The organism is Azoarcus sp. Soil_N_20, assembly GCF_057656155.1.
This window is the reverse complement of sequence record NZ_JBDGKX010000012.1, coordinates 110876-168546: the sequence shown is the minus strand read 5'-3', so window position 1 is coordinate 168546 and position 57671 is coordinate 110876. Positions and strand designations below refer to the sequence as shown.

Annotated in this window: 47 protein-coding genes (2 of these 47 running past the window's edge); 31 read left to right on the top strand and 16 right to left on the bottom strand. The window is 63.7% G+C overall.

Annotation, left to right across the window (positions count from 1 at the left end; genetic code table 11):
- Positions 1–532, bottom strand: the 5' portion of a protein-coding gene (gene gcvA / locus AC3A35_RS21285; RefSeq protein ID WP_487438352.1) for a transcriptional regulator GcvA. It extends 455 nt beyond the left edge of the window; 532 of the gene's 987 nt are visible here — the first part of the coding sequence; the start codon lies at positions 530–532; its stop codon lies off the left edge, out of view.
- 80 nt (positions 533–612) lie between these two features.
- Between gcvA and AC3A35_RS21280 the strand changes: the two genes are divergently transcribed.
- The 11 genes from AC3A35_RS21280 to AC3A35_RS21230 are packed head-to-tail and all read left to right on the top strand — an operon-like array spanning position 613 to position 10877.
- Positions 613–2148 carry a sugar ABC transporter ATP-binding protein gene (locus AC3A35_RS21280; protein ID WP_487438351.1) on the top strand — a complete coding sequence of 512 codons (1536 nt, stop codon included), beginning with the start codon at positions 613–615 and terminating at the stop codon, positions 2146–2148.
- Positions 2135–3103 (top strand): ABC transporter permease, encoded by a 969-nt coding sequence (locus AC3A35_RS21275; protein ID WP_487438350.1) that lies wholly within the window; start codon positions 2135–2137, stop codon positions 3101–3103. The genes AC3A35_RS21280 and AC3A35_RS21275 overlap by 14 nt, the downstream gene beginning before the upstream one ends.
- A complete protein-coding gene (locus AC3A35_RS21270) occupies positions 3100–4098 on the top strand; it encodes an ABC transporter permease (RefSeq protein WP_487438349.1) in 999 nt (332 codons plus the stop codon). The genes AC3A35_RS21275 and AC3A35_RS21270 overlap by 4 nt, the downstream gene beginning before the upstream one ends.
- 28 nt (positions 4099–4126) lie before the next feature.
- Positions 4127–5083, top strand: a complete 957-nt coding sequence (locus tag AC3A35_RS21265) for a TMAO reductase system protein TorT (protein ID WP_487438348.1) — start codon at positions 4127–4129, stop codon at positions 5081–5083.
- Positions 5084–5131: 48 nt separating this feature from the next.
- Entirely contained in the window at positions 5132–6007 is an 876-nt protein-coding gene (locus AC3A35_RS21260; protein WP_487438347.1) for a polysaccharide deacetylase family protein, read from the top strand.
- 43 nt (positions 6008–6050) lie between these two features.
- Positions 6051–6869: an aspartate dehydrogenase gene (locus AC3A35_RS21255; RefSeq protein WP_487438345.1), complete on the top strand. Its 819-nt coding sequence runs from the start codon at positions 6051–6053 to the stop codon at positions 6867–6869.
- Between the two features lie 32 nt (positions 6870–6901).
- Positions 6902–7687: an SDR family oxidoreductase gene (locus tag AC3A35_RS21250; RefSeq protein ID WP_487438344.1), complete on the top strand. Its 786-nt coding sequence runs from the start codon at positions 6902–6904 to the stop codon at positions 7685–7687.
- Positions 7688–7722: 35 nt separating this feature from the next.
- The gene (locus AC3A35_RS21245) at positions 7723–8421 is read left to right on the top strand and encodes an RraA family protein (protein WP_487438343.1); all 699 of its coding nucleotides are present in this window, start codon (positions 7723–7725) and stop codon (positions 8419–8421) included.
- Positions 8414–8617 (top strand): hypothetical protein, encoded by a 204-nt coding sequence (locus AC3A35_RS21240; protein ID WP_487438342.1) that lies wholly within the window; start codon positions 8414–8416, stop codon positions 8615–8617. The genes AC3A35_RS21245 and AC3A35_RS21240 overlap by 8 nt, the downstream gene beginning before the upstream one ends.
- Positions 8610–10028, top strand: a complete 1419-nt coding sequence (locus AC3A35_RS21235) for an amidase (RefSeq protein WP_487438341.1) — start codon at positions 8610–8612, stop codon at positions 10026–10028. The genes AC3A35_RS21240 and AC3A35_RS21235 overlap by 8 nt, the downstream gene beginning before the upstream one ends.
- A 51-nt stretch (positions 10029–10079) precedes the next feature.
- On the top strand, positions 10080–10877 hold the full coding sequence (locus tag AC3A35_RS21230) for an alpha/beta fold hydrolase (RefSeq protein ID WP_487438340.1): 798 nt from the start codon (positions 10080–10082) through the stop codon (positions 10875–10877).
- 149 nt (positions 10878–11026) lie between these two features.
- Here the strand turns inward: AC3A35_RS21230 and AC3A35_RS21225 are convergent, their stop codons facing one another.
- Entirely contained in the window at positions 11027–11542 is a 516-nt protein-coding gene (locus tag AC3A35_RS21225) for a RidA family protein (RefSeq protein ID WP_487438339.1), read from the bottom strand.
- A 420-nt stretch (positions 11543–11962) separates the two neighbouring features.
- On the opposite strand from AC3A35_RS21225, the gene AC3A35_RS21220 reads away from it, so the two are divergent.
- Entirely contained in the window at positions 11963–12466 is a 504-nt protein-coding gene (locus tag AC3A35_RS21220; protein ID WP_487438338.1) for a hypothetical protein, read from the top strand.
- Here the strand turns inward: AC3A35_RS21220 and AC3A35_RS21215 are convergent.
- The 3 genes from AC3A35_RS21215 to AC3A35_RS21205 form a co-directional block, all read right to left on the bottom strand.
- Positions 12454–14130: a ShlB/FhaC/HecB family hemolysin secretion/activation protein gene (locus tag AC3A35_RS21215; protein ID WP_487438337.1), complete on the bottom strand. Its 1677-nt coding sequence runs from the start codon at positions 14128–14130 to the stop codon at positions 12454–12456. The two genes, AC3A35_RS21220 and AC3A35_RS21215, sit on opposite strands and share 13 nt — an antisense overlap.
- Positions 14131–14173: 43 nt before the next feature.
- The gene (locus AC3A35_RS21210) at positions 14174–18493 is read right to left on the bottom strand and encodes an MBG domain-containing protein (RefSeq protein WP_487438335.1); all 4320 of its coding nucleotides are present in this window, start codon (positions 18491–18493) and stop codon (positions 14174–14176) included.
- Positions 18494–19444: 951 nt separating this feature from the next.
- Positions 19445–19765 (bottom strand): GYD domain-containing protein, encoded by a 321-nt coding sequence (locus AC3A35_RS21205; RefSeq protein WP_487438334.1) that lies wholly within the window; start codon positions 19763–19765, stop codon positions 19445–19447.
- 676 nt (positions 19766–20441) lie between these two features.
- Here AC3A35_RS21205 and AC3A35_RS21200 point away from each other — a divergent pair.
- Entirely contained in the window at positions 20442–20651 is a 210-nt protein-coding gene (locus AC3A35_RS21200) for a hypothetical protein (protein WP_487438333.1), read from the top strand.
- A 133-nt stretch (positions 20652–20784) separates the two neighbouring features.
- Here the strand turns inward: AC3A35_RS21200 and AC3A35_RS21195 are convergent, their stop codons facing one another.
- The gene (locus AC3A35_RS21195) at positions 20785–21414 is read right to left on the bottom strand and encodes an SAM-dependent methyltransferase (protein ID WP_487438332.1); all 630 of its coding nucleotides are present in this window, start codon (positions 21412–21414) and stop codon (positions 20785–20787) included.
- A 290-nt stretch (positions 21415–21704) separates the two neighbouring features.
- On the opposite strand from AC3A35_RS21195, the gene AC3A35_RS21190 reads away from it, so the two are divergent.
- A complete protein-coding gene (locus tag AC3A35_RS21190; RefSeq protein ID WP_487438330.1) occupies positions 21705–22421 on the top strand; it encodes a fumarylacetoacetate hydrolase family protein in 717 nt (238 codons plus the stop codon).
- A 19-nt stretch (positions 22422–22440) separates the two neighbouring features.
- On the opposite strand, the gene AC3A35_RS21185 is transcribed toward AC3A35_RS21190, so the two are convergent.
- The gene (locus AC3A35_RS21185; protein WP_487438329.1) at positions 22441–23406 is read right to left on the bottom strand and encodes a D-2-hydroxyacid dehydrogenase; all 966 of its coding nucleotides are present in this window, start codon (positions 23404–23406) and stop codon (positions 22441–22443) included.
- Between the two features lie 104 nt (positions 23407–23510).
- Entirely contained in the window at positions 23511–24161 is a 651-nt protein-coding gene (locus AC3A35_RS21180) for a HugZ family pyridoxamine 5'-phosphate oxidase (protein ID WP_487438328.1), read from the bottom strand.
- A gap of 113 nt (positions 24162–24274) precedes the next feature.
- On the opposite strand from AC3A35_RS21180, the gene AC3A35_RS21175 reads away from it, so the two are divergent.
- Positions 24275–24691 carry a CopG family transcriptional regulator gene (locus AC3A35_RS21175; protein WP_487438327.1) on the top strand — a complete coding sequence of 139 codons (417 nt, stop codon included), beginning with the start codon at positions 24275–24277 and terminating at the stop codon, positions 24689–24691.
- A 69-nt stretch (positions 24692–24760) separates the two neighbouring features.
- Positions 24761–26023, top strand: coding sequence for an extracellular catalytic domain type 1 short-chain-length polyhydroxyalkanoate depolymerase (locus AC3A35_RS21170; RefSeq protein ID WP_487438326.1), 1263 nt, complete (start codon positions 24761–24763; stop codon positions 26021–26023).
- A 97-nt stretch (positions 26024–26120) separates the two neighbouring features.
- On the opposite strand, the gene AC3A35_RS21165 is transcribed toward AC3A35_RS21170, so the two are convergent.
- The 3 genes from AC3A35_RS21165 to AC3A35_RS21155 form a co-directional block, all read right to left on the bottom strand.
- Positions 26121–28358, bottom strand: coding sequence for an NADP-dependent isocitrate dehydrogenase (locus tag AC3A35_RS21165; RefSeq protein ID WP_487438325.1), 2238 nt, complete (start codon positions 28356–28358; stop codon positions 26121–26123).
- A gap of 182 nt (positions 28359–28540) precedes the next feature.
- Complete coding sequence (locus tag AC3A35_RS21160; RefSeq protein WP_487438324.1) at positions 28541–29389, bottom strand: CAP domain-containing protein; 849 nt, start codon at positions 29387–29389, stop codon at positions 28541–28543.
- Between the two features lie 140 nt (positions 29390–29529).
- Positions 29530–30840, bottom strand: a complete 1311-nt coding sequence (locus tag AC3A35_RS21155) for a Glu/Leu/Phe/Val family dehydrogenase (RefSeq protein WP_487438323.1) — start codon at positions 30838–30840, stop codon at positions 29530–29532.
- Between the two features lie 365 nt (positions 30841–31205).
- Here AC3A35_RS21155 and AC3A35_RS21150 point away from each other — a divergent pair, with 365 nt between their 5' ends.
- Complete coding sequence (locus AC3A35_RS21150) at positions 31206–31856, top strand: PEP-CTERM sorting domain-containing protein (RefSeq protein ID WP_487438322.1); 651 nt, start codon at positions 31206–31208, stop codon at positions 31854–31856.
- Between the two features lie 96 nt (positions 31857–31952).
- Here the strand turns inward: AC3A35_RS21150 and AC3A35_RS21145 are convergent, their stop codons facing one another.
- Positions 31953–32855 carry a LysR family transcriptional regulator gene (locus tag AC3A35_RS21145; RefSeq protein WP_487438321.1) on the bottom strand — a complete coding sequence of 301 codons (903 nt, stop codon included), beginning with the start codon at positions 32853–32855 and terminating at the stop codon, positions 31953–31955.
- Between the two features lie 174 nt (positions 32856–33029).
- Between AC3A35_RS21145 and AC3A35_RS21140 the strand changes: the two genes are divergently transcribed.
- Positions 33030–33701, top strand: a complete 672-nt coding sequence (locus tag AC3A35_RS21140; RefSeq protein WP_487438320.1) for a histidine phosphatase family protein — start codon at positions 33030–33032, stop codon at positions 33699–33701.
- A 33-nt stretch (positions 33702–33734) separates the two neighbouring features.
- Complete coding sequence (locus tag AC3A35_RS21135; RefSeq protein WP_487438319.1) at positions 33735–34982, top strand: acyl-CoA dehydrogenase family protein; 1248 nt, start codon at positions 33735–33737, stop codon at positions 34980–34982.
- 317 nt (positions 34983–35299) lie between these two features.
- Here the strand turns inward: AC3A35_RS21135 and AC3A35_RS21130 are convergent, their stop codons facing one another.
- The 4 genes from AC3A35_RS21130 to AC3A35_RS21115 all read right to left on the bottom strand — a co-directional run bounded on the left by AC3A35_RS21130 (position 35300) and on the right by AC3A35_RS21115 (position 41967).
- The gene (locus AC3A35_RS21130; protein ID WP_487438317.1) at positions 35300–36805 is read right to left on the bottom strand and encodes an aldehyde dehydrogenase family protein; all 1506 of its coding nucleotides are present in this window, start codon (positions 36803–36805) and stop codon (positions 35300–35302) included.
- A gap of 44 nt (positions 36806–36849) precedes the next feature.
- Positions 36850–38688, bottom strand: coding sequence for an outer membrane protein assembly factor BamB family protein (locus tag AC3A35_RS21125; RefSeq protein WP_487438316.1), 1839 nt, complete (start codon positions 38686–38688; stop codon positions 36850–36852).
- Positions 38689–38870: 182 nt separating this feature from the next.
- A complete protein-coding gene (locus AC3A35_RS21120; RefSeq protein WP_487438315.1) occupies positions 38871–40241 on the bottom strand; it encodes a DUF1329 domain-containing protein in 1371 nt (456 codons plus the stop codon).
- Positions 40242–40281: 40 nt separating this feature from the next.
- Complete coding sequence (locus AC3A35_RS21115; protein ID WP_487438314.1) at positions 40282–41967, bottom strand: DUF1302 domain-containing protein; 1686 nt, start codon at positions 41965–41967, stop codon at positions 40282–40284.
- A gap of 413 nt (positions 41968–42380) precedes the next feature.
- Here AC3A35_RS21115 and AC3A35_RS21110 point away from each other — a divergent pair, with 413 nt between their 5' ends.
- The 12 genes from AC3A35_RS21110 to AC3A35_RS21055 all read left to right on the top strand — a co-directional run.
- Complete coding sequence (locus AC3A35_RS21110) at positions 42381–43640, top strand: acyl-CoA dehydrogenase family protein (protein ID WP_487438312.1); 1260 nt, start codon at positions 42381–42383, stop codon at positions 43638–43640.
- A gap of 56 nt (positions 43641–43696) precedes the next feature.
- Complete coding sequence (locus AC3A35_RS21105) at positions 43697–44455, top strand: SDR family NAD(P)-dependent oxidoreductase (RefSeq protein WP_487438311.1); 759 nt, start codon at positions 43697–43699, stop codon at positions 44453–44455.
- A gap of 42 nt (positions 44456–44497) precedes the next feature.
- Positions 44498–46459 (top strand): oxidoreductase, encoded by a 1962-nt coding sequence (locus tag AC3A35_RS21100; protein WP_487438309.1) that lies wholly within the window; start codon positions 44498–44500, stop codon positions 46457–46459.
- Between the two features lie 38 nt (positions 46460–46497).
- Positions 46498–47391, top strand: coding sequence for an SDR family NAD(P)-dependent oxidoreductase (locus AC3A35_RS21095; protein ID WP_487438307.1), 894 nt, complete (start codon positions 46498–46500; stop codon positions 47389–47391).
- Positions 47388–48149: an SDR family NAD(P)-dependent oxidoreductase gene (locus AC3A35_RS21090; protein ID WP_487438306.1), complete on the top strand. Its 762-nt coding sequence runs from the start codon at positions 47388–47390 to the stop codon at positions 48147–48149. Before AC3A35_RS21095 ends, AC3A35_RS21090 begins: the two co-directional genes overlap by 4 nt.
- Positions 48150–48642: 493 nt before the next feature.
- The gene (locus tag AC3A35_RS21085) at positions 48643–50298 is read left to right on the top strand and encodes a DUF1302 domain-containing protein (RefSeq protein ID WP_487438305.1); all 1656 of its coding nucleotides are present in this window, start codon (positions 48643–48645) and stop codon (positions 50296–50298) included.
- Positions 50299–50320: 22 nt separating this feature from the next.
- Positions 50321–51691 carry a DUF1329 domain-containing protein gene (locus AC3A35_RS21080; protein WP_487438304.1) on the top strand — a complete coding sequence of 457 codons (1371 nt, stop codon included), beginning with the start codon at positions 50321–50323 and terminating at the stop codon, positions 51689–51691.
- A 103-nt stretch (positions 51692–51794) separates the two neighbouring features.
- On the top strand, positions 51795–52883 hold the full coding sequence (locus AC3A35_RS21075; protein WP_487438303.1) for a WD40/YVTN/BNR-like repeat-containing protein: 1089 nt from the start codon (positions 51795–51797) through the stop codon (positions 52881–52883).
- Positions 52884–52901: 18 nt separating this feature from the next.
- Positions 52902–55328 (top strand): efflux RND transporter permease subunit, encoded by a 2427-nt coding sequence (locus AC3A35_RS21070; protein ID WP_487438302.1) that lies wholly within the window; start codon positions 52902–52904, stop codon positions 55326–55328.
- A 107-nt stretch (positions 55329–55435) separates the two neighbouring features.
- On the top strand, positions 55436–55879 hold the full coding sequence (locus tag AC3A35_RS21065) for a universal stress protein (protein WP_487438301.1): 444 nt from the start codon (positions 55436–55438) through the stop codon (positions 55877–55879).
- A 131-nt stretch (positions 55880–56010) separates the two neighbouring features.
- Entirely contained in the window at positions 56011–57306 is a 1296-nt protein-coding gene (locus AC3A35_RS21060) for a spinster family MFS transporter (protein ID WP_487438300.1), read from the top strand.
- A gap of 168 nt (positions 57307–57474) precedes the next feature.
- A protein-coding gene (locus tag AC3A35_RS21055) for a carboxymuconolactone decarboxylase family protein (RefSeq protein WP_487438299.1) crosses the window boundary here: on the top strand, positions 57475–57671 show its start. The gene runs 496 nt beyond the window's last position; the window shows 197 of its 693 coding nt (coding positions 1–197); its start codon is at positions 57475–57477; its stop codon lies off the right edge, out of view.

Sequence of the window (57671 nt, the reverse complement as noted above, 5' to 3'; positions counted from 1 at the left end):
CAATCCTGGGCGCATGACCTTTCAAGCGCTGCGTCGGCAATTTGCCGACGCGTATGGCCACGTCTATCTTGTCCCGCTCAAACGCCACAGGCTCAATAGACGTCACCAACCGTACCTCCACGTTCTGATGTTGCTGCGTAAAGCGCACCAGCCGAGGCATCAGCCAAGTCGAAGCCAGCGTCGGCAGGATGTTGAGCGTCAAGCCCCGGGTTGGCTTGATTTTGGCGAGTGTGCGTGAAGTCGCTTCTATTTGATCGAACGATGTTCCGACCGAACTGAACAGGAGCGTTCCCTCCTCCGTCAATTCGATTTCGCGGGTCAGACGGTTAAAGAGCTTTAACCGGTAGTGCTCCTCCAGAGTGCGGATGTGCTTGCTGATGGCACTTTGCGTGACACAAAGCTCGTCGGCCGCCAGCGTAAAACTCATGTGACGGGCAGCAGCCTCGAAAGCCCGAAGGGCGATCAATGGGGGGAGAGTGCGTTTCATAAAAAAAGTATAGCACCGCGCAACAAGCACATAACTCTGACTCATGCGTCAGTCGCCATAAGTCGGTTGTCCGATACCCTCCCGTGGCCGAAGATCGATTCACAAGAAAACGATACGGAGGCGACGTGGAGACAACAACCGCTGCACTACTGACCGCGAGCAAACTATCCAAGCGCTTTGGCGCGACCTGTGCGCTGCATAGTGCGGACATGACCGTCAGGGCCGGGCAGGTCCATGCACTGATGGGTGAAAACGGTGCAGGCAAGAGCACATTCGTGAAAATGCTGGTTGGAGCGCTGCAGCCGGATTCCGGATCGATCGAACTGATGGGCACACCAGTGGCGTTTCGGTCAGTCCGCGACGCCATTGCTGCCGGAATCATTCCCGTCTACCAGCATTCCACCTTATTCCCCGATATGACGGTAGAGCAGAATCTGCATGCCTTCGACCTTGCCCGACAAAATGCAGTCTGGAGGCACGCGCCGTCGGTCTCATTGCGCACCTACCTGGACACAGCGGAGCGCATCGGCGTAAGAGCGCGCCCGGACCAGCTGGTTAGCCAGCTCACGCTGGCCGAACGCCAGCTGCTGGAAATCACGCGAGGCGTCGCCCGCCAGTGCAAGTTGCTCTTGCTGGATGAACCGACGGCCGCACTCAACGCAAGTGAAGCCGAACGCCTGTTTTCTGTGATTGCCGACCTAAGGCGCGACGGAAAGGGCATTATTTTCATCAGCCATAAGCTCAATGAAATTACCCGCATCTGTGACGTGGTCACAGTCCTGCGCGACGGCCACACCGTCATCGCCGCGGCACCGGCGAACGCCCTGTCACACCGCGAGATTGTCGAGGCGATGGTCGGGCCGGTCGCGCATCGTACAGCGCGCATGCTGCCCCCGGTCGGTCCTGTCCGGCTTCAGGTATCAGCCCTGGAGTGCACGAACTGGTTCAAGAACATTTCATTGACGGTCGGCCGCGGCGAAATTATCGGCATCGCTGGCCTGATCGGATCAGGGGCCAACGAAGTCGGCGAAGCGATTGGCGGCGCCCGGGCGCCCAGCGCGGGATCAATTCAGGTGGACGGTGGAGAAATCACCGACACCTCGCGGCGAAAGTTCAAGGACGCCGGAATCGGTATCGTGCCGGCCGATCGCACCGCAGATGGGATCTTCCCCGGACTGAGCTGTGCAATTAACGCTTCCTCCTCGGCCTATTCGTCCATCGCGGTCGGCCCATTCCTGTCAAGCCGCTCCGAAATTGCAGCTTCCACGAATCTGTTTGACCAGCTTCGAGTAAAGCCGCGCGATCCCGGTGCAGATATTGGCGCGCTGAGCGGCGGGAATCAGCAAAAACTGCTGATCATTCGAAACCTCCTGCTACCCGATCTCAAGGTACTGGTCGTACTCGAGCCGACTCGCGGAGTCGACGTACACGCGCGCGACGCCATTCATGACGCCATTCTTGCTGCCGCCAGTCGAGGAATCTCGGTGGTAATTGCATCTAGCGATATCGAAGAGGTATTGGCGTTGTCGCACCGGATATGTGTCATGCGCGAAGGGCGGCTTGCCAGCACCTTCCCACGCGGCACCAATCCCGCGGAGATCCTTGCCTGCATTAGCGGCGACACCTTCGCAACGTCGGAGGCCGATCATGCACATATTTAGACACTGGCCGGCTTCGTCATGGGTTCTTGTCGCGCTGCTTCTTGTCTGCCTGCTCACCGTGCCGCGCTTTGCCTCTGCTGCGAACTTCGTCAATCTGGCAATGGTATCGACGACCTTATTGTTGGTGGCAATCGGACAAGGCGTAGTGATCGTGGTTCGCGGACTGGATTTTTCAATCGGGTCCGGCGTGGCGCTGTTCAGCGTGGCAACCGTTCTGAGTGCGCCAGGCTTAGGTGTTATTGCCGGGATGGCGATCGGCTTTCTGGCGGTACTGGCACTTGGTCTGTTGAATGGCGCACTGATCGGCTATCTCAGGCTCCCCGCCTTTCTGGTGACGCTGGGCGCCATGATCGCGGTCCACGGCCTTTGCAGCGTGCTGGTCGGCGGCATCCCGCTGGAAGCTCCGACCGGTCTCAACTTGTCGGGGCTGGTACAAACCGAGTGGCTAGGGGTTCCGGTGCCGATCTGGCTCGCAGTAGCGGCATTCCTGGTGATGCAGATTGTCATGCGAGCAACGATATTTGGTCGCCAATGCTATCTGATCGGCAGCAACCCGGAAGCGGCACGCTTGGTGGGCATTCCTGTCTCCCTGCGCACTACTCAAGCCTACCTGATCAATGCGGCACTGGTGGCGCTCGCCGGTGCCATCCTGACCTCGCGTCTCGGCTCCGGCCAGCCCAACCTGTATCCCGAGTTGCCATTTGAAGCGATTGCAGCCTGCGCCATTGGCGGGATTCCGCTGACAGGTGGGCGCGGCGGCCCGCTCAATGCAGTGATCGGCGTCTTCATTCTCGCCATCTTCGTGAATGCACTGGTGCTGCTCAACTTCCCTAGCTACGTTCAAAACGCGCTTCTTGGCGTCTTCATTATCGGCTCTGTGATTGTCCAGCGTTGGGGTTCGCAGGTCATGTCCGCCTCCCGACTCAAGGAATTGCAAACCGGAGCGCCACAATGAATAGTGAAATACTCGCGATGACCCGGAAGGACCAACGTGCGCTGGGTGCATTGCCGCAATGGACACTGCCGGACATCCGCCATGTAACCGGACCGGTCGCCCTATTCCTGCTGGTCGCGACAATGGCCGCGATTTCCCCGGGATTCTTGAGTGCCAGCAATTTCATCAACATTCTTTCCCAGGGCACGGTCTTGTACCTACTGGCTCTTGGACAGATGCTGGTGATCATCACACGCGGCTTTGATATCTCGGTCGGGGCTGTCGCTGCACTGGCTTCAGTTGTCACCGCACAGGCGGTCGCTCCACTGGGCGAAGTCAACGCGATCATCGCCGGAGTGGCTGCAGCATGTGCAGTGGGTGCGTTGAACGGCTATCTGATTACGTGCCAGGGCCTACAGCCGATCGTCGTCACCCTTGGCACCGCGCTGGTCGCACGCGGCGTCGGAGCGGGACTGATGGAGAACACCAATGTCATGCCGCTCGGGAACGACAGCATCCTGATCACCTTGGCTTACTCCGCCTTCCTGGGCTTGCCTTTGCTGGTCTGGATCGCATCCGCGCTTGCCTTACTGGCGTGGGTGATTACCAAGTGGCTGCCGTTGGGCCGCTGGCTCTACATGCTAGGGGGAAATCCTGACGCGGCGACCCTGGTTGGAGCGCCGGTACTTAGCGCTGGCATTACCGCCTATGCACTGTCCGGAACATTTGCCGGCCTGGCCGGCATGTTCCTGCTCGCTCGTAGCGGGTCCGCATTTGCCATCGAAGGCGCGGGGATGGAACTTCAGGCGATTGCGGCCTGCGTCATCGGCGGCATCGCGCTCTCTGGCGGCAGAGGCTCGGTGTGGCAGGCGTTGGTCGGCGCCTTCTTTATCCAGGCCCTGCTTAACGGGCTCAATTTGCTGGGGTCCTCCCCCTTCATGTCGGAAATTGTATTGGGAGCAGTAATTGTGTTGGCGGGTGCGCTCGACTACATCGCACGGAAACTCAAGAAATGAAACCCATCCTTCAGCAGGAGAAATCAGAATGAAAAGCGTCTTTCTTGCCTCACTCATGACCTTGAATGCCGCAATGGCGAGTCCCACCGGGGCTCAGGAGAAGCTGACGATCGGCTACACGACGCCAGACATGTCATCGTCTTTCTGGATATCCATGACGTACGGGGTTGAGCAGGAAGCAAAGGCGCTCGGGGTGCAATTGGTCAAGCTGAATGCCGGTGGCGACGCCAACGTCAATACCCAGATCTCGCAAATTCAGGACATGATTCAACGAAAGGTCGACGCCATCGTCGTCGGGGCCACCCATGGTAATGGCGTCAAACCCATTGTCGAAAGAGCCATTCAGCAGGGCATTCCGGTCGTGGGGCTGTCCAGCATTCCGAACGCAACCGGCCTCGCATCGAAAGTGAGTGCAGACCACTATGACATGGGCCGCCTGCAAGCACAGTGCATGGGTAAAGCACTCGGCGGGAGCGGATCTGTTGTACTCATCTCCCAGCAGCAGGGCCAGACCTGGGCAGACGAACGGCGCCGTGGTTTTATCGAAACCATTGCAAAGGACTTCCCGGAGATACAGGTCACCGCTGATTCGCGCAAGCCGGTCACACGCAATGGCGCCATCAATCTGGTCGGGGACTGGCTGCTTCGCTTTCCCAAAGTAAACGGCATCTATAACGCCATTGACGATACGGCTGCCGGTGCCTGGCTAGCAGTAAAAGCGGCCAAAAAACAGAGCGCGGTCAAGATCACTGCATCGAATCTGAGCCCTACGGCCCAGCAGATGCTGAAGGATGATGAACTGGTCTGTGTGTCGGCCCAGCAGATCGTCACCCAGGGCCGCGAGGCATTGCGTCAGGCCGTACTGGCGGCGCGCAAGCAACCGACCACCGCTGTGATCGAGACGCCGTCGCTGATGGTGACCAAAGATGCGCTCGGCTCGCTCGACCTTAGCCAGCTCGCTGCGCCGGCCGAGTACCGTCCTTAACGTCACGCGATATATCGCCTGCCAAGTTCACTGTGAAAGGATCACACGATGCTTAACTCACACAATCGCTTTCCCTATTCTCCTATTGTCGGGCGTCCCGACTTTACCTGGCCCGAAGGAAAACGTCTTGCCGTCCATCTTTGCCTGAATCTTGAGCACTTTGCATACAACGAAGGGCTCGGTCTTTCGTATTCGCCAGGCATTCCCCATCCGAACACCTATAACTGGGCGTGGAGAGAGTACGGGAACCGGGTCGGCGTATGGCGAATTATCGCCCTGTGCGACGCCCTCGGGCTGCCGTTGTCGGTACTGCTGAACTCGGAGTGCTACGCACACTGCCCACAAGTCATCGCAGCCCTCCGCGCACGGGGTGATGAAATCGTCGGCCATGGCCGCACGAATTCGGAGCACCAGAATAACTTCAGTGAAGAAGACGAGCGCGTCCTCATTCAGGACGTAAGCGATGCGATCTCCAGGCATGAGGGCAAGGCGCCGCGCGGATGGTTAAGCCCGGGCGTCAACCCCAGCAATGTGACACCGGACCTTTTGCAGGAAGCGGGATACACCTATGTCCTCGACTGGCCGATGGACGATCAACCGGTCTGGATAAAGACCCGCAACGGGCGCCTGCTAAGCGTTCCCTATCCGCACGAGGTCAATGACATCCCGGCGATTGCGTTGCACGACATGCCCGCCGACGGATTCGCCAACATGATCATCGACAACTTCGATGAACTGCTCGAGCAAAGCAGATCGCAATCCCTCGTCTTCGGAATTTCCATTCATGCATTCCTGATCGGACAACCCTACCGCCTGCGCCATTTCAGGCGTGCGATGGAGCACATTGCACGGCATCGGGACAAGATCTGGCTGACTACCACCGGCGGGGTCGCACAGCATTTCATCGAGCAAGTGCAGGAATAGCAGCGCGGTTTGAATTCCAAAAAATTGCAATGAGAAAGGAAGAATGATGTTGCGTGATAGAGAGCTGAAAGTTGGCATCGCTGGACTGGGTGCGGTAGGAAAGACCCTGGTTCGGCGTCTCGATGAAGGCGTGTTCGGTTTGCGACTCGGTGCAGTCGCTGTACGCGACAAGGCCAAGGCGGCGGCGACACTTGCGGAGCTGAAGAATCCGGTGCCGGTCGTCAGTCTCGCCGGCCTGGCCGAAGTATGCGACGTGGTCGTCGAATGCGCGCCAGCGGAGCTGGTAGCCGAAATTGCCGAGCCGGTTCTTCGGGCGGGAAAAACGCTTGTCCTGCTTAGCGTCGGGGCACTGCTTGATCGTATGGATCTGGTCGATCTTGCGCGTGAAAACGGCGGACAGATCATTGTGCCAACCGGCGCGCTTCTGGGGCTCGATGCGATGACGGCTGCAGCAGAGGGGCAGATCCACTCGGTGCGCATGATCACCCGCAAGCCGGTGCGCGGCTTGGTCGGAGCACCATTTCTGGTCGAGAACAACATCAACATCGACCAGATCACGTCGCCAATCCAGATCTTCTCCGGAAGCGCGCGCGAAGCGGCAAAGGGCTTTCCGGCGAACTTGAATGTTGTGGTCGCGTTGGCCCTCGCCGGAATCGGGCCCGATAAGACGCATCTTGAAATTTGGGCGGATCCGGCCCTGACGCGGAATACGCATGTAATCGAGGTCGATTCCGATGCAGCCTCGTTTTCCATGACGATCCAGAACATCCCGACAGAGAACCCGAAGACAGGCCGGATTACCGCCCAAAGCGTGCTCGCGGCCTTGCGTAAGTTGCGTAGCCCGATGCGGGTCGGCACATAAACGTCACCCCAATCTACAAAAATGGAGAAGGTATGAACTTGGATATAGCAGGTAAAACAGCGCTCGTGATGTCGGCCGGCGGCGGCCTCGGATCGGCAATCGCTTCGTCGCTGGCGGCGGAAGGCGTTACGGTCGCCATCTCCGACCAGAACCCGCAAGCGCTGGCAGACACGCTGCAGAAAATTCTGGCACAGGGTGGAAGGGCAGTCGCCTACACGGCAGACCTGGCGGATCTGGACAGTATCGACGCGATGCTGGAACGGGTACGTGACGCAGTAGGCTCGCCCGACATTCTTGTCAATAATTCCGGCGGCCCACCACCGTCAACCGCATCCAATGTTGCACCGGAGGTTTGGCGCAAGCAGTTCGACGCGATGGTCCTGTCACTCATGCATCTCACTGACCGGGTCCTGCCTGGAATGAAGGAAAAGAAATGGGGGCGCGTGATTACCAGCGCCTCATCCGGCGTAATCAGCCCGATCCCCAATCTTGGCATGTCGAACACCTTGCGCGCTGCACTGCTCGGCTGGTCGAAGACCCTGGCCAACGAAGTCGCCGGCAATGGCATCACCGTCAACGTGGTGCTGCCTGGCCGAGTTGCGACAGACCGCATCCGGGCACTGGACGAAGCGCGCGCCAGCCGGGACGGAAAGACCTATGAGCAGGTGGTTGCAGAGAGCACTCAGTCGATTCCGGTCGGGCGCTACGGGCGTCCTGATGAATATGGCGATGTGGTCGCCTTTCTCGCCAGTGCGCGTGCCTCCTTCGTCACGGGATCGGTGATCCGGGTTGACGGCGGAATGATCGCCAGCATTTGAACACCCTCAATCTCCCATGTAGAGGAACCATAGTCATGAACATGCAAACCGAAAAGACCCGTAGCCCGAGCGAGCTGGAAGATATCCGCAAACGCTATCTGGCGGTCGATACATCGAACGTAGCCGACGTGCTGGATACGCTCGGCTACTTCGAGCAGGGCTTGGCAGCCGAATTCTCGCCGTACCCGAGCGATGGCGGAAAACTCGCAGGCTGGGCCTACACGATTCGCGGCCAGATGACCCCCTATGGCCTCGGTGGCGATGCCGACAAAATGACGGCTTGCCAGGGTGTCAGATCCGGCGAGGTGACGGTGTGGAGCGGCGACGGTGACGGCATCTGCTACTTCGGAGAACTGATCGCGATCGGCATGAAAGAGCGCGGTTGCGTCGGATCACTGATCGACGGCGGTATCCGTGATGTCAGGTGGATCGGCGAACAGAACTTCCCGCTGTTTGCCCGCTATCGAACGCCTGTCCAATCTATCGGACGCTGGAAAGTGAACGCGTGTCAGGTCCCCGTTGCGCTTCGTGGTGCCACCAGCAAAACAGTCCAGGTCCATCCCGGGGATTTCATCCTTGGCGACGAAGACGGCGTCATCGTGATCCCACAAGAGATTGTGGAAAAGGTACTGGCCGAGGCAGAGGAACTCACCGAGAAGGAGCGCCAGATCCGCGTCGACCTTCAGGCCGGCCTGCCGCTTGCAGACGCGTTGGCAAAGTACGGACATGTCTGACCATCTGCCCGTGCGGCCTCAGGACATACAGGCCAATGCAGCACAGTTCGGCCTGAGCCTTGACGACAAGCGCGCACAGGAGATTGTCGCCGCGGTAGCTCCGGTACTCCTGCGGGTCCGGAGCTTGCCGTTGTCCGGCGACACGCCACCCGTCGCCTATGAAGATGCACTGCTGGCATGGTGGCACCATGAATGAGCTTTCTCTGTTGAGCGTGGACCAGCTGCGCAGCCAGCTGCAACGAGGCGACATCAGTCCGGCAGAGGCGACGGCCGCGTGCGTGGAGCGGTGCCGGGTCGTCGACGCCCATACGCACTGTTTCGCGAAGCTGGACGAAGACGGCGCCGCACGCCATGCGGCCAAGTTGCTGGACTCGCATCGCGCCGATCGGCCGAAAGGCATGCTGTGGGGAGTGCCGTACGCACACAAGGATGTCTTTCATACGAATGCGCGGCGCCCAGCGGCAGGTTCCCGGCTCGCCCGGCTGCCAATCATGGCCGGTGACATGTCGGTGTTGCATGCCTTGGAGCACGAGGGTGCCGTCGGCATGGGTGCCCTCGTGCTCGACGAGATCAGCTACGGTGCGACCGGCTTGAACGAACACTACGGCCACTGCCGAAATCCATGGGACACGCGCTTCATCAGTGGCGGCTCGTCAAGTGGAGCGGCAGCAGCAGTCGCCGCGCGCGCGCTCCCGTTCGCAATCGGCTCCGACACGGCAGGCTCGACCCGGATCCCGGCGGCCTTATGCGGCGTGGTTGGCTTCAAGCCGACCTTCGGCCGCCTGCAGACGGCCGGAATGGTGCCGTTGTCCCCGTCACAGGATACCGTCGGCCTGATCGCACGCACGGTGCTTGATTGCGGCTGGGTGATGGACGCAATGAGCCAGCATGCATCGCACGCAGTCCCGCCGGTTTCGACCATTCCCGGGATACGGCGGTGCCTTGAACAGCTTGCACCCCTCTCCGGGCTGCGTATCGGGGTCTGCCGCCATCCGTTCTTCATCACCCAAACCGCGGAAGCGGAAGGGATCCAGTTGCGCGCAATAAAGGTATTCGAACAACTCGGTGCCACCATTCGCGACCAGGCGCTGACCGGCGTCGAGGACTGTGACGCAGCGGCCACTGTCATTACCTGGGTGGAGGCAAGAGGCAACTATCTTGAAGAGCTGCGTACCAGCCCGGACAAGTTTTTGCCTTCGACGCGGTTGCGCCTTGAAACCGCGATCGCACCGACCGCCGATGACTATCATCGCGCCCGGGCGTACCGCGCTGTCGCGCTCAACCAATTCGTCCAAACGGCATTCTCCGAGGTCGATGTCCTGTTGGCGCCCACCGTGACGATACCCACGCCACGGCTCGACGTCATTGCCGCCGACCCGTCGGAAAGCGTCAAGACGACCACAGCATTCCTGCGCTCCAACAGATGCTTCAGCTATCTTGGCTTGCCGGCGCTATCCGTGCCAGCGGGTTTTTCATCCGACGGTTTGCCGGTCGGCCTGCAGCTCATCGGAAAGCCGTGGGCTGAAGCCCGGCTCCTGCAATGCGGCGCGGCATATCAGGGTGCCACCGACTGGCACACCCGGGTTCCTTCCCTGTCCCTGAATTGACTCTCCAGAGTCGAGAGATGCACAAGACGTTCGCGCAGACAGAGTAATGCCATGACAAAAATCAGAATGCTCAGCAATGGCGTGCGTCTAACGGACAGTGGGGCAGGGTACCCGGTGCTGCTCATCCATGGCATCAGCAACTTTAATCAGGCCTGGTCCGCGCAAAGAGAGGTCTTGGTTGAGCGCGGCTTCAGGGTACTGGTGCCAGATCTTCCCGGCCATGGGCGCTCCGCACCGCTAGATCAGAAGACGACCGTCGAAACGCTGGCACAAGCGATGGCATTGCTTCTGGACGAGATGAGCATTGCGCGCACCCATGTATGTGGCATTTCGCTTGGCGGAATGGTTGCAATGACTTTGGCATTGCGCTTCCCGAGCCGGGTGAACCGGTTAATTGTCGCTGACAGCACGGCTAGCTTTAATACCGATCACCATAAGAAACTGACTGCGCAGTGGCGCGCTCAGTTTCTCAGCAAAGATGGCCCGAGAAGGCGACTGGCGAGTACCTGGCCGATGCTCGTCAACGAACGCTTCAGTGAGTCGGAGAAAGGCAAAGACACGTATCGCGAATGGATGGTCAATGCGGAATCCGCGAGTGGCAGTTCATATGCCTATGTCTGCGAGGGCATGAACGAATACGATATCGAGAATGAGTTGCACGACATTGTGGCACCGACATGTGTCATTGTCGGTAGTGAAGACCGCATGCTCACGCCCGCGCACAACCAGGCGCTTGCCAGGAAGATTCCTGGCGCGCAGTTCAGTGTAATAGAGGGTGCCGCGCACCTTCCCAATGTAGACAGCTCCGCTCAGTTCAATGAACTCATGTTGAACAGCCTGTTGAACTGAGTAAGTACAAAGCCGCCGATGAAGCACGCCACATAAATCTGGCGCAGACAAGCGATCAGGCCGTGGAAATTACACCATGGAAGGTAAGCGACTACGGTCCATGCAATCGGCTTCGGGCACCAGCGCATTGCGCGCCGGTGACCCGACTCCTATCGCCGCCTGGCAGCGGTAACCGTCACCTCGACCAACCAGCCTGGAGGAACCAGCCTGATAACCTGTGCTCTTGTGCGTGCCGGGACATTCGGTTGATCGGTAGTCCCGAAGAACTGATTGTACGCACTGGAGAAACCTCGGAAGTCGGCTTCGCCTTCGTTTCTCGGATCGCCGACAATTAGCGCCTGCATATTGACTATGTCGCCCATCTGGAAGCCCCTGCGCGCGAGTATTTCCTTTATTTGACGGAGGACGCTCCGGGTTTGCGTCTGCGTGTCACCATACCTTTCAACGGAATCTGCGGGTGCATTCGCGTCCGTCACTTCCGGTCCGACGCCGCTCAAGATGATCTGCTCAGCTGCTGCTGGCAATTCGATTGCTTCGGCGAATTCGCGTGCCCAGGGTTCAACCAGATGAGCGGCGTTCTTGTGCCGGATGATTTGTTCGTTCGCGGTGACTGTCATGGGAGTAATGAGAATTGCGGTGAGCAATAGTGCGCCAATTTTTTGCATGGAAGATCTCTATATTGCCGATTCAGGAATAGGGTCTGCCGATAGGAGGGCTGCCCGCATAGGCCGTTAAGCCACAGGGTCAATTTTGGAAGTGCGCTCGACCGACCACAAGCGACTTTAGTCAGGATATGCATGCGCATTGCTCATGCGTTGCGCTGGCTGTGCGGCCCAGATAGAAGTCATCGAATGCAGGAAAACTGAAACCCTTACTTCCGCGTCACTGGAGCCGGTACGGCAAGCATCGCTTCCGGATCGAAGGGTTCGTATACGTAGGGTACTCATTGCCGACGTAACGGATGCTGCGCAGCGTGTTTGCGGCGCGTTTCCGGGCCTCCGCGCCTGACAACATCACGCGGCCGCCGACCCCTCGGAGCCACCCAGATCTCGGCCGTGACCTGGTAGGTTGTCGGCAAACGCGCATTGCATGCTGTAAGCGCCCGATTCCCGAGCCCACGCCGAGCCTTCGCGCGCAAGGTCGAACGTGGCGAACTGCAACTGCCCGACGGCTGCTTCATCAATTGCGACCTGCAACTCATCGAGTTCCTGAAGGCGCTCGACAGCGATAGTGCGGCAAAGGAATACGAAGCGCTCAAGGGCGCGCCCGCCCGCGGGCCCACGCTCGCCGGGTTCTATCGGGCCGGTGCCGGCATCACCCGCATGCGCCAGCAGCACGGCGCCTGGTTCGAGTTCGTGCTCGATCAGAAAGACCTGTCCGACGAGGCGGCTACGGTCGCCATTGCGCAAAGGCGCTTCCTGCGCGAACTCGAAACCTCGGCCATGACCAGGCGCTACAAGAGGGTCTTGCTCGAAGCCCTGCAGGAACTGAATGGCTGGCAGAGTCCGCCATCGCTGCGGGTGTGCCTGATGAGTGAGCGTCACGGATCCGCCACAGGACGGAACAACCAGTTAAATCAGAACCGATAAGCCATCGACATCCAGAAGCGTGGATTGCGGTCCTTGGTGTCCGAATCCGGCTTGCCTCCGTGCGAACGCCAAGCGACATTGGCGTCCAGGCTCCAGGCGTCGCGGTTGTAGCGCACCCCGCCCCCCTCGCCGCTCAGTGAACGGTGGTTCGGATCTGGAGGTGAAGCAAGGCCGCCCGTCCGGGCATTGACTTTCACCCAGCCAGCGTCGTGAAACAGGTAGGGACTGAATGCCCCCATTGTGTAACGGACCTCCAGTTGCACCAGCCAGCCCTCGTCGCCAAATCCTTCGCCACTTGGATAGGCACGCACGCCATTGGGCCCACCCAGGCCGAACCCCTCCGAGGAGTCCAGGTTATTGCCCGCCCACTGCGATGAGACGCGGCCGAACAGGATTAGGTTGGGTGCCGGTGTCGCCTGCACACGGGCGATGTCGAGGTTCCATTTGTCAAAGCTGCCGCGCGTATCCTGGCCGGTGCTGCGGTCGTCGTTTTCCAGCCGGCTGCCGAGTCTTAGGTGGCCAGTGGTGTAGGACAGGCTCCCATAAGTGATGCCGCCGCCCCCCAAGCTGTCGCGCTGGTCGAAGTTGAGCGCGATGGGCAGACTATCGCTGGATTTGCTGTCGTCCGTGGCCGCCACGCCCAGCTTGTCGTTGAGACGCTTGTGCTGGTACGTCGCCGCCAAAGTCAGGTTGGTGCGCTGCGACCGGACGATGGGATAGGTCACCCCAAATGTGCTGACCCTGGCCGTACCTGTTGCATCGAGGTCTGCAAACTCCTCGCCAAGTTGGTAGGCGGTGTGTGCATAACCGATGTTGCCACGCAAGCCGCTCGCACCCAGCGGCAGGCTGTAACTCAGGCTACCGAGCCACAGGTCCTCTTCCGAATACAGCACGCGGGCGATCAACTGGTCACCAAAGGTGAACGGACTATCCCACTGCACATTGGCCCGCAGGCGGTGGGCGCCGGTGTAGCGGTTGCCGTGGTTATCCAGACCGATGTCACCCGAAATACCCGGCGTACGCTCCACCCGCACATCCAGATCACCCGTGCCCACCTCCTGCCCGGGGCGGATGATCGGGGTGATCGTGATGCCCGGCTGGTCATCGAGGATCAGGGTGGTGCGTTCCAGTCGGGCGCCCTCGATGACAGCACCGCGCTCAAGCGGCCTCAGGAAACCGGTTGCAGAAGCTACCAGCGCATCGTCACCCTGAGCCTGAACCGCGCCATAGCGTCCCTCGAGCACCTCAATGCGGAGCAGGCCGTCGGTGCCGGCTTGTTGGGGCAGATAGGCGCGGGCAAAAGGGTAGCCGTTGGCGCGGTAATGCGCCGAGATGCGGTCCGTCAGTCCGCGCAGCCCTGCCAGATCGTAGGCTTTGCCTGCAAACTCGCCTAGCGTGGCGATCAATTCGGCCTCGCTGAACACGGTATTGCCACCAACCCTGACGGCCTGCACCGTCACCTGCGCACCGCCGGGGGCAGTGGGGGCGACCGTCGGGCTTTGCAGGTCGATGGCCGGGCCGGTCTGCGGCACATGCGGCGCTTGTTGTTGCTGTTGTTGCAGGGTCTGGCCGGCATCGGGAGCGATTTGCGCAAGAACTGGGGTCGCGAAACTGGACCCAATCGCCAAGGCCAGTAGCGATGGGCTAACGGTGCATTTTTTCATTTTTCAACTCTCGCTCCGAGTAAGTCAGGCGGGCGGTCAGGGCTTAGCGGCCAGAACGGCGAATCACCGCATCTTCATCATCAGCATCAACAGCGACTTGCGGAAGATTGATGCCACCCCGCACCACGAAGATGGACATGAAGTTGGCGGGCGCAATACCGCTCTCACTCACCCCGAAAGCATTTACGGCGCTGGAGTCGGTAAGCTCAGAATCACTATCGACTGGAACCAGAACCAGACCATCGCCGAAACCGAGACTGAATGAAGTTTCACCAAAGGACGTATTTAGTTGATTGGAAACTTCTTGGGGGATTAAAGTTTGTGCGCTGGCAACAGAGGCGTCAATTGACTGTGATCGATGAATCGTGAAGGCACCGTTGCTGACGGTTATCAAATAATTGCCATTGGCCAACTGGTTTGCGTCGATGATATAGGTACCGATATCTTCACCCGTCTCACGGGTGAGTTCCCCGCCCAGGGTGTCGCTGGCCACAAGACTGCCACTCGTCACCCGCCAGGTCTGCGCCGGATCGACGCCACCAAAGACCTTCGCCTTGTCATCGGCCTTCACCGTGATTGGACGCTGAGCGATGGTCAGCGTGCCGTTGTCGGCGGTGATCAGGTAGTTTCCGTTGGCCAGGGCGCTCGCGTTGATCGTGTAGGTGCCAACGTTTTCACCGGTTGCGCGCGCAAGTGCGCCCAGGGTGTCGCTGCCCACCAGGCTCCCGCCGATGATAGTGTACGTCAGGATCGGGTCGGCGTTGCCGTAGATCTTGCTCAGGTCGTCTGCCGTGACCGTGATCGACCGCTGGCCGATGGTCAGCGTGCCGTTGTTGGCGGTGATCAGGTAGTTGCCGTTGGCGAGGGCGTTTGCATTGATGGTGTAGCTGCCGACGCCTTCACCGGTTGCGCGGGTTACGCCGTTCAAGGTGTCGCCACTCACGAAGCTGCCGCTTGTCACCAGCCAGGTCAGAGTCGGGTCATCATCACCGTAGGTCTTGCTTTTGTCGTCAAACACCACCGTGATCGGACGCTGGCCGACGGTCAGCGTGCCGTTGTTGGCGGTGATCAGGTAGTTGCCGTTCGCAAGCGAGCTGGGGTTGATTGTGTAGCTGCCCACGTTCTCACCCGCTACGCGAGTTAGAACACCACTGAGGTTATCGCCAGTCACCAAGCTACCAGACGTCACCTGCCAGGTCAGCGCCGGGTCGGCGTTACCATAGATCTTACTCAAGTCATCCGCAGTCACCGCGATTGGCCTTTGTGTGATGACTGCCGAAACGGGTGGAGGTATGCTCAATCTGTAGTTTGCATTATCAACCGAGAGCGAATTGAACCCAATCGATGAGGCCAAAGCAACGCTTGCAGAATTATATTGAAGATTGCCGAGGATGTTGATTGCATCTCCGACATAAGGCTTGCCGTCACCTGCAGAACCTGCTCCGGGCGATAACGCCTCTCTCAGATTCGGCGCAATATCAAACAATGCCGCCACGCCTCGATCGTAAACCTTCGATGTCGCAACTTGATAGCCCTCCAGTTGTAGCACTTTTGGGTTAATAAGCAATTCACCCTTATTGCTGAAAGTCTGATTGAGTAAGATATCCTCCGTCAATCCGGAACCGACGAATCCATCAACGAGATTGATGCCAATATCAGAATAGACACCCGCATTGATAAAAGAAGTGGCGGACTGACCTTCATACTCGAAAAGGAAATCTGAAGTGGCAGTCAAACTACCGCCATTGGACAGGCTTGCAGTTGGAAACAGCGAATTCAAAGCCCAAGGGCTACCGTTGTAGGTAACGGTTTGACGCCCTCCAAGGTCATATGTTACCTGCGAGGCGGATGTGGCGACATTATTCGCCACATCACCAATGAGGCTTGCCGGTGCGGCTGCGTAATACCATGTCAGACTTGATGACTGACTTTCAGTCATGTCTCCAAAGTTGACATAAAGGGCGTACGAACCGTCACCTCTCGTTGATATGGCCGTTGTGTTCGGGTTTCGAGTAGTCGAATTGGTGAATGAGCAACAGCTTGCGTGGGTCACGCGGGTCGCGGCGTCTATCGAGTAAAAGAGGATGGACGCACCACCAGCAGGATTCGCATCCGAGCTGGCGTCTTCGTCAATCTTCAGGACGTTGCCCGGCGCACCTGCTGTTGCAATGGGCGTGAACACACCATCAATAAAGTTCCCGGCCCATTTGGTTGGACCGTCATTTGTCGCAACATAATCATCTCGTGTACCCACCCACAATCCGACATTCGTCAAGCCCTGCGCACCTGCAGTGACAGTCGTGTCGATACGGATGAATGCATCTGACGGCCCCAAGAGGAATTTATTCTTGACGGTAACAGGCTTGCCATTGACCGTCGAATTGATGGACGCAACCAGCTCGCCAGCACCTTTTACACCAGGGCCTGGTCCAAAACCGACACCGGGTTTATAGCGAGAAATATCAATAAAACCCGACGAAACGGGATAGCTCGTTTGAGTGTTTACAAAACCAGAATTTCCATTCCATCGCGCACCGCCAACCCCTTCGCCGACCTCAGTATCCAGCGGGAAATTGGAAAAGGTTAGCTTGAAGTAACCATCCCGTCCTGAAGTAATATTATCGAAGTAATAAGGTTGATCAAGCAAGCCTTGAGTGTTGATTGCAGACTTGTTGATTGTTGGTCCAAATCTCAGAAATCCATTATTCAAAACAAGATCGTTCCAAGTGCCGCTACCGCCCTTTTTCCACTCGAATTTTGAAGTTGAAACGTTACTGGTGGTTGCTGGCAAGGGTATTTTGACGCTTACGCCAGAAGCCACCCGATAGGCTGCTCCAAGCCCATCTGCAGAGCCCTGACCAAAAGCAACACTCAACACGCCGCCAGAAGACGCGTCCAGATTCGCATTGATTCGTACATCGCGGTGTGCAATCAAGGACAGTTTATTGACGCCCCACGAGATGGGGTCGTTAACGTAAATATCACCAAAACCTGATGCCCCAGACCCACAACCCACTACACCGGCACAAGATGCTTCACTCCCAAACGTCTGTATGGTTACGTTGCCGCCAGCAAGCGCCGACTCGACGGCAGTTGCAGTGATATCTCCGCCGGCGTTAGCTATGGTGAAATCAAATGGGTCAATCAGCCATTCACCCGCTGTCCCATTCGAAGATGCAGTTGTCACCGAAGCGTGGTCATTGATCTTGACTCTGGCTGCGCTGGTCTCGATGAAACCCCCATCTCCAGCATGAGGTGCTGAAGCGTCCAACGTACCAGCCACCTCAATGCGACCATTCTCCATGTCGCCCATCAGGAAGATCTCGCCCATTACACCGGAGGCCAGGGTGTGTGCCTCAGTGACGCCGGTGTGATTGATGACGGTGCTGACCAGATCGCCCGCTGCCTTGGCGGTGAGATAGACGTAGCCGCCATCGGCCTTGATGGCGCCGCCCTGTTCGATCAGGGCATCAATCGCGCCTTGATCCACCTGGATCTTGACCGGTCCGCCGAGGTCGAGCGTGACCTTGCTGCCGGCGCCAAACAACACATTTCCGAGCTCAGCGGTCAGGGTGCCGTCGTTGGTGATTCTGGCTGCGATCAGGGCAATGGTGCCGCCCGTCGCAGCGGTGATATTGCCCTGATTGATGATGGCGTTACTGCTGGCGCCATCGAAGGTGTAGTTGCCCGACATGAAATTTGCCGTGCTGATGTCGAGCGTGGAGGCGACGATTCCGCCCACATCTACCTGCGCGCCAGGGGCGAAGAGCACGCCGTTGGGGTTGATCAGGAAGACCTGGCCGGTGGAGGTGACCCTGCCGTAGATCTGGCTGGCATTGGTGTCGAGCACGCGGTTGAGCGTGGCGCCACCGGTGGGCTGCTGGAAGTGCACATGTGCGGCACTGCCGACGTCGAAGGTTTGCCAGTCGATGGCGGCACGCCGGGTGGTCTGGTGAACGTCCATGCGACTGTTACCGCTGCTGATGGCAGCCTCGCCAGCCACCACACTGCCACCGCTGGGTATTTCGTTGATGCCTGGGGCGGCCAGTACACCTCCGGATGCGAGCACACTCGCAAGGGCGGCCGCGCGGCGGAGGCTGCGCGAGGAGTTCTCCTTGCCATGCGCCCTGCCGGTTTCGCACACCCCTTGCCAGACAGACTTGGCGGCGTTCCAGACGACGCGATAGACGCGGTTCAGTGATCCGCTGCTTTTCATGACCTGCCTCTCGAAGAGAATTCTCAACTTATCAATGCTGTGGCGACGGGCATCGGTAAAAATGATGAAGTCTGAGATAGGATGCGGGAAGGAGTTTTCGACTCGGCGGTGGTCTGCATTCGTTCCTTCGCGCAGATCGACGAGCAAATTTCATGTGGACGCAGTCAATATCAACTCCCTCGTCCTGTCCTTGGCATAACTCCTGCGGAAGTTCAGCGCCGCTGTGGAGTTCGCTCAACAAGCGCGACCCGTACTCCTGGCGCAAGCCAGCTTCACGGACATTCATCGTTAGTCCTACTTTGCGAGAGCTGCGAAGTAGAATGCGCCTATGCAAAATGCAGTTTTTTGCCCTTGGCTGTCTGTACGGTAGAAAACATTATTCGCCCGTTCCCTGCTCACGCGGCCATGCCGTCGCCAAGCCAACCGGCCGCGATGCCACGCGACAGGTCGATGCCCGGGGCGCGCCTACGGCCGAGGGAAGCCCTCTTGGCGGACGCGTGCCATTCCGCTAGTGTCCTGAGTTAGAGATCTATTACTAAGAAGTGCACGGGTTTCCGTACATAAGGCAGACGAGCAGCAGTTGATGGTTGGTTCGCAATTGGCGGCTCCACCGTCGAACCTGCCCTTCAACCTGTGCGGGATCGACCTGCTCCTGTGGATCGTGTGCTGCCGGGCGCGGTCTGGGAATCGACTGCTCACCGCGAGGTGTGCCGACTGGCGGGCGTTAACGGCCGAAGGCGACCAATTTCCGTCATTGAAAGAGGCGGGAAATGCGCTCGTGAGTGGGCCGGTCTAGCTCAGAATCGGACGCTTGAGCCGTCGTTACGCACGCCGGCATTGGCCAACCGTGCCGGTCGCAAACTTCCTGTTTGAGTTGATCCGGGATGGCAGCCTTCTGAGCCAGGCCGAACTCGCCCCCCTTTTTGCGACTAAGCATTTGTCACGCAGCCGAGGTCACCGATCCGGGCTGATCGGCTGTCCGGTCACCGTTCGGATCATGACCGTCCCCGGATTTCGTTGCAACGCGAAGCCGGCAGGAAAGTTCTGGCGCGGCCCCTGTCCCACGTTCCTGCCGCGCCGACTCAATGTTTCAGTGCTTCAGCGACCCGGCGGCCGATACTCAACGGCCTTCTTGCTTGCCTTGTCCACGTCCTCCGGTGACATCAGCACAACAGTTTTCACGCTGGCCCCACCACTCTGATTGACTGCGAGTGCAACGGCAGCAGCGCTGATGCTGTCCGGGATATCAGCAATGACGTACGCGTCGATGTCGCCGAATGCGAAGTAGAAGCTCTCCAACTTCCCACCCAAACCTTCCGCCATCGCTGCAACCGCAGCACGGCGCCCGGAACCACCTTCGCGGACAAGCCCTTTGGCCCCTTCAGCTGTGTAACGTGCTTCGAAGAGATACTTAGCCATCCCGTTCTCCATATCGTGAGCTAATCGCCCAAGACTGGCGTAGCAAAAGCGCGACGGACGCACGGGCGAATCCTCAGTATAGGAGTCGAAATCACCATTACCCACCGAACTTGACCTACGCGAGCGCCACGAGGCGTCTTTTTATCAATTCGATAAAGCGGAGCCTGACTGATGGTCCTCATAGAAGCAGTCATTTTCGCTAAAGCGGCAACCGCTGACTGACGAGGGACCGCTTCGGCCGACGAATCGGAGACGATGGCGGTCGGGCGAATGACCACTGAGCCTCAGCAAGTGGCCCTTCGTTCACTCGAAACCCGAATAGCTCTTGTGGGTCGAGTGCCGATGAAGAGCGTCGCTGACCACGAGCATTGGTGCCGCCTCGGTCACGAGGGGGATTTCTGGCTGGCGTCACCCCGCGGCGCCGTCTTGCAGGTGTTGGGTAGCACCGCACAGATGCGGGGCTCTGCCGGATCCCTTCCACCACCCCGCGCCGCATTGCGCTTCGCGGAATTGCGGTCATCCCGGCGGTCGCACCCGGAACCCAACAATTGCGCGGCCACGTCGACGGTCGTCCAGCCATTCTCCGCAACCGGCACGCTCCATGCTCCTGTCCAATCGAGCACTGCAACATGCTCGATTGAAACCACACTCGTTAATTCGCAATCAGGAGAAAGCCATGAGCACGCTGATGATCAAGGACTTGCCGCCGCTCGACATCGAGCAGCAAGGCGAGGAAACCACGACGATTCGCTCACTCTCGCGGGAGGAGCTGCGCCAAGTATGGGGCGGGCGTTACGCGGTGGGGATGTTGAACGGCGACGAGAACAACCTCGTGACCTTCGACATAGACAAGTGGAATTTTGAGCAATTCATGCGTGGAGCATGAGCCTCGAAGTAATCATTTAGCCGGCAATCAAATAGCCGCCAGCAGGCTGTCCGCATCGCAGGGATGCCGATCATCGACCCATGGTCGGCATGGATGCCGGACAGCCGCATCCTGCTCTTTGCCCACTCCTGGGCTACCCCGGCTTGCGCGCGACCATCCCGATCAGCGCCGACCGCCCCTTGTGCCCCGCGCCCTCGGAAACGTCGTCCTCGTACTCCACCATCTCCTCGATCTGCCAGTCGGCAAATGCGGCGCGCAAGTCGTCCTCGGTGTACAGGTTCTCTACGTCAGGTGGTCCGCCGGTGCGGTATTCGAGCTGTTTGGGGGTATAGCCCTGGAGCAGGATGCGGCCGCCGGGGCGGGTGAGTTGCTTCATGACCTCGAACTGTTTGTCGCGCCACTCGGGGCCGACAAACTGGATGAAGATGCCGATCACCCAGTCGAAGGCGTCGTGCATGTCGGCGGGGGGCCAGCCCGGGGCGAGCATGTCGGCCTGGATGAAGCGGACCTGGGTGCTGCGCCCGTTGGCAAGGCGGCGGGCTTTTTCGACGGCGATGGCGGAGATCTCGACGGCGGTCACTTCCAGTCCCTGTTCGGCCAGCCAGACCGAGTTCCGGCCTTCGCCGTCGGCCACCGACAGCGCGGTGCGGCCGCTTTGTAGCAGCTCCTGGCGATGCGCGAGAAAGCGGTTGGGCTCGGTGCCGAACAGGTAGGCTTCGCCGGCGTCGCGGTAGCGGGCGCTCCAAGTGGTTTCCTGGTTCATGGGAGAACTCCTCGGTCATCGTGATGGTTCCGGATGTGGCAACGCCGTGTTTTCTTCAACGGCTGGGGGCCCGTTTTGGCCGACACCGGGGGCCTGGCCACCCTCGGAGCATAGATCATCGTGCGCGGCGGGGCTCTCAGAATTACGCCGTGGATCGTCGGCAGGGGTGGCGACGTGCAGCGCTGCTGCGGCAATGCAATTGCAGGCGGGAGTGGCGGCAGGCTGGGGCGGGCGTTATCCTCGGTGGCCTTGGAGCCTGATCAATCGATGTGCTTGCCGGAGGTGTCGTGGTGACTGTTCAATCGACCGAGTCGTTCGTGTTTCCCCCCGTTGTGCCCAGCCTGGCGATCAGCGATAGCGCGGCGCGCTTCCCGGTGCGGCGGGTGTATTGCATCGGCCGCAACTATGCCGACCATGCCCGCGAGATGGGGCACGATCCCGATCGCGAGCCGCCGTTCTTCTTCAGCAAGTACGCCGACAGCCTGCTGCCCGACGGCAGCGTGTTTGCCTATCCGCCGCAAAGCACCGACGTCCATCACGAGGTGGAGATGGTGGTGGCGATCGGCCGCGGGGGCGCCGACATTGCGCCGGAGGCGGCGCTGGAGCATGTGTTCGGCTATGCCGTGGGCCTCGACATGACGCGGCGCGACCTGCAGGCCGAGGCCAAGCGCATGGGCCGGCCGTGGGAGATCGGCAAGGCCTTCGACGGCGCGGCGCCGTGCTCGGCGATCGTGCCGGCGGCGCACATCGGTCACCCGTCCACCGGCGCGATCTGGCTCGAGGTCAATGGCGAGCCGCGCCAGCGCGGCGACATCGGCGACCAGATCTGGCGCGTGCCCGAGCTGATCGCCCATCTGTCGCGCTACTTCGTGCTCGAGGCGGGCGACCTGATCTTTACCGGCACGCCGGCGGGGGTAGGGGCGGTGAAGGTGGGCGACCGCCTGCACGGCGGGGTGGATGGCATCGGCACGATCACGATCGAGGTCGGGCCGGCGCGGCAGCGGTGAGCTGCAGGGCCGGGGCTTTTCAGCCTGTGGCCTGCACCAGGTTGCGCGGCTGTCCGGCGACGAAGGCCTCGATGTTGTCGATCAGCTGATCGGCCAGCGCCTGCTGGGCCTCGTCCGAGGCCCAGGCCACGTGCGGGGTCAGGATCACGTTGGGACGGCGGGCGATGCGCAGAACGGGGTTGTCGTCGGCGGGCGGTTCGCCGTCGGTGACGTCGAAGCCGGCGCCGCTGATCAGGCCCTCGTCCAGCGCGCGGACCAGATCTTCCTCCACCACCAGGCCGCCGCGCGCGGTGTTGATCAGCAACGGGCGGCGGGTCATGGCGCGGAATTCGGCCATCCCGATCAGGCCGCGGGTCTGCGGCGTCAGCGGGCAGTGCAGGCTGAGGATGTCGCTGCTGGCGATCACCTCGTCCCACGGCATGTAGCCGGCACCGACCTCGATTGCGCCCTTGCGCGCGGCGAACACCGGCTCCATGCGGAAGGCGCGGGCGATCTCGGCCACGCGCTCGCCGAGCACGCCCCTGCCGATGATGCCCAGCCGGGTGCCGGCGAGGTCGCGGATCGGATGGCTGAAGAAGCAGAACTGCCCGGCCTTCTGCCACTCGCCGGCGAGCACGTCGTCGCGAAAGCCCACCAGATTGCGGCGCAGGGCAAGGATCAGCGCAAACACGTGTTCCGGCACGGTGTTGACGGCGTAGCCGCGGATGTTGCTGACCGCAATTCCGAGGCGTTGGCAGGCCGCCTTGTCGATACCGTCGGTGCCGGTGGCCGCCACCGCGACCAGGCGCAGATCGGGCAGTTGCGCCAGGGTCTCGGCGCCAAGCGGCACCTTGTTGGTGATCGCGATGGTGGCGCCGGCCAGGCGGGCGACGACTTGGTCCGCGCGGCTGCGGTCGTGTTCGGTCAGCGTGTGGGCAAAGGACGGACGGCGCAGGCGGATTTGCGGCGCCAGGGCGGCACGGTCGAGAAAGACAATCTTGTGCATGATTCGGTCCGTGATGTCGGGTTTATCGATGGTGCCCGGCTTCCGTCACGACCGCCGCCGGGTGAGGTCGTGGCGGCGGTTTGCGCCCGGTGCGGGCGCGGGCGTCAGGCGAGGCCCGGGGCCATGCGCACGGCAACCTTGGTGAGCGACTCCTCCGGCAGCGGCGCCCCCGGAAATCGCTGCCGCTTGCGCTCGCCCGCGACTTCGTAGTCGATGCCGAAGCAGTCCGCGCCCAGGAGTTTGACGCTCGAGGCGACCTTCATCGCCGCCTCCTGGATCACGCGCGCTTCATCCTTTGCCGGCAGTCGGGGCAGGGCGGCCCAGTCCTCGCTTTCCAGCCAGCCCATCTTGCCCACGCCGCCGATGTATCGCACCCGCCGTGGATTGAGCCGGAAGAACGCAAAGTCGAGCGCCAGGAGCTGCTCGGCTCTCGGCTCGTAACGCAGGTATCGAGCGCGGAGCTCGGGCGCAGGCTCGAACAGCCCGGCGTCGGCGACGAACGTGAGTCGTGGCGAGTCGTGTACGTCGGTCGCGCCGGCCTGAAGGACCGAGAAGCTCGCCCTGGGATCGGCGAGCAGGTTCCTGGTGTGCTCGGCCAGTGCGCTGACGCAGATCACCGGGCGGTGTGCCTCGTCGAGCACGTACGGCACCAGGGTGGCAAACGGATAGCCCGGTATCGACCCCGAGTTGGTCGCCAGGGTGCCGTAGTGAGCCTCGTGCAGCAGGGCAAGGGCGGGTTCGGGGGGGAGTTTCACTGGAGTTCCAGAAAGGGGCGCGTGGAAAGCAGTGTCGCCGAAACTTGACAGGGACGTCCAGTGGCGTACGATGCCATCCATACAGATGGTAATCAGATGGTAAGGAGATGGAAATGAGCGTCCACGAACTACGTGTGAAAGCCGGTGAGGCGAGCGAAAAGATCACCATCAATCTCGGCGTGATCGACCTCGGGCAGATCGATCTGCTGGTGCAGGAAGGTTTCTATTCCAACCGCACCGATTTGATCCGCACCGCGATTCGCAACCAGCTCGCGACCCACGCCGAGGTGGTGCGCGAGACCGTGGCGCGCAAGACTTTCGTTCTCGGCCTGCAGCACTACGGCCGCAGCGATCTCGAAGCGGTGCAGGCGGCCGGACACAAGCTGCAGATCCAGGTGCTGGGCCTTGCCAGCATCGCCAACGACGTCACACCCGAACTCGCCCTCGCCACGATCGACTCGATCGTCGTGCTGGGGGCATTTCATGCCAGCCCCGCGGTCAAGGCCGCGCTGGCCGACCGTATTCACTGATCGCCGTCCCGGCGAAACCCCGTGCGGCCGATCCCTGGCTGCACCGACGTGACAGGAGACTTGTCCGCAATGAACGCACCAATGAATCCCGCAATGATGGAAGCCCTTCGCCTGACCCAGGCCGGGCGTCTGGCCGAGGCCACCGCGCTCATCCAGAGCGCGCTCGGCGGCACCCCCTTCCATGCGCCCGCTGCCGACCGCCCCGCCCAGGGGGCGGAAGTGCCGCTCGGCGACGACGTCTTTCTGCTCGACGCCGAACCCGCCGTGACCGACGAGCGCCGGCCGCCCGAAGCGCACTTCCAGCGGGCGCACGCAGCGGGCGCGTCGATGCACGCAAGGCGTCCGTGGCCCCGGGTCGATGCCGACGCGCTGCGCACCCAATGGCGCGGATTCCACGGCCCGCTGAGCGAGCCGGCCGTGGCCGTCGATCCGCTGTCGGATGGCGCACGCTTCATCACCGAGTCCTACACCAACGCGGCCGGCACGCGCAGCTACAAGCTGTATGTGCCGAGCGGCTACGACGGCCAGCCGCTGCCGCTGGTCGTCATGCTCCACGGCTGTACCCAGAATCCGGACGATTTTGCTGCCGGTACGCGGATGAACGAACTCGCCGAGAAGCAGCCCTGCCTGATCGTCTATCCGGCTCAGCCGCCGTGTGCCAACCCGTCGAAGTGCTGGAACTGGTTCAAACCGGGCGACCAGCAACGCGATGGCGGCGAGCCGTCGATCATTGCCGGCATCACCCGCCACGTGCGTGACACCTACGCCGTCGATCCGCAGCGGATCTACGTTGCCGGCCTGTCCGCAGGCGGGGCGATGGCGGTGACGATGGCGATCAGCCACCCGGAGCTGTACGCGGCGGTGGGCATCCATTCGGGGTTGCCGCACGCGGTGGCGGGCGATCTGCCGTCGGCGCTGGCAGCGATGCAGCAGGGCGGAACCGGCCCGGGCGGGCGGCGGTCAGGGAAACGTGCCGCGGCGCACCCGGTTGCGGCCATCGTGTTCCATGGCGATCGGGATACCACGGTCCATCCGGGCAATGGTGACCAGGTCATCGCGCAGTGCGCCGGTGCCGCCGCGGCGACGGGGGGCCGCGATCCGCAGCTGACGGTGGAGAAAGGACAGGTGGCGAATGGTCATGCGTACACGCGCACGATCTACCATCAGCCGAAGGGCGCGGCGGTCGCGGAGCATTGGCTCATCCACGGGGCCGGGCATGCGTGGTCGGGCGGGAGTGCGCGCGGCTCCTACACCGATCCCAAAGGGCCCGACGCGACCCAGCAGATGATGCGTTTCTTTCTCGAACACCCGCACAACAAGGTGTCCGCGTAGCGCCCGAATGGGGGTCTTAAAGCGCGATGGGGGCAGACCGGACTGCGGTCTGCCCCCATCGCGAGTCAACACAAGGCCGATCGGATCGGCCTGACGATCACACGCGCGCGGCTTTCAGCAAGCCGTTGAGGGTCGCGCTCGGGCGCATCACCGCCTTGTACTTCGCGGTATCGGCGACGTAGTAACCGCCGATATCCGCCGGCTTGCCCTGAACGGCCTTGAACTCGGCGACGATCTGCTGCTCGTTGTCGGTCAGCGCCTTCGCCAGCGGGGCGAAATGTGCCTGCAGCTCGGCATCCTCGGTCTGCGCGGCCAGGGCCTGGGCCCAGTACATCGCCAGGTAGAACTGGCTGCCGCGGTTGTCGAGTTCGCCGGTGCGGGGCGACGGCGACTTGTTGTTCTCGAGCAGCTTGCCGGTGGCGTCGTCCAGCGTCTTGGCGAGGATCTTGGCCTTGTTGTTGCCGGTCTTGATGCCGAGGTCTTCGAGCGACACCGCCAGCGCGAGGAATTCGCCGAGCGAATCCCAGCGCAGGTGGTTTTCCTCGACCAGCTGCTTGACGTGCTTCGGTGCCGAACCGCCGGCGCCGGTTTCGTACATGCCGCCGCCGGCCATCAGTGGCACGATCGACAGCATCTTGGCGCTGGTGCCCAGTTCCATGATCGGGAACAGGTCGGTCAGGTAGTCGCGCAGGATGTTGCCGGTGACCGAGATCGTGTCGAGGCCGCGGATGACGCGCTCCAGCGTGTAACGCATGGCACGGACCTGCGACATGTGCTGGATGTCGAGGCCGGTGGTGTCGTGGTCCTTGAGGTAGGTCTCGACCTTCTTGATCAGCTCGGCTTCGTGCGGACGGTAGGGGTCGAGCCAGAACACCGCCGGCGTGCCCGAATTGCGCGCGCGGGTCACGGCGAGCTTGACCCAGTCGCGGATCGGCGCGTCCTTGACCTGGCACATGCGCCAGATGTCGCCTTCTTCGACGTCCTGCGACAGCAGCACTTCGCCGGTGGCGAGGTCGGTGATGTTGGCGACGCCGGCTTCCGGAATCTCGAAGGTCTTGTCGTGCGAGCCGTATTCTTCGGCCTGCTGGGCCATCAGGCCGACGTTGGGCACGGTGCCCATGGTCACCGGATCGAAATTGCCGTTGGTCTTGCAGAAGTTGATCATCTCCTGGTAGATGCGGGCGAAGGTCGATTCCGGCATGACCGCCTTGGTGTCCTTCGGCTTGCCGTCCGAACCCCACATCTTGCCGCCGATGCGGATCATCGCCGGCATCGAGGCATCGACGATCACGTCGCTCGGCGAATGGAAGTTGGTGATGCCCTTGGCCGAATCGACCATCGCCAGCTCGGGGCGGTGCTCGTGGCAGGCATGCAGGTCGCGCTCGATCTCCTCGCGCTTCGATTCGGGCAGCCTGGCGATCTTGTCGTAGAGGTTGGACATGCCGTTATTGACATTGACGCCCAGTTCCTCGAACAGCTTGGCGTGCTTCTCGAAGGCGTCCTTGTAGTAGATGCGGACGCAGTGGCCGAAGACGATCGGGTGCGACACCTTCATCATCGTCGCCTTGACGTGCAGCGAGAACATCACGCCGGTTTCGCGGGCGTCCTCCAGCTGCTCTTCGTAGAAGGCGCACAGTGCCTTCTTGCTCATGAACATGGAGTCGATGATCTCGCCATCGAGCAGGGAAATCTTCGGCTTGAGCACGATGGCCTTGCCGCTCTTGGTCACCAGCTCCATCTTGATGTCGCGCGCCTTGTCCAGCGTCATCGACTTTTCGCCGTGATAGAAGTCGCCGTGGGTCATGTGGGCGACGTGGGTGCGCGAGGCCATGCTCCACTTGCCCATCGAGTGCGGGTTCTTGCGCGCATAGCGCTTGACCGCGGCCGGCGCGCGGCGGTCGGAGTTGCCCTCGCGCAGCACCGGGTTTACGGCGCTGCCCAGGCAACGCGAGTAGCGGGCGCGGATGGCCTTGTCCTCGTCGGTCTTCGGGTCTTCCGGGAAGTCGGGGATCTGGTAGCCCTTCGCCTGCAGCTCCTTGATCGCGGTCACCAGCTGCGGCACCGAAGCGCTGATGTTGGGCAGCTTGATGATGTTGGTGTCCGGGTCCTGGGTCAGGCGGGCCAGCTCGGCCAGCGCGTTGGGAACCTTCTGTTCTTCGGTCAGGCGGTCGGGAAACTCGGCCAGGATGCGTGCCGCCACGGAGATGTCGCTCTTGGCCACTTCGATGCCGGCCGGACTGGTGAACGTCCGGATAATCGGCAAGAACGCGCAGGTGGCCAGCAGCGGCGCCTCGTCCGTGAGCGTGTAGATGATCTTAGATTTTCCTGCACCCATGTCTTTTCCCTCGATTTTGATTTTCTGACGTCCAACCGATGGCGACTCCCTGTCGCCTTGCACGACCGCTGACCCCGCCTGTGCGGTTCACAGCGAAGATCGTGCATCCCAAGCCTGTGTATTGTAACCGCCGGGAGCAGGGGCGTCAGGGGCGCGGACCTGAAAATCGTGATCGACCGCCATCAGCGCGGCGTCGCAAAAACCTGCGTCCAGTAGATCGTGGCCTCGCTGTCCGGGTTGGTCGCATAGGCCGCGCCCATCTCGGTGAAGTTGCCGTTCATGATGTTGGCGCAATGGCCGGGGCTGGACAGCCAGCCGTCGACGACCTGCCGCGGCGAACCCTGTCCGGCCGCGACGTTCTCGCCGACCCGCCGCCACGCATAGCCTGCATCCTCGGTGCGCTTTTCGGCGGTGTTGCCGTCCCGCCCCCGGTGACTGAAGAAGCTGTGTTCAGCCATGTCGCGGCTGTGCTGCAATGCCGCGGCGGCGAGGGGTGCGCTCCAGCGCAGCGCGGGTACCGGTGGGAAGCGTTGCTTGCCGCACTGACGTTCCCGGGCGCGCGCGGCATTGACCCGTTGCAGGATCTGCTGCCCCGCCTGCCGCCAATCGCCCAGCTTGGGGTCGAGACGGGGCTGCACGAGCACGATCTGCCACTCCGGACCCCGTTGCACCACGGCGGCGACCGAGTACTGCCCGCTCAGCAGCAGGCGGCAATAGCGTTGCGCGGCGAAGCGCATGGCGCCGTCGGCATCGGTCGGGCCGGTGATGGTCAGGGCCTCGGCGCGCGCTGCCTGATAGCCCACCGCACGCAGTGCGTCCTGCAGTCCGCGGCGCTCGACATCGAGGCGCGCCAGGGTCGGGTCGGGCGCCAGCGGCGGCAGGGGTTCCGGCTGCCGGCCCTCGCAGCGCGGAGGAGCCGCGCGATAGGCGTTGATCAATTCGAGGAGCTCGCCGTCCGGCGCGGCGCGGACGGCGAGGGCCAGCGTCAGCCCCACAAGCGCCGCGACCAGGTGCATCCAGGCTGTGTTCATGTCCCCCTCCACCGTTCGGGTTTGCCAGGTTCCGCAGAACCGTGTCGACAAGCCGTGCCGCGATCCGTGCGGCGAAACGGTGAAACGGGGCTGAACGGGTCAGCTGTCGTGCGCCCCCGGGGCCGGCCGGCGACGTCCGCTCAGGGGTAGAGACCGCGCTCGGCGCGCGCTTCGAGTACGCGGTGGCAGGCGATGATGAAGGCCGCGGTGCGCAGCGACACCTTCTTCTCGTCGGCGACCTGGCGGATGGCGTTGAAGGCGCCGACCAGGATGCGTTCAAGGCGGGCGTTGATCTCGTCCTCGGTCCAGAAGAAGCTGGAGAAGTCCTGCACCCATTCGAAGTAGGACACGGTCACGCCACCGGCGTTGGCGAGCACGTCGGGCACCACCAGGATGCCGCGTTCGCGCAGGATGTCGTCGGCGGCCGGCGTGGTCGGGCCGTTGGCGCCTTCGACCACGATCCGGGCGCGAATGCCCAGGGCGCGTTCCGCGGTGATCTGGCCTTCGAGCGCGGCCGGGATCAGGAACTCGCAGTCGAGGCGCCAGAAGTCCTCGATGCCGATCGGGTCGGCACCGGTGAAGCCGGCGAGGCCACCGGTGGCGGCGACGTATTCGAGCGCCGCAGGAATGTCGATGCCGCCGTGGCTCACCAGCGTCGCGGAATGGTCGGCGATCGCGATCACGCGCGCACCGGCCTCGTGGAACAGGCGTGCGCCGATGCCGCCGACGTTGCCGAAGCCCTGCACCACCACGCGCGCGCCCTCGATCGGCAACTGCTGGTGGCGGCCGGCCTCGCGGGCGGTGATGTACACGCCGCGACCGGTCGCTTCCTTGCGCCCGAGGCTGCCGCCGAGCGCGATCGGCTTGCCGGTCACCACGCCGGTGGCGGTACCCCCGCGATTCATCGAGAAGGTGTCCATCATCACCGCCATGGTCATCTCGTTGGTACCCACGTCGGGCGCCGGAATGTCGCGGTCGGGCCCGATGATGATGCCGATCTCGGAGGTGAAGCGACGCGTCATGCGCTGCAGCTCGCCCTTGCTGACCGTGGCCGGATCGACCCGGATGCCGCCCTTGGCGCCGCCGAAGGGCAGCCCGACCGCAGCGTTCTTGACCGTCATCCAGCCTGCCAGCGCCATCACTTCGTTGAGCGTGACCTGCGGATGGAAACGGATGCCGCCCTTGCCCGGGCCGCGCGACAGGTTGTGCTGCACTCGGTAGCCCTCGTAGTGGGCGATGGTGCCGTCGTCGCGCTCGATCGGCACGTCCACGATCAGGGTGCGCTTGGGATGCTTGAGGGTCTCGATCCAGCGCTCGAGCGAACCGAGGTGTGGGCGCACGCGCTCGATCTGCTCGACGAAGCTCGCCCATGGTTCGGGCGCGGCGGGGTTGAGAAAGGACAGGCCGCCGAGGCGATCGACGACGGTATCGGTGGTGGGGCTGGCTGACATGCGATGACTCCTGGATGGCGAAGTGCGCATTCTGCGGACTGCTGCACCGCAAGGGCATGCCGTTGGCTCATCGCGTTATGCGTTTCCGGCATAACCTTTTCGGGGCGCGGATCGCGTTTGCGGTGCCCTCGGCGCGCGCCGCCTTGCTCCCCGCGCCGCACGCCTTCGTGGCGCGGGCCGTCGGAATTTCTTACAGCCGCCCCGGCCCGGCTCCGTGTGCGGGACGATCGGCGTCGTCAATCTAATGATTCGATTGGAATATATGCCGTTGGCTTCGGTCTTGCTTTACTTCGTCCCGGTGTAGCGCCCGCCCACCCGTGGTGCCGGTGCGGCCTTCAATGACTTCGACAGGCGATCCTTCCGACATGAATCCGATATTCCGACTCTGCACCACGGCCCTCGCGACCCTGCTGCTGGGCGCCGCTGCCGGCAGCGCACAGGCGACCGTCGTCACCATCGATCCGGCCCGGAGTTCGGTGACCTACACCTTCGGCGGCATCGTCGTCTGCGACCAAGACGGCAACTGCCCCGAGCCGCCCGCGTCGCAGACCTTTGCGCTGTCGGGCAGCTTCGAGGTCGCGCGGAGCACGGCATTCGTCACCGACGGGTTCTATCCCCCCACAGGCTACTACCGGGACGAGATCCGATTCCGGTCGGTGTCGGTCGATGGCGGCGGCGCCACCCAGATGGGCTTCTCGTTCCCGACCTACCTGGCGGTCGCCGAGGGGGAAGACTTCGCGGGCAGCGAAGACCCCTGCACGCTGCCGGGCTTTTGTCTGATGGTCCCGTTCGACTCGTTCTCCGGCCGGTTCGATGGCCACACGCTGACGATGGCCGGCACCGACTTCGTCGGCAGCGACTTCTTTTCCGACCGCTTCGTCTTTACCGTCGTCGCCCAGGCGGCCGCGCCGGCCAGTGTTCCCGAACCCGGCACGCTGGCCTGCCTGGCCGCTGCCATGTTCGGCCTCGGGGCCGTGCGGCGACGCGGATCCGGCCCCGCGTTCTCCATCGCATAGGGTCATCACGACTGAACATCCAGCACGCTGGCGTTCAGAAAATGCTCGATTGACCCTTGGGTGAAAAAGGGCGGCAGCTTGGCATCCTCGTGCCTATCACACGGTTCTCCGCCCATTTGCAATGTCGACAAGCGTGGTGCGTAGCCACCGATTCGCACGATCCTGGTCGGCGCTCCGGTGCCAATAGCAATTCAATTCCAGCGGCGGTGTCGCGAACGGCAGATCGAAAATCCTTCCGTCATAGCGCTCCAGCAGCCGCCGTGGTGCGGTAAGCGCCAGGTCGGTCTGAAGCGCGATGACCGGTGCGACCACGTAGTGCTGGACCCGTATCTTCACCGAACGCCGCAGCCCGAGTTTCCCGAGTTCGGCATCCACCTGCCCGAGACCCCTCCGCCTGCTGGAAACATGGATGTGCTCGAAGGCGAGGTAGTCCTCCATGCGCAGCGTTTCCCCCTCGTAAGGGTGCCCGCGACGCAGCATGCAGGCGTAGGTATCGCGCAGCAGCGGGGCGTGGCGCAGTTGCGGTTCATCGACCAGCGGAATGTCGATTGCCAGATCCACGCCGCCGGTCGCCAGTTCGACCGGAATCTCGCGGCGGCCGGGATAGTAGCTTTCGATGCTGATGCCTTGCGCTTCCTCGTGCAGCACTTCGCTCAGGGCGGGCAGAAACAGGGCCTCGGTCAGATCCGCCATGCTGACCCGGAAGACCTTCCTCGTGCTCGATGCGACAAAGGAGTCGCCCTCGTTGATCGCTGCCCCGAGCAGATGCAGGGCCTCGCCGACCCGTGCTGCAATGCTGTCCGCAAGCGGCGTCGGCACCATGCCCTGGGGCGTGCTGACGAATAGCGGATCGTTCAGCTTCTTGCGCATTCGACCCAAGGCGTTGCTCACCGCCGGTTGGGTGACGCAAAGCAGCTCCGCGGCCCGGGTGAGATTGCGCTTGTCGTACACCGCGTCGAAGACGACGAAGAGGTTCAGATCGAGTTGTGAGAGGCGCATGGTCGCTTCGCAGGGTCGGAGTGGCTCGGGCCGCGGCCGTCTTGTGAACGATCCGCGTTGGGGTTGTGGCGAGTGCAGGTGATCACTGCTGTGAATGGCTAATCATCAGGGAAATAAAGTATCAGAATAGCCCGGCCCCTCCTATGCTTGCCGTTCGACAGTCGGGAGAGCGGGATGGCGGAACTGTTCATGGTGCGGCATGGCCAGGCTTCGTTCGGGACCGAAAACTACGATTGCCTGTCCCCGCTCGGGGAGCGGCAGGGAGTATGGCTGGGTGAGCACTTTGCCCGGCGTGGAATCGCGTTCGATCGGGTCCTCGTCGGGTCGATGCAGAGGCAGCGACAGACGGCCGCGGCGATCCTGCGGGGCCTCGGGGCGACGACGTCGTGCGACCGGATCGACGGGCTCGACGAATACGATTTCCAGTCACTCTATCGTGCCGCCAGCGCGGAGCACATCGAGCTCCGGAGCCTGGCCGCCGGATCCAGGGCGGATTACTACAAGGGCCTGAAACGCGTCCTTCAACTGTGGTCGGAAGACCGTATCGGCGGCCCGACATTCGAAACCTGGGCACGGTTTCAGCAGCGGGTGGCGGGGGTACGGGAGCAGATCCAGGGTCTTGGGGGGCGACGCGTGCTCGCGGTGAGTTCGGGCGGGGTCATGGCTGCGATGGCGCAGCAGGTGTTGCAGGCTCCACCGGTGACCGCGATCGAACTCAACATGCAGATCCGCAACACCGGTATCTGTCACTACTACTTCAATGCAAAGGCCATGCGGCTCTCCAGCTTCAACAGTCTGCCGCACCTCGACCTGCCGGAGCGTCTGGAGTCGATCAGTTACGCCTGACGGGCGGCGTCTTGTGAGAGGGGAGGACCGAGTGTGGATTTCGAGTACAGCCCGAGAGTGGAAGCGCTGAGACGGCGCGTCCGGGATTTCATGGACGACCATATCGTTCCGCGCGTCGCCCTGTGGAAGGACGAGGTGCGGGCGGGGGGCTATCCGGTGTCCTTCATGGACGACCTGAAGGCGCTCGCGAAAAGCGAGGGCCTGTGGAACCTGTTCCTGCCGCAACTGCGCGCTGACGAGCCGGGAATGGCGCTCACCAATCTCGAGTACGCGCCACTCGCCGAGATCATGGGGCGCGTGTCGTGGGCCTCGGAGGCGTTCAACTGCAGCGCGCCCGACACCGGCAACATGGAGCTGCTGCACCTTTTTGCGACCCCCGCCCAACGCGAGCGCTGGCTTTTGCCCTTGTTGCACGGCGAGACCCGCTCCGCCTTCGCCATGACCGAACCCGACGTCCCCTCGTCGGACGCGCGCAACATCGCCACCTCGATCGTGCGCGACGGCGACGATTATGTGATCAACGGGCGCAAGTGGTTCATCACCAATGCGGCCCATCCGGCCTGCCGGGTCCTGATCGTGATGGGGAAGACCGATCCGCGGGCGGACCCGCACCGGCAGCAGAGCATGGTGCTGGTGCCGATCGACACCCCCGGCGTGGATGTGGTGCGCAACATCGACGTGGTCAATCACCACTCGCCCGAAGGCCACTGCGAGATCGTCTTTCGCAAGGTCCGGATCCCGGTCGGGAACCTGCTCGGCGAGGAGGGCGGCGGATTCGCCATGGCCCGGGCGCGCCTCGGCCCGGGGCGGGTGCATCACTGCATGCGCTGCATCGGCGTTGCCGAACTGGCCCTCGAACTGATGGTCGAGCGCGCCCAGGAACGCAAGACCTTCGGCCGCCACCTGCACCAGCACGGCGTGGTGGCCGAATGGATCGCGCGCTCGCGGATCGAGATCGACCAGGCGCGCCTGCTGGTGCTGAAGACCGCGTGGATGATCGATCGCTACGGCGCCAAGGCCGCACGCAAGGAAGTCGCCATGATCAAGGCAGTCGTGCCCAGCTTGCAGACCACCGTATGCGACCGCGCGATGCAGACCTTCGGCGCGATGGGCCTGAGCCCGGATACGCCGCTCGCCGACCACTGGACCTGGGGCCGCGCCCTGCGCCTCGCCGACGGACCGGACGAGGTGCACCTGCAGTCGGTCGCGCGCATGGAGACGAAGCTCGGCGAGGAGACGCGCGGGCATTCGGCGGTATACCTGACCCCGACCGACCTGTAGGAGCGGCGTGAAACCGAGCCGACCCGCCCGGACGCCCGCGCCTGGACAGCCTCCCATGCACGGCGGTGAGGGCAGTGCGCCCGCGCCCCAGGCATGGCCGTCCGCGGGTGCCCCTTCCGTGTGTCCGCTGATACCCGGCCGCTTCAAGTACACCTGCTCGGGAAGGTGCAAGGGCTGCGATGAGCAGCGCGATTACCGCCGTCACGGCTGCGTGGGAACTGGTTCTGCATGTTGACGGGCGAGCAGAAGCGCCATGCCGGGAACGCAGCGGCGTTGGCGCCCCGGCCATGGGCGCGGGCGATGCCCGCGCCGCGCGCCTAGCCGATGTTGAACCAGACGCTTTTCAGCTGGGTGAATTCCTCGATCGATGCCGCGCCCAGGCTGCGGCCGAAGCCGGACAGCTTCACCCCGCCGTAGGGTACCGAGGGGTCGAGCATCATGTAGCAGTTGACCCACACGGTACCGACCTTCAGGCGCTGTGCGGCGCGATTGGCGCGTGCCAGATCTCGCGTCCACACGCCCGAGGCAAGCCCGAACTCGGTGTCGTTGGCGATGGCATAGGCCTCCTCCTCGGTGTCGAAGGGGATCACGGCCATCACCGGCCCGAAGATCTCCTCCTGCGCGATGGTCATGTCGTTGCGCACGCCGGTGAAGATGGTCGGCTGGAAGTAGTAGCCGAACTCGCCGTGGCGCGCCCCGCCCAGGGCCACGTTGGCGCCTTCCGCCTTCCCCAGCTCCACATAGCGGCTGACCTGGTCGAGCTGCTGCTGCGAGATCAGCGGGCCGACCGCGGTGTTGGCGTCGAAGCAGGAGCCGATCTTCAGCGAACGTGACAGCTCCACCATGCGCGCCACGAACTCGTCGTGAATCGCGCGCTGCACCAGCACGCGGGAGCCGGCGATGCACAGCTGACCGGAGTGACCCCATACGGCGTTGACCGCCGTGGCGGCGGCCGCGTCCAGGTCGGCATCGTCGAAGATGATGTGCGGGCTCTTGCCGCCGAGCTCGAGCGACACGCGCTTGAGCCGGGTCGCCGCTGCCGCCTGAATGCGCCGGCCGGTGTTGACCGAGCCGGTGAAGCTGATGGAATTGATCTCGGGATGATCGACTACCGCCGCGCCTGCCGTGGCGCCGGGGCCGTGCACGACGTTGACCACGCCCGCCGGCACCCCCGCCTCGAGGCACAGCATGCCGAAGAAGAGCGCGGTCAGCGGCGTGTTCTCGGCCGGCTTGAGGACGACCGAGTTGCCGCAGGCGAGCGGCGCGACCACCCCCAGCGGCACGGCCGACGGCGCGTTCCACGGCATGATGACGCCGCACACGCCGATCGGCTCGCGCAACTGCTGAACGACGATGTTGGGCCCGGTGGGCGACACGACCCCTTCGATCTTGCTCGGCCAGCCGGCGTAATAGTGGGCGATGTCGATGCCGAACTGCACGAAGAAGGGCGCCTGCGCGCGGACGATTCCGCCGTCGAGCATGTCGAGGTCGATGAGTACCTCGCGGTTCTCCTCGAGGAGGGTGGCCAGCCGCCGCAGCACCGCCTCCTTCCGTCCGGCCGGGAGGTGGCGCCAGCGGCCGTCCTCGAACGCCCGCCGGGCGCACTGCGCCGCACGATCCACTTCCCCGGCCCCGCCTTCAGCGACGCGAGCGAATTCTCGCCCCGTCCCCGGATCGATGACAGGCATGGTGGCGCCGTCTGTCGAGGGGACGACTTGACCGTCGATCAGGTGACCGAGTCGGGTTTCCAGGAGGAAACGGCGGGTCTTGGGGGACAGGGCATAGTCCTCGATCGAAGCCTTTTCGCGAACTGCGTCATTCATGCTGATCTCTCCGTCTTTGTGGGGGTTTTCAAGCGCGGCCGCCGTCACCAGCTACGGACGAGCGTGGTCAGGTCGGTCACATCCTGATCCGTCAGTGAGCCGGGATACATCCTCGGCATGGTGCCGCGCGGGTTCTTGATCTGTTCCATCGTCTGTTCGACGGTGAGGCGGCTGGAAAGGCCGCGCAGCGTCGGCCCGACGCCGCCCGCACCGGTGGGGCCGTGGCAGGCCGCGCACAGCTTTCCGAACAGCATCTGGCCCCTCCCGGCCGGCGCCGATCCCGTTCCACTCGGACTCGTGGCATCTCCCACGCTCATGACGATGATGCTCGGGGCCCCCGTCCCGCCGAAGGTCACGCGCGACACGTTGCCGGTGGTCGTGGCGACGTACTGCTTGCCCGCGGCCGAATAGGTGATGATCCCGCCGCCGATCGCGGCGTCGAGTGGCTTCTTGAGCAGGACGGCGCCGCTTGCGCTGTCGAGTGCCAGGAAGTTTCCGGCGGTGTCACCGGCGAAGATCACGCCGCCCGCCGTCGGCGTCACGGCGGCCACAACCGGCGCGTCGGTCTTGTGCTTCCATCGGACCGCGCCGCTCTCCGCGTCGATGGAGGTGATCCAGCCGCCCGGCACCGGGTCGGTGATCTGCTCGAGACCGCCGCCGAGATACAGCATGCCACGCACCGGCTCGGCCTTGCCGGCCTTCATGACGGTGCACCAGTCGACCGCGCCGACCACCACGGCGTGATTCGCCTCGTCGTAGGCGGGGCCGTTCCACTGCGTGCCGCCCAGCGAGCCAGGGCAGGTGAGGGCGCCTTCCGGGGTCGGTTTCGGCGCCGTCTTCTTCTGCGTCGTGACGGAGGTCTTCGACAGCAGTTCGTGGGTGGCGCGATCCACGCGGTACACGTAGCCGTCCTTGCCGGCGGCCGCCATGATGGGGCGCATCGCCTTGTCGCGGTAGAGCATGGGCGCCGCGGCCATGTCGTAGTCCCACGGGTCGTTCTTGACCGCCTGGAACCACCACTTGAGCGCGCCGGTGCGGACGTCGAGCACGATGATGGAGTTGGTGAACAGGTTGTCGCCCGGCCGCTCGTCGGGCAGCAGGTCGGGGGCAGGATTGCCGACCGGCACGAAGAGCTCGCCGCTGCTGACGTCGATGGTGAAGGTCGACCATGTTCCGCCGCCGCCGACGTATTTGCCCGGCGGCACGTTCCAGGTGTCCGCCCCGCGCTCGTCGCCGGTCGGGATGGTGTTGAAGCGCCACAGCTCTCGTCCGGTCTGCGCGTCGAACGCCATCACCCGGCCGCGCGCACCCCAGTCACCGCATCCCGTACCGGTGATGACGACGCCGTTCCATCCGACGGGGGCCGCGGCGACGCATTCGCCGATGGACGAATCCGCGATCTTGTTGGTCCACAGGCGCGCACCGGTCTTGGCGTCCATCGCCAGCAGATGGCCGTCGGTGGTGCCGCGGAAAAGACGTCCGTTGGTATGTCCGACCCCGCGGTTGCCGGTGAAGGGCTCGTAGCCCACCGGCTCGTAGCCCGACCTCCACAGCACCTTGCAGGTGGCCGGATCGAGGGCGATCGTGTCCAGGTGGGTGGTGACGTACATGACGCCGTCCACCAGGATCGGACCGGTCTGAAAGCTCCCGCCGTCAGCGACTTCGACGCGACACACTTCGCTCAGCCCGGCCACATTGGCCTTGTCGATCTGGGCCAGGTGGGAAAAACGCTGGCCGGCGTAGTCGTTGTTGAAGGTCGGCCATTGCCGGCCGCCGGCCGCCGATCCGGCACCTGCGAGAAGGCCGCCGCCTTCGAGCGCCATGGACGAGGTAGACGACAGCGCAATGAGGAGCAGGAACACTTTGATGACTGACTGATTCATGTATTGACCACCCGCGTTGTGACGGCACTCGCCGCAATGAAGCCGGAGCGTTTGAAAGGGGGCGCTGCTGCAGTGCGACCGCCCTTGCAGCGCACGGTACCGGACACCCGCATCCGGATGCCTGGTACCGCGGCCGCTAACCGGGCAAGGCGGCGCCATCAGGGCGCCGCACGCCGCCCGAATTAGCGGACCCCGCCGCCCGACAGCGCTTCGGATGCGAAGAACGAATCCGGCTTGGCCGGGATTGCCACCCAGCCACCGGTCTCGGTGGCGTCCATCTGGCGGGTGTACACGCCCGTCTGCAGGTCGTAGGTCACCCACTCGTCGGTGGAATGGCCCTCGATGTCGTAGAGGGTGATCGGCAGGGAATGGCTGGCCCGATAGATCTTGCCCGCAGCATCGTAGTTATCGGCGACGCCGACCCCCGGCAGGTCCTCATCCCAGTAAAAGGTCCGCTTGGTGTACATGTGGCGCAGGCCCGGCTTGACCGTCGCTTCCACCTCCCACACGCGGTGCAGTTCCCAGCGCACGCAGTCCGGATTCAGGTGATGCTTGGTCAAGGCGACCTTGCGCGGGCATATGTTCGGGTCGCGGACCTTGTAGTTGTTGTAGGGGATGTACATCTCCTTCTTGCCCACCAGCCTGAAGTCGAAGCGATCGAGCGCGCCGTAGAAGACCGCCGAGTCGTCCGTCGTAGTGGCCCCGCCTCCCGTCGGCGAAGGGGTGTCGTACGCGAGATCGGGCGACAGTTTCACCCGCCGCTGGCCTGGCAGATAGGACCAGGCACGGCGACCGATGTCGACCATGTCGACATTGTCGTGGACGACCAGTTTTTCGCCCGCCTTGCGCGCCGGCCCGGTGTAGTCGAGGCGGATCTTCTCGTACGGTTCCTGGTCCGCGATGGGGGTCGTCTTGGTCGGATCGAAGATGGGGTAGTACATCCAGAAGTCGGGCACGCCCGCGACGGTCAGACCTCCCGCAGTGTCCACCACCAAGCTGGCGGCGCCGCGTGCGAACAGGGAATACCCGTCGTACTTGAGCAGCCGGTTCCACATCACCTCGTTGCCGGTCTTCGGGATCGGGAACGGCATTCCTCGCCAGCACCCGTCGAGCTTCAGTTCCTCGTCGCGGGTTTTGCAGTCGGTGGCGTTCTTGAGCGCGTTGTCGAGGTAGCCCTGCGGATAGTTCGCCGTGCGGTGGCTGGGATAGACGTCCAGGCGATACGTCGGGTACTGCTTGAGCATCGCCTTCATGCCCTCGCTCAACTTGTCCGCGTATTGTTCCATGTTGTTGGCGTCGATCGAGAACAGCGGCTTCTCATCAGCGAACGGGTCGGGGCGGTAGCCCGGCTTCTTCGGATCGTAGCTTGCGGGGGGCTTGATCGGGCCGGTGTACGCGGGGATGGTTCCGTCGGCGTTGCCGGCCTTGATGGCGCCCCACGGGGTCAGCGTGGCGCCAATCTGCTTGGCCTCTTCTGTGCTGACCGCGGCGAGCGATGTTCCGGTAAAGGTGAAGGCCAGTGCTGCGGTGATGGTGCGGATCGAGCAATTCATGTTCATGTCTCCTCAGGGAGGGATTGACGGCTCTGCGCTCTTAGAATGTGGTCTTGAAGGTGAAGGACAGCCAGCCGCGATCGTGGATGAGCGCGTTGCCGCCGTTGTTGGTGCCGAGTCCAGTCGGCCCGATGCCCGGTACGCCGAAGAACGGATTGGGGGCCTTGCTGTAATCGCCGAAGTAATCGGAATAGGTGAGATCGAACTTGTACTTGCCCTTGTAGTCGGCGCCGAGACCGATGCTCCAGGTCCCGCTGTTCTCATTGCCGCCGAACGGGACCGGGGAATTGCCTTTCAGGCCGCGATCGTAATGGATGGGCATGGTGAGATCGACGCTCGGGAAGACCTGGAACCAGGTCGGGGTGAAGGTCACGGCCATGCCCCATGCATCGTCGCTCGAGCAGCCGTCGCGCACCTTGCCGCAGCGCTGGCCCAGGAAATTCGTCTCGTCGACGTGGTTGAAGTTCGCCCGCGTGCCGCGGTAGACCTTGTCCAAGCGACTGTAGGTAATTTCGCCCAGCAGTACTGCGGAATCGAAGAGCGGCGTCTTGCCGATGTAGGCGATCCCGTTCACCAGCGCGTGCCAGGTATCGCCGCGCGCCAGCTCGGGCGCCCCGAAGACGGTGTTGAGCGCGGTGTTCTCGCGGCGGACGAGCTCGGCGCCGAACGCGATCCCGCCCAATTGCTTGGACAGGCTGATTCCCGCCAGTTTCACGTCCTCCGCGTAGGCGTTGTGCAGTTCCGAGAAGGTGCCGCCGGTACTGAGGATGGCGGGCACCTTGTCGTCGAAGCGGCGGTAATAGAGGCCGACGGTGCCCCATTCCGGCGCGTACTTGAAGTTCACGCCCCAGCTGCCGCGATTCTCCGGCTTTTCGTGCGGGCCGTTGCTGAGGTCGCCGTGGTACGGCAGCACGCCGCCCGGAGCGAAGAATGTGCCGCCCTGAAAGACCGGGTCGAAGAAGGTGAAATAGGTGCCGCCCTCGTAGATGCGGTAGGGACGCCACTGCAGGTAGTACTGCGCCGCCATCGTCAGGGTATCGGTGAGCTGCGCCTGGGCGGAGAGCTGGTTCAGCGGCAGGAACAGCTCCTTCGCCTCGGAGCCCGGGTTCGCCACCGCCTTGCGGAAGTCCACCGGCCCCTGCGAATAGGAGACGCCGTGGATGGGGGTGAACATCGATTCGCCCCAGTAGATGTTGTGGCGTCCGAAGCGGATGTCGACGGGCATCGTTCCGAGGTTGAGGCGGCCGAAAATGAAGGCGTCGAGCAGCTCGCCCGAGTGGGTGTAGGCGCGCTTGACCGCCGAGGTGTATTTGTTGCCGGGGTAGGCCGTTCCCAGTCCCGCGGCCTGGTAGGCCGGGTTTCCTTCGACCTTGTCGTCGTAGGCCGCGTCGTACCACGCGGCGCCGGAGACGCGGAAGCCGTAGTTCATCTTGTACACGAAGTCGAACTCGGACAGCAGGTCGACACGGTTGGTGACGACGTCACCCTTGTCGAACTTGTACTCACCGGCCTGCAGTCCCCAAGTATCGCCCAGCGTATCGTCGCGCTCGTCGACGCGCCAGCCGATGTTGTAGCGCACCGTGTTGTCCCAGCGCATGCGCACGTCGGGATTGTCCACGTCGATCTGGAAAGCCGCCGCTTCGTTGCCCAGCATGGCGAGCATCACCGCTCCGGCGACACCCATCGACGCCCGCTGAGCGGTCGTCGCGATCCCTCTCCAGTCCATATCGTCCCCTCCGTTATGTGTGTCGTACTGCTGGGGCGAAAGTTACTCAACCGACTGGTCGGTTGTCAATGCTGTGAGAAAATGTTTCCCGCCGCTGTCAAACCCCGCTTCCGACGGGGCACCGCCAGCCAGCGATGGGAGCGTGCGCCGGCAATGGGAGTTGATATATCGACCGAACGGTCGGGTGTCAATACTCCGTTTTTCCGGAGGTGGACTTCGACTTCGATCTTCAATATTGACAACCGACCGGACGGTCGAGTAGTCTCGAGGTCATGAGCAAGCCCATCGGTATCGGGCCGCGTCCAGTGCTTTCGCACGCTCTCGCCGGAGGGCTGCATGCACGGGCGGCCGCGTCCGGGCCGAGCCGCGACCGAGTCCCAGCTACGTGATCAATCGAGAAAGGAAGAACCGAAATGCATTTCGAGCAATCAAGGAAATCGATCGAGTGGATGGAGCGGGTGCGGGCCTTCATGGACGAACAGGTTTATCCGGCCATTCCGACCTACCATGAGCAGGCGGCGACCATCGACCGCTGGAAGGAAACGCCGCCGATCTTCGAGGAACTGAAGGCGAAGGCACGCGCGGCCGGCCTGTGGAACATCTTCATGCCGCCGTCGGATCACGACGATGAGTTCTTTTCCAGCGTCGGCCTGAGCAACGTGGAATACGCGCCGATCGCCGAGCTGATGGGGCGGGTGTCCTTCGCCTCCGAGGTGTTCAACTGCATGGCGCCCGACACCGGCAATTTCGAAGTGCTGCACCGCTACGGTACCGCCGACCAGAAGCGCCGCTTCATGCTGCCGCTGGCCAACGGCGAGACGCGTTCGGCCTTCCTGATGACCGAGCCGGCGGTGGCCTCGTCGGACGCGCGCAACATCCGCACCCGGATTCAGCGCGACGGCGACGACTACGTGATCAACGGTCACAAGTGGTGGTCGTCCGGTGCCGGTCATCCCCATTGCGCCTTCTTCATCGTCATGGGCAAGACCGACGAGACCGCCGAGACCTACCGCCAGCAGTCGATGATCCTGGTGCCCGCGGGAACGCCGGGGGTCAGGATCGTGCGTCACCTCGACGTGTTCGGCTTCGACCACGCGCCGCACGGGCACTTCGAGGTCATCCTCGACAACGTCCGGGTGCCGGCCGAGAACCTGATCTTCGGCGAGGGGCGGGGGTTCGAGATCGCCCAGGGGCGCCTCGGCCCGGGCCGTATCCACCACTGCATGCGCAACATCGCCTCGGCGGAGGTTGCACTGGAGAAGATGTGCATCCGCCTGATGTCGCGTGAAGCTTTCGGCAAGAAGATCAACGAGCACTCGGTGTGGGAGGAGCGCATCGCCAATGCGCGCATCGACATCGAGATGGTGCGCCTGCTGTGCATGAAAGCGGCCTACATGATGGACACGGTCGGCAACAAGGCCGCGCGCGGCGAGATCGCGATGATCAAGGTGGTCGCCCCGCAGGTGGCGCAGCGCATCATCGACATGGCCATTCAGGCCCATGGCGGGGGCGGCGTGTCGCAGGATTTCGGGCTCGCCGAGATGTACGCCAACACCCGCATCGTGCGCCTGACCGACGGCCCCGACGAGGTGCACTGCCGCACCGTGGCTCGGCTCGAATGCAGGAAATACGAAGGTCGCGACTATTCGAGTATCAAGGCCTATTCGAAATGACTCATCGCCGGATGTTCGGGGATGAACGGGATAACACCGAAGCGGGGCGAGAAGAGATGGGAAGACTGGACGGAAAGGTCGCGCTGATCACCGGGGCGGGCGGCGGGCTCGGCGCCGAGATGGTGCGGGTGTTCGCGCGTGAAGGTGCCGTGGTCGTGTTCGGCGACATCGCCGACGAGGCCAGCAAGGCGCTGGAGAAGGAGGTTCGACTGGCCGGCGGCGACGCGCGCTATCGGCGCCTGGATGTCACCCTCGAGGACGACTGGCGTGCTGTTGTCGCCGAGACCGTGAGTGGCTGCGGCAAGCTCGACATCCTGGTGAACAACGCGGGCATCGTGCCGCGGGTCGCGCCGATCGAGGAGCGGACCGTCGAGGAATGGGACCGGACCATGGCGGTGAACGCGCGCGGCGTGTTTCTCGGCACGAAGTCCGTGATTCCGGCGATGCGGCAGGCCGGCGGCGGTTCCATCGTCAACATCTCTTCGGTGGCCGCGATCGGGCAATGGCAGCTGGCGGAGGCGGCCTACGCCGCGAGCAAGGGCGCGGTGACGACTTTCACCAAGGTCACCGCCGCCCAGTACGGGCGCGACGGCATCCGCTGCAACTCGGTTCATCCCGGTCCGATCGACACCGTGCTGCTGCGCGCGGTGTTGTCCGACGCCGAGGTGCTGAAGCGCCGCCTGGGCCGCGTCCCGCTTGGCCGCCTGGGGGCGATACACGAGGTCGTCGCCGGGGTGCTCTACCTGGCCTCGGACGACGCCTCCTACACCACCGGCACCGAGCTCGTCATCGACGGCGGCGCGCGGGTGCAATAAATACGGAAGGCCGGCAGCGATCGGCCCCCAAGGAGGAAGACTATGCACAAGGACGCCACGCCGACGGCTGCCTACCCGCGGCTCTTCGAGCCCTTCAAGCTGGGCCGGCTGGTGCTTCCCAACCGCGTCGTGATGCTGCCCCACGGCACCAGCATGGTGAGCGAGGGCGGTATCACCGACGAGGACATCGCGTACTACGAGGCACGCGCCAGGTCGCGGCCGGCGATGATGATCACCGGGGCGGCGATCGTGCACCCGAGTTCCGCGGTCCGCTCGCGCAAGCTCGTCGAACCTTACAACGATGCCGTGCTCGAGGGGCTGCAGCGGCGGGTGGAGGTCGTCCAGGCCCATGGGGTCAAGGTGCTGGGCCAGATCGTGCACCTCGGGCGTGAAATGATCGGCGGCGAGTTCGATTCCGCGCCGCTGGCGCCGTCGGCGATCCGCTCGCCGCGCGATCCCTTTCCGCCGCATGCGCTCGACGAGGGCGAGATCGCCGAGCTCGTCGAGGCCTTCGGCGTGTGCGCGCGAAACCTCAAACGCACCGGCCACGACGGCGTCGAGATCCACGGCGCGCACGGCTATCTGGTCGCACAGTTCCTGTCGCCGGCCACCAACCAGCGTACCGATCGCTACGGCGGCACGCCCGAACGGCGGCTGCGCTTCGTGCTCGAAGTCATCGACTCGATACGCCGCCACTGTGGCGAGAATTTCCTGCTCGGTCTGCGCCTGAGCGCCGACGAGGAGCTCGCCGACGGGCTCGAGATTCCGGATACCGTGCTCATCGCCAAGGGCATCGAGCGGCACGGACTGACCGACTACCTGAGCATCACCCTGGGCACCCGGGGCAGCTACGTGAAGGATGTCACCGCGGCCGAGGGGACGGCGGCGCGGGCGGCCGGGATTATCCGCAAGGCCTGTGGGATCCCGATCATCGTCGGCCAGCGGATCACCTCGCCCGAGTGCGCGGAACGCATACTCGCCGAGGGCCAGGCAGACCTGGTCGGCATGGCGCGCGCCTTCATCGCCGACCCCGAGTGGGTGGCCAAGACCTATCGTGGGGAGGCGGACCGGATCCGTCCCTGCATCGGCCTGAATCAGGATTGCCGCGCGTTTTCCCCGCACCTGCATTGCGCGGTGAATCCGATGGCGGGCAGGGAAATGGTGGCGGAGTTCATCGATCGCGGTCCGGCACCGGTGCCGCGCCGCGTCGCCGTCATCGGCGGCGGACCGGCCGGCCTGGAGGCGGCGCGCGTGGCCGCGGCGCGCGGGCACCGCGTCACCGTGTTCGAGGCGACCGACGGCCTCGGCGGGCAGTTTCTCTATGCGGCCTCCTTGCCCCACCGAAGCGATTTGCGCCGCCTGATCGACCATCTGCAGGGCGAGCTGCGGCGGCTGTCGGTAAACGTGGTGCTGAACGCGCGGATCGAGGGCATCGACGATCTGCGCGGGGCGTTCGATGTGGCCATTGTCGCCACCGGCGCGGCGCCGAAACCGCTCGCCGACGAGCTCGCCGGGGCGCAGGTGGCGACCTGGTTCGAGATCCTCGACGAAGGGGTACCCCTACCCGCACGAAGCGGATGTGCGGTGATGGTCGACGACGGCAGCGCCTTCTGGTGGACCTACGGCGTGGCCGAGGCGCTGATGGAAGCCGGGTGGCGGGTCGTGATCGCGACCCCCTCGGCGGGGATCGCGGCCAACATCCCGACCGAAAGCGTCGGTCCGCTGCTCGCCCGTCTCGGTGGCGGCGGCACCGCGTACCGCGTGCTGACCGTACTCGAAGGCACCCGTCCGGGGGCCGCGCTGTTGATGAACGCGACCACCGGCGAGGTCGACGAGTTCGCCTGCGATCTGGTCGTGGTCCAGACCGGACGCGCGGCGCGTTCGGCATTGATCGGGACGCTGCGCGCGGCGGGAGTGGAAACGCATGCGGTCGGTGACTGCATCACGCCGCGTCGCGTGTCGCACGCGCTCTTCGAGGGCCAGCGCGTGGCACGCGGGATCTGATCGACATTTCATAGCTTCAATCCCAAGGAGGAACTCGGATGCAAAGCTTGACCGGCCGTGTTGCCGTGATTACAGGTGCCGCCAGCGGGATCGGCGCGGCAATGGCCTGGCGCTTCGCGCGCGCGGGCATGAAGATCGTCGTCTCGGACGTCGACGCGGAGGCCGCCTCGGCCACCCGCGAGGCCCTCGCGGCCGCGGGGCATGAGGCCATTGCGGTGCGTACCGATGTGGCCGATCCGGCGGATGTGGACGCCCTCGCGGAGCGGGCCTACGCACACTACGGGGCGGTCCATCTGCTGTGCAACAACGCCGGCATCGTGCCCGGCGGGCGTCACCGCGCGGTATGGGAATACCCGCTGGAGGACTGGAAGTGGTCGCTGGATGTGAACCTGCTCGGCGTGGTCCACGGCATCCGCAGCTTCATCCCGCGCATGCTGGCTCAGGGCACCGAGGGCCACGTGATCACCACGGCGTCGGTCGCGGGTCTCGTCAGCGGCTCCGGATCGGTGGTCTATAGCGCCGCGAAACATGCCGCGGTCCGCACCACCGAGGCGCTCTACGCGGCGCTGCGCGAGCGCTCCGCGCCGATCGGCGTGACCGTGCTCTGCCCCGGCCTCGTCAACACCCGGATCTACGAGTCCGAGCGCAGCCGCCCCACGGCGCTGCGCCCGGACGGCGGCCCGGCGGACGAGGCGCCGGAGCTCAAGGCCATCGCCGAGCAGCTCTATTCGACCGCGATCTCGCCCGCCGAGGTCGCCGAGCTCGCCTGGCGCGGCGTGGTCGACAACCAGTTGTACGTGCTGACCACCGACAGCTTCGACGCCGCGGTCCGTGACCGCATGGAGGCGATTCTCGCGCGGCGCAATCCGGATTTCGCGAGTCTTCTCCAGCTGAGTACGCGCGAGGCCGCCGAGCGCGAGGGGGGACGATGAGCGGCCGCCTTGCCGGAAAGATCGCGCTGGTCACCGGTGCCGCCTCCGGCATCGGCCTGGCGACGGCCCGCCGCTGCGCCGAGGAGGGCGCGGTGGTGATTGCGTGCGATCGCGACGAGGAACGGCTGAAGGCCGCGCTCGGTGAGCTTCCGGGGGGCGGGGATGCCCACCTCGCGATCGCGTTCGACGTGACCGACGAAGCGGGCTGGGCACGGGCGACCGAGGACGTCGCCGCACGCTTCGGTCGCCTCGACGTGCTGGTGAACAACGCCGGCTTCGGTCGCTTCCGCGCCATCGCCGACACCACGCTCGAAGAGTGGCGCGCGACCCTGGCGGTGAATCTCGACAGCGTGTTCCTCGGCACCCGCCATGCGCTCCCCTTGCTCGCCAGCTCGGGGCGCGGTGCGATCGTCAACATGTCGTCGATCCGTGGCCTGGTGGCCGGTCCGAACGCCGGCGCCTATTGCGCCGCGAAGGCCGGCGTGAAGCTGTTCACCAAGGTGACCGCGCTCGAATGTGCCGCCGCCGGCAACGGCGTACGGGCGAATTCCGTTCATCCCGGTCACGTCGAAACGCCGCTCACCGCCGCCGCATACGCCAACCCGGTCCTCGCCAGGGAGTTCCTCGCCGAGACGCCGCTCGGACGCTTCGCCCGGCCGGAAGAAGTCGCCAACGTGATCGTGTTTCTCGCCAGCGACGAGGCGAGCTACCTGACCGGGACCGAGATCGTCATCGACGGCGGGATCACCGCGCAATAGCGACACCTCCCGTCGCCATGGCGGCCTCCTTGAGGGTGGTGGTGCCGCGGGCATGATCGTCGTTTCTGCGGTCCGGGGGGGCGAGCGATCCCTCCACGGCTGACCGCCTGACCCTGATCCCGGCGCACCGAGCCATCCGATTCCGCTGCGGTCGGCACACTGCCGCGGTGGCATCCTGCCGCCCTTTCCGCCCGGGTCGCAGCTTGCCCCGCATACCACGCAGCCTGAGCAAAATCGATCTTTCGAACAGCAAAATGCTTGACAACCGACCGGACGGTCGGTAGCCTGCATTCAGCGTCCTGAAGGTGATGCCCAAGGCGGAATCCGAAGCTGGCGACCCGTCTGAAGTCCAAGAGAACCGACACCGCGCGCATCGCGAAACGACCCGGCCAAGGAGCGCCGGTGCGTAGGTCGAAGAGTGAATGGAGTCGTAGCCGATAGCTGTGCGAAGGAGCCGCCGACGAGCGGCTGACCAAGCCAAAGGAGAACGGATGTGAGAACTGCGAAACTGAGAAGGATCTTTTGGCGCGCAAGGCCGATGGTGCTTGGCCTTGCCGCGGCCGGCATCTGGAGCGGCAATGCGGTGGCGTTCCAGTTCGAGACCGCGGACTCGGACATGGAAGTGCGTTGGGACAACACCGTCAAGTACAACGTCGGCTGGCGGATGGACAAGCGCGACCGCACCCTCGGCGACACCTGGGGCATGCAGGCGGGGGAGCACAAGTTCGACCGGGGCGACGCCGTCACCAACCGCGTCGACCTGCTGTCGGAGTTCGATTTCATCATCAAGAAGAACTACGGCTTCCGGGTATCGGGCGCCGCCTGGCACGACTTTGCCTACAACGACAAGGTCGAAGGAAACCCGGCCTATCAGGCGGCAGGACTGGGAACGAGCTACCCGGGCAACCGGTTCACGAGCGATGTGAAGCGCTACTACCGCAGCGGTGGCGAATTGCTCGACGCCTTCGTGTTCGGCCGAGCCTACCTCGGCGAGATGCCGCTCGACGTGCGCTTCGGGCGGCATAACCTGTACTGGGGCGAATCGCTGTTCTCGGCCATTCACGGCGTGTCCTATTCGCAGGGGCCGGTGAATTTCCAGAAGGCGCTGGCGACGCCCGGCTCCGAGGCCAAGGAACTGTTCCTCCCGCTCAACCAGGTCTCCGCGGTGCTGCGCGTAACCGACAACATTTCGCTCGCCGCGCAATACCAGCTCGAGTGGCAGCCCTACCGCCTTCCGGAGGGCGGAACTTACCTCAGCAGCTCCGATCTGGTGTTCTCGGGCGGGACGCGCACGGTCACCGGCACGCCCTACCTCGGCGACCTGAGCTCGGGGCGCCACGCAACGCCGGACGACCGCGGCAACTGGGGGGTCAGCGGGAAATTTGCCACCGATATCGGCAACTTCGGTGTCTACTACCGCCGCTTCGACGACCGCGTTCCCGGCATCCTGTTTTCCGATGGGGCGCTGCACAACGCCTACGCCGAGGACGTCAAGCTGTTTGGTGCAAGCTTCTCGACCAGCGTAAGCGGGGTGGCGGTCGCCGGCGAAATCGTGCGCCGCAACGATACGATCCTGAACACCGTTGCCGGCTCCTCGGACCTCGCACGCGGCAATACCTGGCACGCCCTGGTCAACGCGGTTGCGTTCATCGGCAGGACGCCGTTGTTCGACGCGGCCAGCCTCCTCGGCGAACTGACCTACAGCCGGCTCGACAAGATCACCGACAATCGCGCCGCGTTCCGCCACGTCGATCACAACTGTCCGACGCGGGACAAGTGGGACGGCTGTGCCACCGACGACGCCTGGGGCATGCAGTTCACGTTCATCCCGACCTGGTACCAGGCCTTTCCCAGCGCCGATGTCACGCTGCCCATTTCGTACAACCGCGGCCTGAGCGGAAACTCGCCGGTGCCGTTCGGCGGGAACCAGGGCAGCGGCAGCTGGAGCATCGGACTCGGCATCGACTACAAGGCCAGGTACAAGTTCGACATCGCATACACGGATTACTACGGCCGATACGACAAGGGGCCGAATCCGTTCTTCGGCGTCGTTCCCGGCATCGGGCCCACCCAGCTCGCCACTTCGAACGGCAACGGCGCGATTCATGACCGCGGCTGGTTGTCGGTGACCTTCAAAACGACGTTCTGAGCAAGATCGAGGACCGTAGACTATGAAAAAGACTGAATTCGCCATCGCTGTGTTCGCGGTAGGCATCGCCGGTGCGGCTGTCGCCGCCGCCACGCCCGAAGAGATCAAGCTGCTCGGGACGACCCACACCCCGTGGGGCGCCGAGAAGGCGGGCAACAAGGACGGGACGATCCCGGAATGGACGGGGGCGGTGAAACCGCCCGCGAGTTTCGATCCGAAGAATCCGGCGCGGCGGCCCGATCCGTTCGCCGACGAGAAACCGCTTTACTCGATCAGCGCGTCCAACATCGAGCAGTACGCGGACAAGCTGACGGAAGGGACCAAGGTGATGCTGCAGAAGTACCCGACCTATCGCCTGGACATCTATCCGAGTCACCGCACCGCCAACTATCCCCAGTACTACCTCGACAACACGGTCAAGAATGCGACCGACTGCAACACCACCAGCGAGGGCTTGAAACTGGAGGGGTGCTGGCCCGGTCTCCCGTTCCCGTTCCCGAAGACCGGAAACGAGGTGGTCTGGAACCGTCTCCTCAAGTTCGATGCGCCGGCCTTCATGACCCAGCGCATGTACTCGCGCGTGGTCGATACGCGCGGCAGCAGCACGCCGACCGCGACCTCGACCGCGTACATCCAGTACCCGATCTTCGATCCCGCCCGCACCACGCAGATCGACGGCGACGAAGCGTACGAACTGATCCGTCTCGATTACACCGGGCCGGCGCGCAAGGCGGGCGAGAAGGTCCTGGTGCGCGATTCGGTGGACATGGTCAATGTCGGTCGCAAGGCCTGGTCCTATCTTCCCGGACAGCGACGGGTGCGCCTGTCGCCGGACCTCTCCTACGACACGCCCAGCCCGACCGGTGGCGGCACCGGCGTGCTCGACGATACCTCGGTCTTCTTCGGTGCGATGGACCGCTATGACTTCAAGCTGGTCGGGAAGAAGGAGATGTTCATTCCCTACAACACCTATCGGATCCGCGACCGCGAGGCGTGTCCGGAACCCACGCGCCACGTCAAGAACCACCTCAACCCGGATTGCATGCGCTGGGAGCTGCATCGGGTGTGGGTGGTCGAGGCCACGCTGAAGCCGGGCAAGCGTCATATCTATGCCAAACGGGTATTCCATTTCGACGAGGACTTTCCGGGCGTCGGGGTCGCGGACAACTACGATTCCACCGGCAAGATCTACCGGCTGGTCCACAACCTGCCGATCTCGCTGTACGAGAACCCGGGGCATCACACCACGGACGAGTACGTGACCTATGACCTCGCCACCGGCATGTACGCGCATCAGACCGACCCCACCGACGAGGGCGGATGGGTGGTGACGCCGATGAAGCCGAACTCGTTCTTTACCGGCGACGCGCTGACGGCTGAAGGCGTGCGCTGATTCCCTGCGGACGGAGCGCCCCATCCGGCCCGCTGGCGATTGCCGGACAGCGGATGGTGGTGTCTTCGAGTTGTGACGAAACAGGTTGTGGAGGGCGAGCGTCGTGCGCTACGTCAAGTTCTTGTTTTCGCTGGCGGTTGCAGCCGTGCCCGTGACCGTGCTCGCCGCGCCGACGGCCCCCTTCCGCCATCCTCTCGAGGTACCGGCGGTGGCGAGCAGCCTTGCCGCGTACAGCCCGTTGTATGCAGTGGCCCGGGCAGGGACACGGCTCGTCGCGGTCGGGCAGCGCGGCCACATCGTGGTGTCCGAGGACGACGGCATCTCCTGGACGCAGGCGAGCGTTCCGGTGAGCACCGATCTCGTGGCCGTGTCCTTTCCCACCGCGAGCCATGGCTGGGCGGTCGGCCATGGGGGCGTGGTGCTCCATAGCAGCGACGGCGGCTCCACCTGGGTCAAGCAGCTCGACGGCAGACAGGCCGCCGCGCTCGCCATCCGTCACTTCGAGGCCCTCGCGAGCGGCGACGCGGACGCCGAGGCCTTGCTGGCCCGCGAGCAGCGGGTGCTGGGCGATGGTGGGACCCAGCCTTTTCTGTCAGTGCATTTCGAGAGCGAGCGCACCGGCTACGTCGTCGGCACGTTCAACCGGATCTATCGCACCGATGACGGCGGACAGAGCTGGGAGCCGTTGATGGCGCAGGTCGACAATCCGGGCGAGCTTCATTTCAACGCGATCGTGGGGGGCGGTGGACGCCTCTACCTGGCCGGCGAACAGGGCATGGTCTGGATGCGAGACGACAGCGGGCGCTTCGTCGCGCGCCAGACGCCCTACGAAGGAAGCCTGTTCGGCATGGTCGTGGACGGTGCGGAAACGGTCATTGCGTTCGGGATGCGCGGAAGCGTGTTTCGCAGTGCGGACGCGGGCCAGTCTTGGGAAAAGATCTCATTGGGAACGACGGTGGGCATCACCGGTGGGGTGGCAAGCCCTGGCGGCGAGGTGGTCCTGGTCACCCAGGGGGGCGCCATCGCGCACAGTCGTGATGCCGGCAAGACCTTCTCCGCCGTAAAGCCGTCGATGCCGATGTCGTACTACGGAGCTGCCCTGCTGACCCCGGGTCGCGTGGCCCTGGTGGGGGCCGGAGGGGTGCGCATCGAGTTCATCGGTGGCGCGCAGCAGCTTTCGAGCCGCCAATAGTTTCGGAGTAGCAAAACCATGAGCATCGCAGGCATCAGTTCTCAGGAAATGGCAGTCGTTGTCGATCCGCGCGCGTTCGACGACCGCTCGGGAAATCTACTCGAGCGTCTCATCTTCAATCACCGGGCGGTCGTGGTCGTGATCTGCCTGCTGCTGACCGCCTTCTTCGGGTACCAGAGCACCGGCCTGCGGATCGGCGCGAGCTACGACAAGATGCTGCCGCAGAGCCATCCCTATATCCAGCACTACATCGAAAATCGTGCGGACCTTCGCGGTCTCGGCGATTCCGTGCGCGTCGTCGTGGAGAATCCTTCCGGGGACATCTTCGACCCCGAGTTTCTGGCGACGCTCGCCAGGATCAACGACGAGATCATCACCCTGCCCGGGGTCGATCGCGCCTGGATGAAGTCGATCTTCACGCCGGTCGTGCGCTGGGTCGAGGTGACGGAGGAGGGGTTCCGCGGCGGCCCCGTACTGCCCAACGATTACGACGGTAGCGCCCGTTCGATTCAGGATCTGCGCGTCAACGTCGCGCGCGCAAACATCCTCGGCAGTCTCGTTGCCAACGACTACCGCTCGACGATGATCGTCATTCCGCTGCTGGCCCAGACCGGTGACGGTCAGGCGGTCAACTATCACCAACTGTCGACCGCGCTGGAACAGATCCGCGCGCGCTTCGAACGCGGCGACGGATCGGCCGCGGTCCGCATCTACATCAATGGCTTTGCCAAGCTCGCCGGCGACCTGATCGACGGGCTGGAAAAAGTGATGGGCTTCTTCCTGTTCGCCGCGGCCATTGCGGCGGCGATCATCTACCAATACACGCGCTGCGTGCGCAGCACGGCGACGGTGCTCGCATGCTCGATGATCGCCGTGATCTGGCAGCTCGGCATGGTGGCCATGCTGGGTCAGGAGCTCGACCCCTACTCGATCCTGGTGCCCTTCCTCGTGTTTGCAATCGGCGTCTCCCATGGCGCGCAGAAGATGAACGGCATCATGCAGGACGTGGGCCGGGGCACGCACAAGTGGGTGGCTGCACGCTACACCTTCCGCCGCCTGTTCCTGGCCGGATTCACCGCGCTGCTGGCCGATGCGGTGGGTTTCGGGGTGCTGATGGTGATCGACATCCCGGTGATCCGCGAGCTTGCGCTGACGGCGAGCCTGGGGGTGGCGGTGCTGATCGTGACCAACCTCATCCTGCTGCCGACCCTGCTGTCGTATGTCGGGGTCAGCCCGGTTGCCGCGCAACGAAGTCTGCGCGCCGAGGCGACGGCCGAGAGCCAGGGTGGCGGCTTCGCGCGGATGTGGAATCTCCTCGACCGCTTCACCGAGCGCAAGTGGGCGGCGGCGGCGGTCGCGTGCGGAGCCGTGCTCGGCGTGGCGGGCTTCATCGGCGCCCAGTCCCTGCAGATCGGTGACCTCGACGCGGGGGCGCCGGAATTGCGCCCCGATTCGCGCTACAACCGTGATAACGCCTTCATCACCGAGAACTACGGGATCTCGTCGGACGTGTTCGCGGTCATGGTGAAGACCGCGGAAGATGGCTGCCGCAGCTTCGAGACCCTCACCGAGCTCGACCGCCTGTCCTGGGAGCTGCGCCAGCTCCCCGGGGTGCAGCGAACGAGCTCGCTGGCCGACACGGTGCGCAACTACACCTCCGGCTCGTTCGAGGGCAATCCCAAGTGGCAGACGGTGGCCGACGTCCAGCCGATCGTCGATGCCCAGATCAACAGCGCTATCGCGTGGAATTCGGATCTGCTCAATTCCCACTGTTCGATCACCCCGGTGCTCGCCTATCTGTCCGACCACAAGGCCGCCACCCTCGATCGGGTCGTTCTTGCGGCGAGTGAGTTCGCGGGCCGGTACGGCACCGACGAACGCGGTTTCCTGCTGGCGGCAGGGAGCGCAGGCATCGAGGCGACCACCAACATCGTCGTGCGCGACGCCAACCGGACGATGCTGCTCTATGTCTATGCGTCGGTGATCCTGCTGTGTGCCATCACCTTCCGCAGCTGGCGCGCGGTTGTCGTTGCGGTGCTGCCGCTGGTGCTGACGTCGGTGCTTGCCGAGGCCTTGATGGTCCAGCTCGGCATCGGCGTGAAGGTCGCGACGCTGCCGGTCATCGCGCTCGGTGTGGGAATCGGTGTCGATTACGCGCTCTACCTGCTGTCGGTCCAGCTGACCTATCAGCGCCTCGGGCTGAGCCTCACCCAGGCCTACCGCAAGGCCGTCGCCTTCACCGGCAAGGTGGTCGCGCTGATCGGTGTGACCCTGGCGGCGGGGGTGATCACCTGGGCATGGTCGCCGATCAAGTTTCAGGCGGACATGGGCATCCTGCTGACCTTCATGTTCATCTGGAACATGTTGGGCGCCCTGATCCTGATCCCGGCGCTGTCGCACTTTCTGCTCCGGAACGGAGTGGACAAGGCGCAAACGGCGAACTGAGTGGGGGGTGGATCCCCGCGTCGGGTCCCGACGGACGGCAACCCGGTGTCCGGAAACGAGCGGGTTCCGCTCCAACTGTACGCAAACTGATGCATGGAGGCAGTGTCGTGTTCCAGAACTTTCTCGTTCCCACAGATGGATCGGAGCTCTCAGAGCGGGCGGTAGGCGCCGCGGTGTCCCTGGCCGCCGAGGTCGGGGCGCGGGTGACTTTCTTTCATGCCATGCCTGACCTCGAGTCGTCGATCTACGGCGAAGCCGCGCTGGTACGCACCGCGGACCCGGAAATGTTCGAAAGGACGGTCAATGAGCGGGCATCCGCCGTGCTCGAACGGGCAGAAACGGTGGCGCGGGATGCGGGCGTTTCGAGCGCGCGGGTCACGTCGGTGATGGATCAGCCGTACGAAGGCATCATCGCCGCGGCGAAGGCGCAGGGATGCGATCTGATCCTCATGGCCTCGCATGGCTACCGCGGGGTGAAGGGCCTGTTGCTCGGTTCGCAGACCCAGAAGGTGCTGACCCATTCGACGATCCCCGTACTTGTGTATCGGTGACCCCAACGGAGCCAGGCGGTGACGCCGCTCTGCCACGCGTGCTCGACGGTGGTCGATTCGATGAATCGACGCCGTCGATGACGCTCAATATGACAAAAAGCCAATAGATTGGCACTGATTGGAGCGAGACAATGATGAGCCCCGGACGCCGGCGTTATGTCCTCTTTCTGCTGTTCATGGTATCCGTGTTCAACTATGTGGATCGCACCATCCTGTCGGTGCTGCAGGTACCGATCAAGACCGATCTCGGCTTGTCCGACCTGCAGCTCGGCGCGTTGACCGGGCTGGCGTTCGCGCTGTTCTACACCACCCTGTCCCTGCCGATCGCCCGTGTTGCCGATCGCTGGGTGCGCAAGTACATCATCGCCGGTTCTCTCGGAGTCTGGAGCGGGATGACCGCGCTGACCGGGCTCGCGACCAGCTATGCCAGCCTGGTGTTCTTTCGCATCGGGGTGGCGGCCGGTGAGGCGGGAAGTCTGCCGGCGAGTCATTCGATGATCGCCGACCTCTACCCCGCCAACAAGCGCGCCACCGCGCTCGCGGTGTGGGGCATCTCGCTGCCGGTCGGCATGCTGTTCGGGTATACCGCGGCCGGCGCGCTGGCCGAGGCGGTGGGGTGGCGCATGGCATTCGCGATCATCGGCATCGCCGGCCTGCTCCTCGTGCCGGTCCTGTTGCTTACCATGCGGGAGCCGGTGCGTGGCCAGTTCGACCACGGTGCCGTCTATGCCCAAACGCAGCTGACCACGCGCCAGGCGGTCCGCCACCTGTGGGAGATCAAGACCTTCCGCTACCTGGTGGCCGGCGGGGCCTGCCACGCCTTCTCGTGGTATGCGGTGAACAGCTGGAGCGCCCCGTTCTACGTCCGGGTGCACGAGCTCTCGCTGGGCGAGACCTCGCTCTACCTGGCGCTGGTCAATGGCTTCGGCAGTGCGCTGGGCATGTACCTCGGCGGCCGCCTCGCGGATCACTTCGGGGCCCGCGATCCCAGGGCGCGTGCGCGGGTGGTCGCGATCGCGCTGTACGCGATGATTCCGTTCGCGCTGCTGCAGTTCATGGTCGCCTCCGCCACCCAGTCGATGGCCCTGGGCGCGGTCACCTTCACGCTGATGCTGGTCTACTACGCCCCGACCATCGTGATCGCCCACCTGCTGGTGCCGCCGAACATGCGCGCCTTCACTTCGGCTGTCCTGATCCTGATCCTCAATCTGTTCGGCCTGGGTCTGGGACCGCTGGCGACGGGCTACGTGAGCGATCTGCTGATGGAACACTACGGGATGGCCACCGACTCGCTGAGGTATGCGGTGAGCCTCGCCGTGATGTTCTCCCTGCTCGGTGGCTGGCTGTACTGGCGTGCATCGAACCTGCTGCCGGGCGAGATGCTGGCACAACACGAAACGCCGCCGCCTGGTGCGGTCAGGGCCTGAAGGTCACCACGGTCGATCGGGGCGGTCTCGCGCTGGCGATGACGTTCGGATTGACTGCGGCGCAGAGGGCAGCTTGGAATTGAAAGGAAGCGCGGCGCTGATCCGGGCCCGGTCCGGCGCTGGAGGGATTGGACGCAGTCCGAGTGACGTGTTGTTTGAGGAGATGCCGTGACGATCGAAAATCCGTTGCTGGGTGCGCCGCTGCTGCGGCGGACCGCCCCCTTGACCCTCGGCGGTTACGCGAGGTTCAGGAAGATCATTGACGAGGACGGCGCCTTGCCGGCCAGACTCAAGGTGATGTTCGTGGCGGTCGCCGCGACGACCAAGGGCTATCGCGAGATGGCGTTGCGCGAACTCACCCGCGC

Bases quoted from the DNA above. Each gene is read 5' to 3' on its own strand.
- AC3A35_RS21275 (WP_487438350.1), top strand. From the start codon at position 2,135: ATGCACATATTTAGACACTGGCCGGCTTCGTCATGGGTTCTTGTCGCG.
- AC3A35_RS21270 (WP_487438349.1), top strand. From the start codon at position 3,100: ATGAATAGTGAAATACTCGCGATGACCCGGAAGGACCAACGTGCGCTG.
- AC3A35_RS21265 (WP_487438348.1), top strand. From the start codon at position 4,127: ATGAAAAGCGTCTTTCTTGCCTCACTCATGACCTTGAATGCCGCAATG.
- AC3A35_RS21260 (WP_487438347.1), top strand. From the start codon at position 5,132: ATGCTTAACTCACACAATCGCTTTCCCTATTCTCCTATTGTCGGGCGT.
- AC3A35_RS21255 (WP_487438345.1), top strand. From the start codon at position 6,051: ATGATGTTGCGTGATAGAGAGCTGAAAGTTGGCATCGCTGGACTGGGT.
- AC3A35_RS21250 (WP_487438344.1), top strand. From the start codon at position 6,902: ATGAACTTGGATATAGCAGGTAAAACAGCGCTCGTGATGTCGGCCGGC.
- AC3A35_RS21245 (WP_487438343.1), top strand. From the start codon at position 7,723: ATGAACATGCAAACCGAAAAGACCCGTAGCCCGAGCGAGCTGGAAGAT.
- AC3A35_RS21240 (WP_487438342.1), top strand. From the start codon at position 8,414: ATGTCTGACCATCTGCCCGTGCGGCCTCAGGACATACAGGCCAATGCA.
- AC3A35_RS21235 (WP_487438341.1), top strand. From the start codon at position 8,610: ATGAATGAGCTTTCTCTGTTGAGCGTGGACCAGCTGCGCAGCCAGCTG.
- AC3A35_RS21230 (WP_487438340.1), top strand. From the start codon at position 10,080: ATGACAAAAATCAGAATGCTCAGCAATGGCGTGCGTCTAACGGACAGT.
- AC3A35_RS21225 (WP_487438339.1), bottom strand. From the start codon at position 11,542: ATGCAAAAAATTGGCGCACTATTGCTCACCGCAATTCTCATTACTCCC.
- AC3A35_RS21215 (WP_487438337.1), bottom strand. From the start codon at position 14,130: ATGAAAAAATGCACCGTTAGCCCATCGCTACTGGCCTTGGCGATTGGG.
- AC3A35_RS21205 (WP_487438334.1), bottom strand. From the start codon at position 19,765: ATGGCTAAGTATCTCTTCGAAGCACGTTACACAGCTGAAGGGGCCAAA.
- AC3A35_RS21200 (WP_487438333.1), top strand. From the start codon at position 20,442: ATGAGCACGCTGATGATCAAGGACTTGCCGCCGCTCGACATCGAGCAG.
- AC3A35_RS21195 (WP_487438332.1), bottom strand. From the start codon at position 21,414: ATGAACCAGGAAACCACTTGGAGCGCCCGCTACCGCGACGCCGGCGAA.
- AC3A35_RS21185 (WP_487438329.1), bottom strand. From the start codon at position 23,406: ATGCACAAGATTGTCTTTCTCGACCGTGCCGCCCTGGCGCCGCAAATC.
- AC3A35_RS21175 (WP_487438327.1), top strand. From the start codon at position 24,275: ATGAGCGTCCACGAACTACGTGTGAAAGCCGGTGAGGCGAGCGAAAAG.
- AC3A35_RS21170 (WP_487438326.1), top strand. From the start codon at position 24,761: ATGAACGCACCAATGAATCCCGCAATGATGGAAGCCCTTCGCCTGACC.
- AC3A35_RS21165 (WP_487438325.1), bottom strand. From the start codon at position 28,358: ATGGGTGCAGGAAAATCTAAGATCATCTACACGCTCACGGACGAGGCG.
- AC3A35_RS21160 (WP_487438324.1), bottom strand. From the start codon at position 29,389: ATGAACACAGCCTGGATGCACCTGGTCGCGGCGCTTGTGGGGCTGACG.
- AC3A35_RS21155 (WP_487438323.1), bottom strand. From the start codon at position 30,840: ATGTCAGCCAGCCCCACCACCGATACCGTCGTCGATCGCCTCGGCGGC.
- AC3A35_RS21150 (WP_487438322.1), top strand. From the start codon at position 31,206: ATGAATCCGATATTCCGACTCTGCACCACGGCCCTCGCGACCCTGCTG.
- AC3A35_RS21145 (WP_487438321.1), bottom strand. From the start codon at position 32,855: ATGCGCCTCTCACAACTCGATCTGAACCTCTTCGTCGTCTTCGACGCG.
- AC3A35_RS21140 (WP_487438320.1), top strand. From the start codon at position 33,030: ATGGCGGAACTGTTCATGGTGCGGCATGGCCAGGCTTCGTTCGGGACC.
- AC3A35_RS21130 (WP_487438317.1), bottom strand. From the start codon at position 36,805: ATGAATGACGCAGTTCGCGAAAAGGCTTCGATCGAGGACTATGCCCTG.
- AC3A35_RS21125 (WP_487438316.1), bottom strand. From the start codon at position 38,688: ATGAATCAGTCAGTCATCAAAGTGTTCCTGCTCCTCATTGCGCTGTCG.
- AC3A35_RS21120 (WP_487438315.1), bottom strand. From the start codon at position 40,241: ATGAATTGCTCGATCCGCACCATCACCGCAGCACTGGCCTTCACCTTT.
- AC3A35_RS21115 (WP_487438314.1), bottom strand. From the start codon at position 41,967: ATGGACTGGAGAGGGATCGCGACGACCGCTCAGCGGGCGTCGATGGGT.
- AC3A35_RS21110 (WP_487438312.1), top strand. From the start codon at position 42,381: ATGCATTTCGAGCAATCAAGGAAATCGATCGAGTGGATGGAGCGGGTG.
- AC3A35_RS21105 (WP_487438311.1), top strand. From the start codon at position 43,697: ATGGGAAGACTGGACGGAAAGGTCGCGCTGATCACCGGGGCGGGCGGC.
- AC3A35_RS21100 (WP_487438309.1), top strand. From the start codon at position 44,498: ATGCACAAGGACGCCACGCCGACGGCTGCCTACCCGCGGCTCTTCGAG.
- AC3A35_RS21095 (WP_487438307.1), top strand. From the start codon at position 46,498: ATGCAAAGCTTGACCGGCCGTGTTGCCGTGATTACAGGTGCCGCCAGC.
- AC3A35_RS21090 (WP_487438306.1), top strand. From the start codon at position 47,388: ATGAGCGGCCGCCTTGCCGGAAAGATCGCGCTGGTCACCGGTGCCGCC.
- AC3A35_RS21080 (WP_487438304.1), top strand. From the start codon at position 50,321: ATGAAAAAGACTGAATTCGCCATCGCTGTGTTCGCGGTAGGCATCGCC.
- AC3A35_RS21070 (WP_487438302.1), top strand. From the start codon at position 52,902: ATGAGCATCGCAGGCATCAGTTCTCAGGAAATGGCAGTCGTTGTCGAT.
- AC3A35_RS21060 (WP_487438300.1), top strand. From the start codon at position 56,011: ATGATGAGCCCCGGACGCCGGCGTTATGTCCTCTTTCTGCTGTTCATG.